General features: G+C 47.5%; 47 protein-coding genes (1 of these 47 running past the window's edge). 24 read left to right on the plus strand and 23 right to left on the minus strand.

The window, feature by feature from the left end:
• Positions 1-6 precede the first annotated feature (6 nt).
• Positions 7-399, minus strand: a complete 393-nt coding sequence (locus tag MHI12_RS05610; protein ID WP_405171810.1) for a RidA family protein — start codon at positions 397-399, stop codon at positions 7-9.
• Between the two features lie 275 nt (positions 400-674).
• Between MHI12_RS05610 and MHI12_RS05615 the strand changes: the two genes are divergently transcribed.
• Positions 675-926: a hypothetical protein gene (locus tag MHI12_RS05615; RefSeq protein ID WP_047841868.1), complete on the plus strand. Its 252-nt coding sequence runs from the start codon at positions 675-677 to the stop codon at positions 924-926.
• Positions 927-994: 68 nt separating this feature from the next.
• Here MHI12_RS05615 and MHI12_RS05620 read toward each other — a convergent pair whose 3' ends face one another.
• Complete coding sequence (locus MHI12_RS05620) at positions 995-1783, minus strand: S-layer homology domain-containing protein (protein ID WP_047841869.1); 789 nt, start codon at positions 1781-1783, stop codon at positions 995-997.
• Positions 1784-2008: 225 nt separating this feature from the next.
• Positions 2009-2929: an AEC family transporter gene (locus tag MHI12_RS05625; protein WP_150366318.1), complete on the minus strand. Its 921-nt coding sequence runs from the start codon at positions 2927-2929 to the stop codon at positions 2009-2011.
• A 121-nt stretch (positions 2930-3050) separates the two neighbouring features.
• Between MHI12_RS05625 and MHI12_RS05630 the strand changes: the two genes are divergently transcribed.
• The 3 genes from MHI12_RS05630 to MHI12_RS05640 all read left to right on the plus strand — a co-directional run bounded on the left by MHI12_RS05630 (position 3051) and on the right by MHI12_RS05640 (position 5875).
• Complete coding sequence (locus MHI12_RS05630; protein WP_340966120.1) at positions 3051-3566, plus strand: mismatch-specific DNA-glycosylase; 516 nt, start codon at positions 3051-3053, stop codon at positions 3564-3566.
• 142 nt (positions 3567-3708) lie between these two features.
• Positions 3709-4284, plus strand: a complete 576-nt coding sequence (locus tag MHI12_RS05635) for an RNA polymerase sigma factor (protein ID WP_062832928.1) — start codon at positions 3709-3711, stop codon at positions 4282-4284.
• Positions 4262-5875: a hypothetical protein gene (locus tag MHI12_RS05640; protein WP_405171811.1), complete on the plus strand. Its 1614-nt coding sequence runs from the start codon at positions 4262-4264 to the stop codon at positions 5873-5875. Before MHI12_RS05635 ends, MHI12_RS05640 begins: the two co-directional genes overlap by 23 nt.
• 236 nt (positions 5876-6111) lie before the next feature.
• On the opposite strand, the gene MHI12_RS05645 is transcribed toward MHI12_RS05640, so the two are convergent.
• Complete coding sequence (locus MHI12_RS05645) at positions 6112-7173, minus strand: LacI family DNA-binding transcriptional regulator (RefSeq protein WP_405171812.1); 1062 nt, start codon at positions 7171-7173, stop codon at positions 6112-6114.
• A gap of 114 nt (positions 7174-7287) precedes the next feature.
• On the opposite strand from MHI12_RS05645, the gene MHI12_RS05650 reads away from it, so the two are divergent.
• Positions 7288-8607 carry a glycoside hydrolase family 125 protein gene (locus MHI12_RS05650; protein ID WP_405171813.1) on the plus strand — a complete coding sequence of 440 codons (1320 nt, stop codon included), beginning with the start codon at positions 7288-7290 and terminating at the stop codon, positions 8605-8607.
• A gap of 307 nt (positions 8608-8914) precedes the next feature.
• On the opposite strand, the gene MHI12_RS05655 is transcribed toward MHI12_RS05650, so the two are convergent.
• The gene (locus MHI12_RS05655) at positions 8915-9970 is read right to left on the minus strand and encodes a Gfo/Idh/MocA family protein (protein ID WP_405171814.1); all 1056 of its coding nucleotides are present in this window, start codon (positions 9968-9970) and stop codon (positions 8915-8917) included.
• A gap of 130 nt (positions 9971-10100) precedes the next feature.
• Positions 10101-10988 (minus strand): sugar phosphate isomerase/epimerase family protein, encoded by an 888-nt coding sequence (locus tag MHI12_RS05660; RefSeq protein ID WP_405171815.1) that lies wholly within the window; start codon positions 10986-10988, stop codon positions 10101-10103.
• A 129-nt stretch (positions 10989-11117) separates the two neighbouring features.
• Here MHI12_RS05660 and MHI12_RS05665 point away from each other — a divergent pair, with 129 nt between their 5' ends.
• Positions 11118-12014, plus strand: a complete 897-nt coding sequence (locus MHI12_RS05665) for an AraC family transcriptional regulator (protein WP_405171816.1) — start codon at positions 11118-11120, stop codon at positions 12012-12014.
• A 340-nt stretch (positions 12015-12354) separates the two neighbouring features.
• On the opposite strand, the gene MHI12_RS05670 is transcribed toward MHI12_RS05665, so the two are convergent.
• Positions 12355-13038 carry a serine/threonine protein kinase gene (locus MHI12_RS05670; protein WP_405171817.1) on the minus strand — a complete coding sequence of 228 codons (684 nt, stop codon included), beginning with the start codon at positions 13036-13038 and terminating at the stop codon, positions 12355-12357.
• Positions 13039-13596: 558 nt separating this feature from the next.
• Here MHI12_RS05670 and MHI12_RS05675 point away from each other — a divergent pair.
• Positions 13597-14514, plus strand: coding sequence for a PD-(D/E)XK nuclease family protein (locus tag MHI12_RS05675; RefSeq protein ID WP_405171818.1), 918 nt, complete (start codon positions 13597-13599; stop codon positions 14512-14514).
• 168 nt (positions 14515-14682) lie between these two features.
• On the opposite strand, the gene ald is transcribed toward MHI12_RS05675, so the two are convergent.
• On the minus strand, positions 14683-15816 hold the full coding sequence (ald, locus tag MHI12_RS05680; RefSeq protein WP_405171819.1) for an alanine dehydrogenase: 1134 nt from the start codon (positions 15814-15816) through the stop codon (positions 14683-14685).
• 189 nt (positions 15817-16005) lie between these two features.
• Here ald and MHI12_RS05685 point away from each other — a divergent pair, with 189 nt between their 5' ends.
• A complete protein-coding gene (locus MHI12_RS05685) occupies positions 16006-17676 on the plus strand; it encodes a PucR family transcriptional regulator (RefSeq protein WP_405171820.1) in 1671 nt (556 codons plus the stop codon).
• Positions 17677-17735: 59 nt separating this feature from the next.
• On the opposite strand, the gene MHI12_RS05690 is transcribed toward MHI12_RS05685, so the two are convergent.
• Entirely contained in the window at positions 17736-18026 is a 291-nt protein-coding gene (locus tag MHI12_RS05690; RefSeq protein ID WP_124117151.1) for a hypothetical protein, read from the minus strand.
• 319 nt (positions 18027-18345) lie between these two features.
• On the opposite strand from MHI12_RS05690, the gene MHI12_RS05695 reads away from it, so the two are divergent.
• Positions 18346-20415 carry a hypothetical protein gene (locus tag MHI12_RS05695; RefSeq protein WP_405171821.1) on the plus strand — a complete coding sequence of 690 codons (2070 nt, stop codon included), beginning with the start codon at positions 18346-18348 and terminating at the stop codon, positions 20413-20415.
• A 46-nt stretch (positions 20416-20461) separates the two neighbouring features.
• Here the strand turns inward: MHI12_RS05695 and MHI12_RS05700 are convergent, their stop codons facing one another.
• Positions 20462-22177, minus strand: coding sequence for a sigma-54 interaction domain-containing protein (locus tag MHI12_RS05700; protein ID WP_405171822.1), 1716 nt, complete (start codon positions 22175-22177; stop codon positions 20462-20464).
• 452 nt (positions 22178-22629) lie between these two features.
• Between MHI12_RS05700 and MHI12_RS05705 the strand changes: the two genes are divergently transcribed.
• Complete coding sequence (locus MHI12_RS05705; protein ID WP_405171823.1) at positions 22630-24894, plus strand: beta strand repeat-containing protein; 2265 nt, start codon at positions 22630-22632, stop codon at positions 24892-24894.
• 225 nt (positions 24895-25119) lie between these two features.
• Here the strand turns inward: MHI12_RS05705 and MHI12_RS05710 are convergent, their stop codons facing one another.
• Positions 25120-26043: a proline dehydrogenase family protein gene (locus MHI12_RS05710; RefSeq protein ID WP_405171824.1), complete on the minus strand. Its 924-nt coding sequence runs from the start codon at positions 26041-26043 to the stop codon at positions 25120-25122.
• 250 nt (positions 26044-26293) lie between these two features.
• On the opposite strand from MHI12_RS05710, the gene pruA reads away from it, so the two are divergent.
• On the plus strand, positions 26294-27841 hold the full coding sequence (pruA, locus tag MHI12_RS05715) for an L-glutamate gamma-semialdehyde dehydrogenase (RefSeq protein WP_405171825.1): 1548 nt from the start codon (positions 26294-26296) through the stop codon (positions 27839-27841).
• An 86-nt stretch (positions 27842-27927) separates the two neighbouring features.
• On the plus strand, positions 27928-29232 hold the full coding sequence (gene rpoN / locus MHI12_RS05720; RefSeq protein WP_405171826.1) for an RNA polymerase factor sigma-54: 1305 nt from the start codon (positions 27928-27930) through the stop codon (positions 29230-29232).
• A 120-nt stretch (positions 29233-29352) separates the two neighbouring features.
• Here the strand turns inward: rpoN and MHI12_RS05725 are convergent, their stop codons facing one another.
• On the minus strand, positions 29353-30786 hold the full coding sequence (locus MHI12_RS05725; RefSeq protein WP_017690253.1) for an aspartate ammonia-lyase: 1434 nt from the start codon (positions 30784-30786) through the stop codon (positions 29353-29355).
• 334 nt (positions 30787-31120) lie between these two features.
• Here MHI12_RS05725 and MHI12_RS05730 point away from each other — a divergent pair, with 334 nt between their 5' ends.
• The 3 genes from MHI12_RS05730 (at position 31121) to MHI12_RS05740 (ending at position 34417) form a co-directional block, all read left to right on the plus strand.
• Positions 31121-32398, plus strand: a complete 1278-nt coding sequence (locus MHI12_RS05730; protein ID WP_036672371.1) for a methyl-accepting chemotaxis protein — start codon at positions 31121-31123, stop codon at positions 32396-32398.
• Between the two features lie 198 nt (positions 32399-32596).
• A complete protein-coding gene (locus tag MHI12_RS05735) occupies positions 32597-33442 on the plus strand; it encodes a hypothetical protein (protein ID WP_405171827.1) in 846 nt (281 codons plus the stop codon).
• Between the two features lie 267 nt (positions 33443-33709).
• The gene (locus tag MHI12_RS05740) at positions 33710-34417 is read left to right on the plus strand and encodes a stalk domain-containing protein (protein ID WP_091034085.1); all 708 of its coding nucleotides are present in this window, start codon (positions 33710-33712) and stop codon (positions 34415-34417) included.
• A 149-nt stretch (positions 34418-34566) separates the two neighbouring features.
• On the opposite strand, the gene MHI12_RS05745 is transcribed toward MHI12_RS05740, so the two are convergent.
• Positions 34567-35541: a ring-cleaving dioxygenase gene (locus MHI12_RS05745; RefSeq protein WP_211081830.1), complete on the minus strand. Its 975-nt coding sequence runs from the start codon at positions 35539-35541 to the stop codon at positions 34567-34569.
• 265 nt (positions 35542-35806) lie between these two features.
• On the opposite strand from MHI12_RS05745, the gene MHI12_RS05750 reads away from it, so the two are divergent.
• Entirely contained in the window at positions 35807-36568 is a 762-nt protein-coding gene (locus MHI12_RS05750; protein WP_341010288.1) for a TIGR02206 family membrane protein, read from the plus strand.
• 139 nt (positions 36569-36707) lie between these two features.
• Here MHI12_RS05750 and MHI12_RS05755 read toward each other — a convergent pair whose 3' ends face one another.
• The 3 genes from MHI12_RS05755 to MHI12_RS05765 form a co-directional block, all read right to left on the minus strand.
• A complete protein-coding gene (locus MHI12_RS05755) occupies positions 36708-37502 on the minus strand; it encodes an SDR family NAD(P)-dependent oxidoreductase (RefSeq protein WP_264931650.1) in 795 nt (264 codons plus the stop codon).
• 208 nt (positions 37503-37710) lie between these two features.
• Positions 37711-37974 (minus strand): YqkE family protein, encoded by a 264-nt coding sequence (locus MHI12_RS05760; RefSeq protein ID WP_211081827.1) that lies wholly within the window; start codon positions 37972-37974, stop codon positions 37711-37713.
• A 484-nt stretch (positions 37975-38458) separates the two neighbouring features.
• Positions 38459-39109, minus strand: a complete 651-nt coding sequence (locus MHI12_RS05765; protein ID WP_341010287.1) for a peptidylprolyl isomerase — start codon at positions 39107-39109, stop codon at positions 38459-38461.
• A gap of 257 nt (positions 39110-39366) precedes the next feature.
• Here MHI12_RS05765 and MHI12_RS05770 point away from each other — a divergent pair, with 257 nt between their 5' ends.
• Positions 39367-40581 carry an MFS transporter gene (locus MHI12_RS05770; protein WP_047841895.1) on the plus strand — a complete coding sequence of 405 codons (1215 nt, stop codon included), beginning with the start codon at positions 39367-39369 and terminating at the stop codon, positions 40579-40581.
• 102 nt (positions 40582-40683) lie between these two features.
• Here the strand turns inward: MHI12_RS05770 and MHI12_RS05775 are convergent, their stop codons facing one another.
• From MHI12_RS05775 to MHI12_RS05785, 3 genes are all read right to left on the minus strand, one after another.
• Complete coding sequence (locus tag MHI12_RS05775; protein ID WP_036611535.1) at positions 40684-40875, minus strand: hypothetical protein; 192 nt, start codon at positions 40873-40875, stop codon at positions 40684-40686.
• A gap of 39 nt (positions 40876-40914) precedes the next feature.
• On the minus strand, positions 40915-41286 hold the full coding sequence (locus tag MHI12_RS05780; protein ID WP_405171828.1) for a hypothetical protein: 372 nt from the start codon (positions 41284-41286) through the stop codon (positions 40915-40917).
• 122 nt (positions 41287-41408) lie between these two features.
• Positions 41409-41570 (minus strand): hypothetical protein, encoded by a 162-nt coding sequence (locus tag MHI12_RS05785; RefSeq protein WP_017690239.1) that lies wholly within the window; start codon positions 41568-41570, stop codon positions 41409-41411.
• Between the two features lie 144 nt (positions 41571-41714).
• Between MHI12_RS05785 and MHI12_RS05790 the strand changes: the two genes are divergently transcribed.
• Together MHI12_RS05790 and MHI12_RS05795 are read left to right on the plus strand one after the other, a co-directional pair.
• The gene (locus tag MHI12_RS05790; RefSeq protein ID WP_036611533.1) at positions 41715-41996 is read left to right on the plus strand and encodes a hypothetical protein; all 282 of its coding nucleotides are present in this window, start codon (positions 41715-41717) and stop codon (positions 41994-41996) included.
• A gap of 153 nt (positions 41997-42149) precedes the next feature.
• Complete coding sequence (locus MHI12_RS05795) at positions 42150-44048, plus strand: HAMP domain-containing sensor histidine kinase (RefSeq protein WP_100526916.1); 1899 nt, start codon at positions 42150-42152, stop codon at positions 44046-44048.
• 77 nt (positions 44049-44125) lie between these two features.
• Here MHI12_RS05795 and MHI12_RS05800 read toward each other — a convergent pair whose 3' ends face one another.
• Positions 44126-44368 carry an NHLP leader peptide family RiPP precursor gene (locus MHI12_RS05800; protein ID WP_091015589.1) on the minus strand — a complete coding sequence of 81 codons (243 nt, stop codon included), beginning with the start codon at positions 44366-44368 and terminating at the stop codon, positions 44126-44128.
• A gap of 54 nt (positions 44369-44422) precedes the next feature.
• On the minus strand, positions 44423-45370 hold the full coding sequence (locus tag MHI12_RS05805) for a hypothetical protein (protein WP_405171829.1): 948 nt from the start codon (positions 45368-45370) through the stop codon (positions 44423-44425).
• A 224-nt stretch (positions 45371-45594) separates the two neighbouring features.
• Here MHI12_RS05805 and MHI12_RS05810 point away from each other — a divergent pair, with 224 nt between their 5' ends.
• Positions 45595-46332, plus strand: a complete 738-nt coding sequence (locus MHI12_RS05810; protein ID WP_341010282.1) for a hypothetical protein — start codon at positions 45595-45597, stop codon at positions 46330-46332.
• Positions 46333-46369: 37 nt separating this feature from the next.
• On the opposite strand, the gene MHI12_RS05815 is transcribed toward MHI12_RS05810, so the two are convergent.
• Both MHI12_RS05815 and MHI12_RS05820 read right to left on the minus strand, forming a co-directional pair.
• Positions 46370-47623: an acyltransferase gene (locus tag MHI12_RS05815; protein ID WP_405171830.1), complete on the minus strand. Its 1254-nt coding sequence runs from the start codon at positions 47621-47623 to the stop codon at positions 46370-46372.
• 139 nt (positions 47624-47762) lie between these two features.
• Positions 47763-48758: an LCP family protein gene (locus MHI12_RS05820; RefSeq protein WP_405171831.1), complete on the minus strand. Its 996-nt coding sequence runs from the start codon at positions 48756-48758 to the stop codon at positions 47763-47765.
• Between the two features lie 184 nt (positions 48759-48942).
• On the opposite strand from MHI12_RS05820, the gene MHI12_RS05825 reads away from it, so the two are divergent.
• From MHI12_RS05825 to MHI12_RS05840, 4 genes are all read left to right on the plus strand, one after another.
• Positions 48943-49494, plus strand: coding sequence for an undecaprenyl-diphosphatase (locus tag MHI12_RS05825; RefSeq protein WP_405171832.1), 552 nt, complete (start codon positions 48943-48945; stop codon positions 49492-49494).
• 207 nt (positions 49495-49701) lie between these two features.
• Entirely contained in the window at positions 49702-51438 is a 1737-nt protein-coding gene (locus tag MHI12_RS05830) for a methyl-accepting chemotaxis protein (RefSeq protein WP_341010274.1), read from the plus strand.
• A 341-nt stretch (positions 51439-51779) separates the two neighbouring features.
• Positions 51780-54773, plus strand: coding sequence for a glycoside hydrolase family 9 protein (locus MHI12_RS05835; RefSeq protein WP_405172941.1), 2994 nt, complete (start codon positions 51780-51782; stop codon positions 54771-54773).
• 88 nt (positions 54774-54861) lie between these two features.
• A protein-coding gene (locus tag MHI12_RS05840) for a glycoside hydrolase family 48 protein (RefSeq protein ID WP_405171833.1) crosses the window boundary here: on the plus strand, positions 54862-57671 show its 5' portion. Its footprint extends 466 nt past the window's final position; only the first 2810 of its 3276 coding nucleotides appear in the window; its start codon is at positions 54862-54864; its stop codon lies off the right edge, out of view.

Consider the following 57671-nt stretch of genomic DNA (forward strand, 5'->3'; position numbering starts at 1 on the left):
GATCAGTTAGTCGGTATGAGCAACGGCGCGAATCTCAATCAGTTGATGAGGGAAGGCGAGTCCGGATGTCCCAACCATCGTAACAGCTGGACGATGCGTACCAATGTACTCTTTATACACGGCAACACATGGCTCAAGATGCTCCTGCGGGTGAACCAAAAAAATCTCCAGTTCAGCAATGTTCGACTTGGTCACGTTAAATCCTGCGAGCACGCGATCCAAGTTATCTAGTGTCTGGCGGACTTGTGCTTCAATATCATCGACACCAATAAACGTCCCCTGCATATTATGCGAAAATTGTCCTGCAATGTAGATCGTACCGTTAATGCTGTATCCCTGAGCAACGCTAAATGCTTCTTCCCAGGTCACACCGTGGCTATATATTTGAGCTGTAGTCATAAGTTTCTCTCCTTTGGAATTCAAGATAAGGTTAGTATAAACGGAGAAAAACGACTTGTGCAGTACGCACTTTCATGACAGTGACTATCCATAAGGATAGCGTGAGCAGGGTGTTAGTAAGCCCAACGACTCATTTCGGAGAATCTTTATATCAGGATATTTAATTTAGCTATAACTAACTTAAGTCCTATATCCTTCCCCTAGAATCTGGGTAATAATTAAAGTAGGCAAGTGATTGATGCAATCTCATAACGTAACGATAGGGGGTAACCTGTATGGCATCCGTAATTCTGCTGGTGAAACAGACGGAGGACGATGAGAAGGTTATTTATCGATTCGGACCGAATGAGCGTAAGATGGGGCTCATTGAGATGAATAAGATCAAGGAAAGTGTGAGGGAACTGGAACCTGTCCAGGTGGATGGGGTAAGCCCGAGTTTTTTCTTTAACCGAGCCGCGCAGCGACTGGTACGATGTTTATTCAGGGAAGGCGGAAAGTTCCCGGAACGAACGACGTTTGAATCATAGTACACACTCGTTAAAATAAAACACTCTGTATCCCATGTTGTAGACTGGATACAGAGTGTTTTTAAGTTCTATTTGCTTGAATATTTTTTAAGTGTACCATCTGCTTGTAAATCGAGATATAACCTGTGAAGAATAGTTGCTGCTTCTGCTCTTGTTATTGTTTTTCTGGGATTAAACAGGCCTTCATTTGCTGTCATTATACCTTTCTTTTGTAAGGCTGCGAGACTGCTACCAACCAAAGCTGAGTGATCATCACTAAGTTCCAGTCCTTCAAAAAGTAACGGGTAGACCTTATTGGTCCCATCAACTTCATAGTTAAAGCGTCCATCTTTCAAATGTTCATCACTATACTCGCGTTTGGGGATATCCTTCATCGTGTGTAGAATGTCGTAGACTTCCTGACTGTCATCAATCTCATCGTATAAGACAGGTAGCAGGTTTACTACTCCGATACGAGTGAGCTTGTTATCAGGATAGAAGTAGTTGTTTCCCTTCTTAATGGCATATGTTGAATATGTAAACTGTGAGAGTGCTTTGGATGTGGAACTGTAAGCCCAGTGACTAGCAGGAACATCTTTAAACTTTCGAGTTGGCATGTCATCGTTCGTTATGTATTTATTAAATAACTGTGAAAACATCGTGATGAATTCTGCTTTGGTCACACTATTATCGGGTTTAAATGTGCCATTTTGGTAACCTTTGATTATTCCCTTCTTACTCATAAATTCAATGGATTCGATAGCCCAAGAGTGTTTGTTTTGGGTGACATCCTTGAAGGTGGAACCTTTGGCACTGGCAGCTGTAGAGCCTGCGATGAGAGATGACAAGAGGAACATGATGATAACTAGCTTTTTCATGCTGACTTCCTTTCTAAATGTAGATTCAAATTTTGGAAACTCCTAAATCTTAGCATAATAAATTTCGAGCGTATACTTATTTCAGGGAATAAAGGGACTATTTATCTATTCTAAAAAGGGTGCTGTGGCATTTGCTTAATGTAATGGATGAAAAAAGGCCCATCTCCACAATGTGAAGACAGACCGTTCTATGAATGCTAAGGATATTTATTCCATTCTAAAATTTCAGAACGTTTTGGCATAAGAGATCAGCGCCGTAATCGTAATGATGTTCAAGAGCGTTGAGATTAGCACCGTCTGGGCTGCAAAATCGGGTTCGTTATCGTATTCTTCCGCCAGGATGGATGCGTTGACACCGGTTGGCATACCCGAAGCGATAATGAGTGCCTGTGCAGCGATACCTTCCAACCCAAGCAGAAGCACAATTGAAATCCCGATAGCCGGGCCAATCAGAAGACGCAAAAATGTGCTAATATACACATCAAGGCGATACAGTTGAATTGGATATTTTACAATCTGTGCCCCGAGTGTCAGAAGCGCCACGGCAACCATACTTTGCTGCGCATAGGTCAGCGGCATGGACAGGAAGGTAGGCAAGGGAACTTTCCACATGTGAAGCAGAATTCCCAGCAAGAGCGCATACGGAACAGGCATTTTAAGAAAACCAATAATCACCGCACGGTAATTACCTTTGAGCTTCGCGCCCTGAATGGACAACACGCCATAGGTGAATGTCAGTAATGCCTGTAAAGACATGACCAGCGCCTGAATGGAAGAGGCGAGTGGATCGCCTCGGAATACCAGTGCATTGATAGGCAGTCCATAGTTGCCTGCGTTATCCAGCATAATGCTGTTGTTGAAGGCAGCCTTCATGCCTTTATTCATCTTAAGTGAACGCGCAAATACAGAACCTACAATATAGAGAATCAATACATATATCGCGTAAAAGAGTGTCACGGTCCCAAGCAGTTCGCCCGACATATCCGAGTGGTACATGCTCATAAAGACGGCTGCGGGGGTAATACAATAGAAATTGATTTTGGCGAGTGTGTACAAGTCCAGCTTGAACACCTTTTGCATCCAGGACCCGACGGCGATCAGGAGAAAGACGGGCAGGACGACTTCAAGCATGATGTCTGCAATCATTAGTTCAGCTTCCTTTTTCATGAAAATTTCAATCCGATTTCGAAAATGCTTTGCTCATTATATCATTTTATACACAACCGAATGTGTGAATTGGCTAAAAAAGATCAGGAGGGGTTGCATCATGATTCCAGATCATCTGGATGTTGGTTTATCGATATTGTTTATTGGTTTCAATCCGAGCATTACGTCTGGAGAGACGGGTCATCATTATGCTTACAAAGGAAACCGGTTCTGGCGCATCCTTGAACGGTCGGGATTAACCCCGCGTTTATATGATGCACAAGAGGATGGAGAGTTGCTGAAGCTGGGATATGGATTCACGAATATTGTGGCCCGTCCCACCAAAGGTATGGAGGATATTACGAAGGAGGAGTACGCAGAAGGACGACAGGTTTTACGGCAAAAGCTGGAGAAATACCGACCGGACATCGCCTGTTTTGTCGGGAAAGGCGTATACACCCAGTACAGCAAGCGCGCCAAAGTGCAATGGGGATTCCAGGACGACCCGGTCGTCAATGAAATTCAGGAGTTCGTCGCTCCGTCGTCCAGTGGACTCGTGCGCATGTCGATGGATGAGATTGTGGCGATCTATTCACAGCTTGCTGATTTTGTCACGGAGAAGAACAGGGAAGATTAAGAGGCAAGTAAGCAGAGTTCACCCAGTCGGCTTTGCCGATAAGGGCGAATTCTTTTTTTTGGATAAAGTGAGAGGTTTCGGGAACGGCTTCCGTCTATATAGTACAGAACCATGCATGGAAGCTGTAGAGAAGGGGGATTACATGACTCAACAGATACCGGAGGAGGAGCTTATTCAGCGCATTGTTGCAGGGGATAAGCAGTTATTCTCCGTGCTTGTGGATCGATATAAAAATAAAGTCTACGGCATCATGCGCGGAATGGGCGCGAGTCATCCGGATGCACAGGATCTCGCTCAGGATACGTTCATTCGCATCTATCGTTATCTCCCGTCGCGGCGGGAGGGAAGCAGTTTCTCGTCGTGGGTGTACACCATTGCGGTGAATCGGATGCGGGATTTTATACGGGAAAAGAAACCTGTGATGTCTCCGGTCGATCAAGGGATCGAACCTGTCAGTAATGAAACACCTGAAAAGCGTGTGCTACACAAAGAGATGCAGCGTGAAATATACCGACAGCTCGAACAGTTACCTGAATCGTATCGCCTGGTGTTATTACTGAAGTACACAAACGAGTTGAGCTATGAAGAGATTGCAGACATTACAGGCATGAGTTCAACCAAAGTACGAAACGCCCTTTATCGCGGAAAAAAAACGCTGAGGAAGCAAATGGAACGCAAAGGAGGTTTAGCTACGTATGAAGCCTATTTCAAGGGATGAAGATCGGTTGTGGGAGGAGCACCTGTACCGTGAGGAGCCGGATGCGGATTTTACGCTGAAGGTCATGCAGAAGCTGGATGGGGTGTCCATGGAAAATGGAGAAGATGAGCATCCATTCGTGAAAAAATCCAAGAGAGCGCATTGGATGCGCCGGACGGCTATCGCTGCAGCGGCAGTTGTGATCTTTGCCGGAGGGGCCTGGTTTGCTTTCGAACGAACAGCAGAGCCAGCACAACCCGCGGAAAATGCTGTGGATCGTCTGCCATTGCCTAACATACCTGTGCCTGAAGCGTTGAAATATTCCTATTTTGCGGATGATTATAAACGTCTTAAACCTTTTGGACTTGTGGTTAATCCGGATATCAATATCAATGACCAGGGCTACACGCTTAAAATTGAAGACGTGCTTGTAGACCGATCTCATATGGTAATGACCATGCAACAAACAACACCTGATGGATTAGGGGTATCACGGTTTCTGCCTGAGTTGGGGAGAATTCATGTTACGGATGAAGAGGGGCGACAGGTTGCCACTCTTGCAAGAGATGCAAGAACAAAGGGCCCTCTAACTGAACGATTGTTATTCCAGTTTCATGATGAAATTCCGGATCAAGTGGTCGTGCGGGGTGAACTGCGTAATTTAAATGTGGGCAGATATTATGATTACGAGAAGAAATCCTACGAAGATAGAGATGTTACGGTGGATTGGAGCTTCAAATTTAAGATCGATATGACCAAAGCCAAATCATTGGCTGTTGAAAATTCTATGGATAACACATATACGACGCCAGAAGGACTAAAGCTTGATATGACACAGCTTGTACGCACGCCAAACGGAACCCGGCTTGACCTGAATGTGAGTCTGGATGATGAACTTCGTGCCAAAGTTGATGAGAATTGGGCGAGCTATATGAGTATCATCTACCATCTTGAGATTCCTGAAACAAATGAATATCGAATTTTCAATGGAATAAGACCAGATGCCCGTCAAGCCAAGTTCCAGCTCCAAGATCAGAGTGACTTAAGGAACGGTGGGCCGTTGAAGTTGTCAGAGACATGGGACCCTGCGTTGGTAACGGTAGATGCGAAGAACATTCGCTTTGTTCTGGATGGTTACACCCTGCCGGTGAAAGAAGAGAAATCAGTGGAAGTTGATCTGAATAAGAGGCGTAAGGACACGAATTTTTATACTTTTGCACAATTTGAACAGCTTGGAGATAAAATATTATTCTATGATTTTGAGTACGAGCCACTGATGGAATCGTATGATCCTCCGAAGATTGATGTAAAGGAAGGGTATTCACTAGTTCTGAAGGGGAGTGGGACGTTCCGAAATGCTTTCATGGGTGATCGCTGGGTTGCAGTAGATTCGGATGGAAAAGAGTATCCTGTTGAAGTGAACGGTTATCCGGATCAACCTAATAATAACGGTGAATACGTTGAAGATGATCTGCAATTAAAAATTCGGGGGTTTAACGAAGAAAAGGGTACAAAATTCACTTTGAAAAGAACCGTAGTCAATAGAGAGTATCGCGATGTGAATTGGGAAGTGGATCTTCCATCGTACAGTAGCCTGCCTTGGCTGAAATAACCAGTAGTACAATTCTTTAGACATGAAGTAAATGAAGCTTAGAATGGATGATATAAGGATGGGTGGATGAATCAGTAGATTTAAGTGTGAATGTACAGGAATATAAGGATATAAGCCTAATATACGAAAAAGGCCCTGCATAATGGTATGCGGGGCCTCTTTCGTATTCACCAGACTCACGGGGACAGCATGTACCTAACGAATCTATCTTCAAAAGAGCGGTTACCCTTTCCGAATTAGGCCGATTCCCTTGGAATCAACGTAGTTGATAACATAACCGTTTCTTTCGGTGTCCCCGGGCGTTCGATCCGGCGTTGTAAAGCTTCAACGGCACGCTGTCCGAGTTCTTCTTTACACAGATTAACTGTGGTCAGAGGTGGGGAAGACGTAACGGCAGAGTGTACATTGTCGATACCGATGACAAGGCAATCTTTAGGTGTGGAGATGCCCATCTCCTGTAATTTGTGCATCCACTGCAAAGCAATATCATCATTAACACCAATCCAGGCATCGGGACGTTTGTCATCTGGCATGTTTTGAATTGTGGTAGCCAGCTGGTTAACCCATTCCCCGTTCTCATACGGAATATTCCATTCTCTGAAGCTGGTCGTATGACTGGTGTCCACATGGAAATGGTTCAGGGCCAACTCAATCCCTATCTTCCGCTGCGCAAAGCTGGCAGCACGACCATCATCTGTGATGAGGCCAATCCGTCGGCAATTCATAGACATTAGATATCTAGCCACAGTGATGCCAGCTTCCAGATTATCATGGCTGATTGTATCACAATTCAGCAGGGGTTCCTGATGATCCACCAGAATAATAGGCCGACCCGTCTGAGAGAGTCGTTGCAGAACCGTATGAGGGAAAGCCCCCATGACAATAATCCCGGCACAACGTTCCCAGTCCAAGTGAGGAGCAATAGCTTTTTCAGGAGAGGTGTTCTCGTCCGTCACTCCGAGTGAGGGAGATACAATGGCATGATGCCAACCACGCTCATTACAGGCGGAGATCATGCCAGACAGAACACGTTGCCAGTAGTGGGGTTCACCGCGGTTGAGCTGATTCATGCATATGAGAGCAAACGGTGGATCGGACGGATCTGCATGGTTTGCAGTAGCAGGACTATTGCTAGCACCAGGTGTATTTTGGCGATATCCTAAAGCCCGAGCGAGTTCGAGTACCCGTGCGCGTGTCGCTTCACTGACACCCGTCTTGCCACTGAGTGCGCGGGAGACGGCATATTTGGATAATCCGAGCTGGTCAGCCAGCGTCTGAATGGATACTTTGCGTGACATATCATTACTCCTTCATTTGACGATCATCTTCTGACACAGTACACTTACAAATAATAATGTTATTATAATTTATCATAACAAAAATAACAATAGAGTTATAAGGAGACAACATCCATGGAACAGTTCAGATTACCGAGAATCCCTATGCCGCATCTAGAATTACCGCAAGCTGTGCAGGATATTCTGACTGAGGCGGACGAGCGTTTGCAACATCGACCGAGATTGCTGGCTCAGTTTCGCAATTGTTTTCCCAATACACTGGAAACGACCACGAAGCTACTGGAGGATGGGACAACCTTTGTGATTACAGGGGATATTCCGGCGATGTGGTTAAGGGATTCCGTAGAGCAGGTCATGCATTATGTTCCGCTTGCAAAGGATGACGAGAAGTTGCAGCGTATTATCGGGGGGCTGATCAAACGCCATACGTTCTACGCTGATATGGACATCTATGCCAATGCGTTCAATGAAACGGCTAATGGTTGGCATTGGGATGCCAATGATGAGACGGAGATGTCACCTTGGGTGTGGGAACGGAAGTTTGAGCTGGATTCTCTTTGTTTCTCCATGAAGCTAGCTTATACATATTGGCGGGAGACGGAACTTACGGATATATTTGATGAGCGCTTCAAGAAAGTGATGGAGAATATCGTACAACTATGGGAGACAGAACAGCATCACACAGAGCAATCACCATACCGGTTCATGCGGCGCAATTGTCCTGCCCATGATACGCTGCGTAATGAAGGATTGGGTATGCCTGTGAATTACACGGGGATGATCTGGTCCGGATTTCGTCCGAGTGATGATGCATGTGATTTCCATTATAATATTCCGGCGAACATGTTCGCTGCGGTAACCTTGCGCCAGATGGGGGAGATCGCGAAGTGGGTGTTCCGGGATGAACAACTGGTAAGCCGAATGGCTCGTTTGGAAGAAGAAATACGACACGGTATTTCCCTGTACGGTACTTATCGTCATCCAGAGTATGGGCAGATCTATGCCTATGAGACGGACGGTTACGGTAACTTTTGTCTGATGGATGATGCGGGCACACCTGGACTGATGTCCATACCGTATATGGAGTATGCTTCGATTGAAGACAAGGTGTATCAAAACACACGTCGATTCATTTTGAGTAGGGAGAATCCGTTCTACTATGAAGGGAAGGCAGCCAAAGGGATCGGTAGCCCGCACACCCCGCCGGGATACATCTGGCACATGGCGTTATCCATGCAGGGCTTAACCGCAAACAATGACGAGGAAATACTGGCGATGATTGAATTGCTGGAAAGTACGGATGCGGGTACCGGATATATGCATGAGGGCTTCCACGCCGATGATCCCAACACGTTCACCAGACCATGGTTCGCCTGGTCCAACAGCCTGTTCTCGCAACTGGTGTATAAGGCAATGAAAAGAGGAATTCTATAAGTGATGTAATTCAAAAAAAATGCTCACTGCTCGCGAAGCAGCCGTTCCGGTTACGAATCGTTCTTTCGATCGCTGTTATCCCCGGATTTCCTGATCGACTTTTGTAAAGTCGAAATCCGGTGATAAAGGCGAACGCTTTGCTTCTTCAGAATCGATTTCGTTCCCTGCACTATTTTCACTATCGAGCGCGACTGTTTTTGAACGATATCATTTTTAGAATAGGAGAGTAGGTAAAAAACAAGAAAGCCCAAACTGCTGAACAATGCAGTTGGGCTTTCTTGTTTCATTGAATTACACAGGCGCTGCGTTATGTGTTTTTCAGTAGATCGGCGATGAACACTTTCTGGCCTGTGCGTGCGCTTTCCAAGGATGCGAGGACCATGGCCATGCTGAACTGGTTATCGCTGCAATCGGTCTCAGGTAATCGTCCGGATTCCAGTGCGGCGAACATGTCTTCGAGACAGCCGTGATGACCTGTTTTGTCCATGACAGGCAGTTCCGCTTCAATTCGCTCACTTGACTGGAAAAAGGATGGTTTGCCGTCAGTATCCAGGCTTTGCGCAGTAAGCACCTCAGCATAGATGTCATCATGACCATCCCAGATGGCGGTTCCCTTTTCACCGATTACACGCCAGCTTGCTTCCCATGATGTGGGTACACCTTCTGCGCACCAGGATCCGCGATAGTTGAATACGGACCCGTCAGACATCTCAAATATACATAACGCCATCGCATTGCCCTGATACCAGGAACCTGGAGGATTGAACTCATGGCAGTACACCGATACCGGGTTGGCTCCGAGAATATACCGTGCCTGATCAAACGTATGTATCGCCATATCGAGCAGTAGTGGACTATCCATCAGATCACGGAATCCGCCGAAGTGTGGCCCGAGGAAGAAGTCGGCTCCTGCGTAACCTACCTGCCCTATAGCCCCGCCGGAAATGAGGTGCTGGTAGGCGCGGATACGCGGATCGAAACGACGATTTTGCATCACGGCTTGAATGTGTCCTGTGCTGCGAGCGGTTTGCACAATGTCTGTGCATTCGGAGAAGGACTCTGCTAGTGGTTTCTCGCCAAATACATGACATCCTTCCTTCAGCGCTGTCATGGCAATGCTGTAATGACTCGCCGGAATCGTGACATCGAATACGATATTCGCGCCAGTCGCTTGAATGCCTTCATGGATATCGGTGAACGTAGGGCAGGTGAGGCCATGTCTTGTAGCAAAAGTAATGGCTGTCTGTTCATACAGATCGACCAGTCCGACGATTTCTGTATCCGGCCTTTGCAAGGCATAGTCCGCCCACGTGTTTGCCATAGCACCGCAGCCAGCGATAATTACCCGATAAGGATGAGTCATGTTCTCATCTCCTTCGTATGGATTGTGTTATACAGCTCGCATTGATTTCGGGAAATGAGGAATAGATAAATTAAGGATGTTATCCAACCTCAGGCCAGCAGTAAGTTAGGTTTAAGTTGAGGTTGGTTTTCTATACCGGATTGGGCACAAAATCGCCGCCGCGGCATTGTTTCAAATATCGCAATGCATGCACCTGTCCGGTCATTTCGAGTTCGTCTTTGTAGACGGGATCATGCCAGCCTTCAATATCAATCGTGCCCTGATAACCGTTCTGGCGCAGAATGGTGATGATGTCTGCCCAGTTGTTATCCCCGAAGCCCGGAGTGCGGTGCCATACGAATTCACGTGGGCCATGCACGCCGTATTCCTTAACAATATCCCAGGCAATCGTGGCATCTTTGCCATGTACGTGGAAGACTTTATGAGCCCATTTGCGCAGCTGTGGAATAGGATCGATCAGGCTGGACATTTGATGGCAAGGCTCCCATTCCAGGCCTACATTTTCATCCGGAACAGCGTCAAACATCATCTCCCAGGCCGTCGGGTTATGGGCAATGTTCCAGTCTCCCGTCTGCCAGGTTCCACCCATATCACAGTTTTCAAAAGCAATGCGTACACCCCGGTCTGCTGCCCGGCGTGCCAGTTCACCAAATACTTCCTTGAACCGGGGGATGGACTCATTAATGGGTTGATCGGTCAGACGTCCGGTGAATCCAGAGACGATATCTGCACCAAAGAGCTGTGCGTGATCGATTACTCGCTCCCAGCTTGCCCGTGTATCGGCGTTGTCTCCGGCTCCAGTTAGCGGGTTACCGAACACACTCACCGCTGAAATAACAATGCCCTGTTCGTCCACGATTTCACGGACACGTTTGGCTGTCTCAGCCAGATCCAGATCGCCTGTCGTTTGCCAAAAGGTCAGGTTAAATGATTCAAAGCCGTGTTGCATGATCTGCGGGATAACGCGGACGGCGTCCTGCCCGCCTACAAGGGTACCGATGCGTAATGATTTATTCATGGTTGTATTTCACTCCAATATTGGCTTATAGTACTTCGTGACACACTCATTATAGCCGTGGATTAAAGGGATGGCTCTAAACAATCTTGTGTAATAATAGTCGGATCTTGTGTAGAGGGGGAAGAAGTCGTGCTGGATCTGAAAGCGCTTCACGAAAATACCCGAATTGACCATAAATCACATCCATTTCAGCTGTTCCAAAATCGGTGTTCAGATATGAAAGCTGAAGAATGCATTCTGTATTTGCATTGGCATGAACATTTCGAACTGATTATCATGCGCAAGGGAAGTGCGCTGTTTCATATTGATAGCAAACCTTATGTGGTTGGAGCAGGTGAGGTCATCATCATTCCTGGAGGTACATTGCATGTTGGATATGCTCTGGATGAGGGGGATGTGCATTATGATTCCGTTGTGGTCAACCGTGCACTGTTCCATGATTTCACTCATGATCCTGTGCATGAGCAATATGTCGCGCCGTACTTGGAAGGAAGAGTGAGATTTCCGGTCAAACCGGCAGAGGAAAACACAACCTGCACAGGCTATTATTCTTTGCTGAATGAAGCTGTGGAGGAAATGGCGTTACAGCCCCCGGCTTATCAGCTCGTGGTGAAGTCCAAACTGCATGCCTTGTTCACCCTGCTTGCGCGAACCTTTATGCCGCAGCAGCTACCTGAGAAATCGGTCGGATCGTATTTTCCAAACCGCGAACGTTTCAAACAGTTAATTGCACAGATTGAAGCGGACCCCACAGGTAAGATGTCTGTTACGGAAGCGGCAAGTCATGTGGGATTAAATGCGTATCACTTCTGCAAAATGTTTAAAAAGCTGACCGGACGCACCTTTGTGGAATACGTAAACGGGTGCAGGATGAGTGAGGCAGAGCAACTGTTGCAAGGCAGTAGTCTGACCATTACGGAGATCGCCGCCAGAGTCGGCTGCGACAACGCCAACTATTTTACGAAGTTATACAAACAGTACAAGGGCATGACCCCCTCGCAGGGACGGGAGAGAAAAGAAGGTTGAGCACGACCAGTTTAGCAGTAGTCTCGAATAAAATGTCTATAAAGATGGTTGTAGCCATATGCAACTCGCAATCACAATTGTGAGCAGAAGCAGAAGCAGAAGCAGAAGCAGAAGCAGAAGCAGAAGCAGAAGCAGAAGCAGAAGCAGAAGCAGAAGCAGAAGCAGAAGCAGAAGCAGAAGCAGAAATAGAAGTAGAGCACACAGCAGTGATTATCGTAACCATAATCATGCGCATACGCACATATACAAAGAATAACCCGGATAAAGGCCAGCTCAAGGCGTTCATCCGGGTGGTTTTGATTTAATAATATCAAGACAATCATCTATGTGTACAACGTGCTTATTTCATAAATCTGGAGAACAGACGATTGGCTTTCTTGGCGAGGTCGTCCATTTTGACGTTGGCATGATCGAATTGATTGTATCCCCATTTGATCGTTTGCAGCATGCGTGGAGATATGGGCGTTCCTTTGATCCGTGGATAGATGTTGTGATAAGCCCAGACAAGATGCTCCCAGCGATTGTCATTGCCGTCCTGAATATACTCGGATACGTCAATCACTTTCCCACGTCCATCCTGAAGTATTACATTTTTCAGATGAATGTCGCGAGGGTTCAACCCGCGGCTGCGAACGGCTTCTCGCGCTGCGTCCACATCGAGCATGACCTGCTCGGGGACGGGGATTCCTTTTTCCAAACATTCCAGGAGTGTATCCCCGGGTTCAAAACTGATCACAAGCACATTCCGGCCGCTGCCGTAATAGGTAGGGAAGTATGACAGGCCTTTGAGCTGCTCGTATACCTGTTTTTCATTTTCGAGTTTGTCCAAGGCATGATCCGAGTACATCTTGAAGGCATACTGTGGCAAGCCGTCATACGTAAATACAGCCGCGTCTGTACCTGTGCCAATGCAATTTAATCCTTCTACATCGCCTATGATGTTTACGAGCTCATTCCGGTCGCTTCCGATGACTTGGATCTGTTGTAATGCTTCTTCCGCCTGGAACCAATCCGGTCGATTCATGGGTGGTGCCTCCTTTTAGGATATGCCTGTACAATTTTTTTTCATATAATCTTTTTCTAACGAACCGAGTAAGTCTTATTTCACGTAAATCGCCAGATCTGAAAATGTAACGAATCAGAGACACGCTATTGACTCATTTGCTTGCAATAAACACGTTCTACAACCGAAATACGACTAATTAGCTTGTCTGGGGTTCGTTAGATTCCGTAAAACCTCATGATCCATGTGATAAGGTGTGTGAGATTCGTTAGCGCCGGGCCCGCACTGGCCCCGCACTGGCCCCGCACTGGCCCCGCACTGGCCCCGCACTGGCTCCAGGCTAGACCTGTACTAGCATCCAGGTCCCGAATTCGTGCCCTCTATAGAGTATATTATGCGTTCTGCTCCGCAATTTCATCTTTTGGTGATGTTACTATATAAACGATACGGATCGAATCGGAAACGGTTGCGTCAGAAGAAAATAACGGAAGCGCGCTTGCGGCAATGTTGCCCGGGCTTTATACTGTGAGCATTAAGGGATCTCATGCAGATCCGGCATACAGAAAGGCAGAATATCTTATGGCACAATACCCGCAATGGTCTTATTCGCAGTCGCGGGCGAGTATGTTCGATGAGTGCCTGCGCAAATATTATTATCATTATTACGGTGCCCATAACGGCTGGAAGACAGACTCTGCTGATGAGATGCAGGTTCGTCTGTACCGTTTGAAACAGCTCAGCAATCTGTATCTTGTCTTCGGGGACCTAGCGCATCGCATGTGTGAGTCGGCGGTACGCAGCAGGGAAGAGGGCAAAGATAAACCGCGTGAACACTTCCTGGAACAGACCATACGCAAGCTGCTGAATCAGGCGTATGTGGAATCGATGGACGCGGATCAGTGGCGGCTGAACCCCAAGAATCGCACGATGTTGTCCGAGATCTATTACGGGGATGATACGTTGAATGACCGGATCGCCACGATTAAGGAACGGGCTTCGGCCTGTGTCGGTAACCTGTACCAGACGCTTACGTGGGAGGACTTGTCCCGAGCAAGTACGGACATTCTGGAGATCGAGAAATGGGACACCATGATGCTGCACGATACACGCGTGTATGTGAAGATGGATTTATTGTATCGGCGCAGTAACGGCAATATTGTCATTGTGGACTGGAAGACGGGCAAGGAAGATGACTTTTCGGATCAGCTAATGCTGTACGCATCCTATGTGAGAGAACACTACCGGGTTCCCCTGGAGCAGATTGAGCTGCGAGTGGAGTACTTGTTAACCGGGAAACACCGAGAATTTTCAGCCACAGAAGAGGATATCCGGAAGGTGGAGGAGAACGTGGGTCGTTACATTGAGGAGATGCGATCCTGTGTGGAGGATGAGTATTATAACCGTCCCAAGGACGTCACCTACTTCACAGCGATGCCTTCCCACCGGTCCTGCCGGGATTGCAACTTCCGCGAAGTTTGCAGTGAGCGAGCAGTCTGAAGCACCAAAACCAGAGGAACCAAAAGGCCTTATACTAACTAAACGAGCTATCCTATATGTGAAAAAAAACAAGAAGCGCAAGCCGGGAACAACATCTGCCCGACTTGCGCTTCTATTGCGTTCCACTGGCCTGGCGAAAAGGCGCCGGGTGGAACGATCGTATCAAGATTACTGGACAGCGGCGGTATTCTCCAGCGCCTGACCCGCAGGAACATAGGCATGCCCGAGATCCCGGGCAACCGCCTCATACGTGATGTGTCCATTCAGCACGTTGACCGCGCTGCGAATGGACGAACTGCCGCGAATCGCGGCGGCTGCACCGTGGTTGGCCAGCTGCAGCGCATAAGGCATGGTGGCGTTGGTCAGCGCCACCGTGGACGTACGCGGAACGGCGCCGGGCATGTTCGCCACCGCGTAATGCACGACGCCATGTTTCACATAGGTCGGTTCATCATGGGTTGTGATATGATCAATGGTCTCAACGATCCCGCCTTGATCAATCGCCACATCCACAATGACCGAACCCGGTGCCATCGTCTTAACCACTTGCTCGCTGACAAGCGTTGGCGCCTTGGCGCCCGGAATCAGCACCGCACAGATCAACAGATCTGCCGCTGCAACAGCTGTTGCAATGTTGGACGGGCTGGATACCAGCGTGTGGATCTGATTGCCAAAGATATCATCCAACTGGCGCAGACGATTCAGATTCAGGTCAAGGATGGTCACATCAGCGCCAAGACCAATAGCAATTTTGGCTGCATTTGTTCCCACCGTTCCACCACCAATAATGACCACTTTCCCCCGACTAACGCCCGGTACACCTGACAACAGAATGCCCTTGCCACCTTCCGTTTTCTCCAGTAGCTGTGCTCCGATTTGGGAGGCCATGCGGCCTGCAACTTCACTCATAGGGGTGAGCAGGGGGAGAGCACTGTTGACCTCCAACGTTTCATATGCAATAGCCGTTACCCGACTTTTAATAAGGGCTTTGGCAAGCTCTGGTTCCGCTGCGAGGTGCAGGTAGGTGAACAGAATCAGTCCCGGACGAAAATATCCATATTCACTGGCAAGCGGTTCTTTCACCTTGATGATCATATCGGCTTCGGTCCACACGGACTTGGCATCAATCCGAATCTCGGCGCCCGCAGTTTGATATTCATGATCCGTGAATCCACTGCCGATCCCCGCGCCTTGTTCAATCAGTACCTGGTGACCGGCTCTGATGAAATCAGCAGCCCCGGCCGGAGTCATTGCTACACGATTCTCATTATTCTTGATTTCTTTGGGAATTCCGATTCTCATCACCATGCACCTCGTCCATTTATTGGTTGTTAGCTTATACTACAAGTTTATGACTTGGATAATCGTTTTGCACCTTACTTGATGTCTAATCTTTAGGAATTGAACTCAACATATTGTCGAAAAAGACTGTTCAGGACATTTGTCCATGGATTATAATGTAAGAAAAAATAACACGAAGAGGGATCGCCATTGCAAAATGACCGTGTGTTTACGATCAAAGATATCCTTGCACGTCCGGTATTTGGCCGAGCACGACTAGCGGCAGGGAAGGATGGAGTGAACCGTCAGGTTGGCTGGGTTCATGTATTGGAGATTACAAATGTATCTCCATTCGTAAGCCCCCATGATCTTATTTTATCCACTGGACTGTGGCTTCAATCGGAAGAAGGGCGCGAAGAGTATCTGCTTCAGCTCATTGGCAGTGAGGCAGCGGGGCTATGTGTGGAGTTTGGTACCAGCATATACGGAATCCCGGAAGAACTGATTGAACTGGCGGACAGACACCAGTTTCCGCTGATCGTATTTGAGCAACCGGTCCGTTTTGTCGAGATTACACAGGATATTCACTCTCTGCTCATTAATCATCAACATCAACTGCTGAAAAGTCTCGAAGCATACTCCCGTCAGCTTCAGCAACGAACATTACAGAGTACGGATATGTCTGCTGTGCTGAACCTGCTACATGAGTACGCCGCCAAACCGGTGGTGTACATTTCGTCCATGGAGCCGGGCAGTTTTGTGCCCGAACTTGTTCCGGAGATGGAACAGGCCATCTATACCTGGTATGAGCAGGAGGTAGAACATCTGGATTTGAATGATTCAGATACCGAATTATGGTTCCACATGGACGAAGAGAAGGCTCTGCTGTGTCATCCGGTCGTCTGTTTTGGCCAGGTATTTTCGGCTGTAGGCATGATTGTGCATCCAGCAGCTCCAGTGGAATATCTCAAGCTGTTGCTCGATTATACGGCAAAGGCGGCGGCAGCGCTCACACTTCGTTCCCAGTTTCTTGAAGAGAAGATGGTCCGCAATCAGAATGAACTGATCCAGGATCTGATGAATGGCAACATCCATCAGGAGGAACAGGCTCAGACTCGAATGGGGCTTCGTTTGCTGGTGAAGGGACAGTACTGGTTTGCAGGAGGGGTCATCGAGATTGAGCATCGATTGAAGGGTACAGGCCGGGAGCGAATGGAAGCGAATAATCAGGATGTTCTTGTCCTGCTGCGTTCCCTGCTCAAGAAGAACAATCTGCCTAGCCTGATTATGCTGAAGAACAACCAGGTATATCTGTGCTGTGCGAAGGAAGTGGTATCGGCTACTGCACGTCATCAACTGCTGCGATTGCTGGAAGGGATTGCCCAGGACGTGAAGCGGTTTGCCAATCGTAATTTGAAACAGGTTATGATTCATGTGGGATTTGGCAAGTTACGCAGCCGTTTGACCAGCCTGCCGGAGAGCCTTCAGGAGGCCTATCAGGTGATCGAAGTTTCGAGATCAGTAGATTCGATGGAACATGTTCACTTTTACGAACGTATGGGTATATATCAAATGTTAAAGGCGTTACCCCAATCCTTCCTGCAACCCTTTGTCCAGGATCACCTGGGTATGTTGATTGAACATGACCAAACGCATCACCTGCGATTGGTAGAGACGTTAGATGCTTACCTGCAGAACTTTGGTTCCAAACGGGATGCGGCCGCCCAGTTATTTATTCATCGGCAAACGTTGTACAACAGACTGGAGAAGCTGGAAGAACTGATGGGTCCAGGTTACATGGATCAAGGGAGAAGAATCTGTCTGGAGATGGCGCTACTGGCGCACGCGATGATTGAGAATGGACAGTGGCAATCCTCTTGATGAGGTGAAAGGGATGCAAGACAGACTGTGCATCGATCTTACACTACCTTGAGCACAGTCTAGCAGTTTTTACTAATCCGCCGGGTATGTCGTAATGAAGCAGGCAGGCGTTGCAGAGTGGAAGTGGAGCGTCGGCCACGATAAAGCTTCGTTTGACCGGAGGAAGGTGCCAGTGATAATGAAGAGGGAGCAGCCAGCCGATACGGGGGTGACGACCTGTCGGGACGTCCTTCCTGTTCTGCTTCATTGTCCTCCATTGAAATGCCACTTTGGTGCAGCCATTCATTAAGTCGTTTGGGATTGATTCCAAGTTGTCCGCTCAGATTACAGATATCGAGGTTTATTCTCACACAAATCCGCCTTTCCTGGAATATCGGGCTGGTAGTAGGGTATGAAAGGGAAGCATGAATTCGAGATCAGTAAATGCTCATGTAACATGTTGATTGCAGTTTGATCGGCGGAATGATCCATTATGATAAGAAATAATGCGGAGGCGTTTATGTATACCTTGTTATACGTTTCCATGTCCGCTGTTTTGAATATTTCCATTAAATTGGCTTTTAACAAGATTCTATCACTTCACATGCAATTGCGCGTCTCAATATAGTCTCAATTTTGTGAGAAAATAAAGTATATTAAAAGTACCAGTATCTAGTACGGAGGACATATATGGGAAACAGTAGTGAGGCTCAATGCGACAAATATGTTGAGGATGGCAAACGTTTCATTGGTCGAACCAAGGAACTGACGACACTGGAGCGGTGGTTCAATCATCCGGAAGCCCCATTAACCATATTTTCAATTACGGGCATGGGAGGCATTGGTAAATCTTCGTTGCTTTCAGAGATGTTATCTGTCTCTCGGGATCGAGGTGCGACGGCAATCTGGATGGACGGCCGATCATGCGGCGCAACACCTTCCGTTTTTATGGATTATTTATCCTCGACGTTGGGGCTGGAAACAATGGATAGTGAAGGATACCCGCGACCATTGAGTCTGCTGAGAGACACATCGATCGAGAAGAGATTGGTTCTGGCCGTGGATAATTATGAAGAGCTTGCTCTGTTAGAAAGCTGGTTCATGGAAGCCTTCGTATCTAAACTTCCGTTAAGAGGGATACTTGTCATTCTTGCATCACGCCCGGAACTGGCGTCCACCTGGCGGACACATCCCCGATTACATCAGAGGTTTATACAGATGCGGCTTCAACATTTCACAATTGATGAGATTACGGAATACATCACGGTGGCAGGCTTTCTGAATCAGGGGATGGCAGGTACCATTACGAGAATGACCGATGGGCATCCGCTGGGGCTGGCCCTTGCTGTAGAAGCTGCGGATCAGAGGAGGAATCTTCCGCAGTCCGAATGGGCTGAACTGTCGCATATGATCAGTGCTCGATTATTATTGGAACTTACGACACCCCGTCTGCATCCTGTGGTGGAGGTACTAACACTGCTTGAGACAGCCAATCAGGAATTATTATCATCAGTACTGGATATGACCGTGACAAAAGAAGAGTACCACATGCTGAGACAGATGTCGTTTATCCGTTCCGGCCCGGATGGTCTTGCCCTGCATGATATGGCCAGAGTACATCTACTACGAGATTTTCGCCAAAGGGAGCCACATCGGTTGCAGGCGATGCGTATCAAAATCGCGAAGTTACTGAAACCGCTGCATGAACAGGCGGGGCCACATGAGCGCCGCCAGATCGCCCGAAAGATGCTGTTGCTCTGTCAGGAATCCATGCTTCAATACCGCAAGTACGCGGATGTGTCCCGTGATTCCTTGTTCTCACCTCTAGAAACAATGAGAAGCGAGGATCTACCCGTTCTGCACAGCCTGTTACAGCAATGGTGCGAGTACAGTGTGGAACCATGGCAAACCGTACCCTATGGCCCTTTCCTGGATGAACTGGCGCACCGTTATCCCGAAGGGATCGTATTAATGCGTGATAAGCTCGGGGAGACAATTGCCATGTTCATTACCATCCTTGTACATAAGGATAGTAGTGAGTTGTTGCTAAAATATTTTCCAAATGAGATGTATGAATGCTTCACACCACAGGAACTTGAAAATGACCCGGATCAGAGTGATACTCACTTTGCTTTGTTGGCTGCGGCAAGAGATGACGTGCCTGGTTATACACGAGAAGAACTGGTGGGATACATGGCACTGGATCGACTGTCTCTGCTTGGTGATGGTGCGCGAGCGATACTCGTTGCAACGAATCCTCACCTGAAACTATTTTTGCAGAGCATTGGATTTCAGATGCGAAGAACCCGCACCCGCGTCTGTGACAGATTCGAAGACCGGGCGGACATACTTGATTTGGATTTGCGTAGCGGGCAATTCGGAGAGTGGGTCATGTCTCTACTTGATCCGGAATCAACAGAGGAACGTATACAGCCGGAAACAACGGAAGTGAATGGTGTAATCTGGACTGAACAGGATGTTCGCAAGATGTTGGGGGATCTTCGTTCCCCGGGAGAATTGCATGAATATGCTGGCAGGGTTAGAGGAGTAAAGGATGGAATCCAGTTACAGCTGTATGTCATGGATCTGCTGGAAGGCAGAGTACATGGCCTATCTCCACAGGATCAGATGCTGTTATACGCGGCCTACTGGACGCATGCTGGCAATCCAACTGCCGCAGCCCAGACGTGTTCCATGAGTCGGGCGACATTTTATCGCCATCTCAGAACAGCGCTGACTCGCTTGGCGCGGATTTTGTAGGGTTAGTTTCATTCATATACCGATAATAACGACAAGAAGAGGCTGGTCATAGACCAAGCCTCTTCATGCGATTATAGAGCGTTGCCCTGGAGATGCCAAGTTGCTTGGCGAGTGTTCGTTTGTTACCACCTGTTGCTTTCAGATATTGAATTAGAAGTTGCGCCTCATAGGTGTCCAATTTTTGCTGGTAGGTAACACCGGAGACAAGTTCGGAATCATCCGAGGGATCTAGTTCGTCCACCTTTGCAACCGTTCGAGGTTCTTGTTCTGCTCCTGCTCCCGCCGAATCCTGACGTTGCTGATATTCGTTGCTCTCATGTGAATGGATTCCGGATGTGAGTTGAATTTCGGACTGTTCTTGCATGGTGAGGGAAGTGAGGGTATCGGGCAGATATTCCTGCTTCACCTCACCATCTGTCGTCAGAATGGTCAGGCGTTCGATCACATTTCGTAATTCACGCACATTGCCTGGCCAATCATATTGGAACAGCAACTTGAACACTTCAGGTGGAACCAACTCAATATGACGGTTATAGAGCAATGAGAATTCTTGAAGGAACGTCTGGGTTAATTCATATATATCTTCCTTGCGCATACGCAGAGGAGGGATGACAAGGTTAATGACATTCAGCCGATAGTAGAGATCTTCTCGGAATTGATTACGGGCAATCATACTCATTAGATTCTGGTTGGTTGCTGCGATAATCCGGCAGTTGGCCTGTTTCATACGCGTTCCCCCCACAGGAAAGTAACTCTTCTCCTGCAACACCCGAAGCAGTTTCACTTGCAATTCCAATGGCATCTCACCGATCTCATCCAGAAAAAGAGTACCCCCTTCGGCAAGCTCGATCTTGCCCTTTTTGCCTTTGGGATCCGCTCCGGAGAAGGCACCTTTTTCGTAGCCGAATAACTCACTTTCAAACAAGGAAGCAGGGATTGCCCCGCAGTTAATAGCGATGAACGGTGCAGTCTGCAATTCACGGAGATCATGAATGGCTTTGGCGAATAACTCCTTGCCTGTGCCGCTCTCCCCTAGAATAAGTACGGTTGCTGAGGTGGTACTGATCTTGCGAATGGTCTCCATGCACTGCTTGATGACCGGGCTGCTGCCCTTGATTCTGGCAAATGGATCTAATTCGGGACGTAGCCGAGCAACGGCTTTCTCCAGGTGCTGGACTTTGGAGGTCATATGTAATAGTTCCTGATGTAATCGGATTTCGGTTGTTATATCCACTTCGGCAGCAACTGCACCCACAATATGTCCATCCAGTTGGACAGGACGAGCATTAATCAGGGCGAAGAGGTCGGGCCGTGGCTGATGCTGTTTGCGATAGACCGTTTCGCCGGTATACAACGTCTTGAGAGACTGTAGCCGATCTGGAGGGAAAAAGTCCGCTGCGGGTTGTCCAATTATGTCTTTTTTGCTGATCGAAAAAACATGCTCCGCGCCAGTTGTCCAGTAGGCCACCTTGGCATCTTCATTAATTAATGTCAGAGCTGAACCGGCTGTCTCCAGTGTGGTCTCAAAATAAGCTTCTATTAGGCGATGCGCATGCATCATGGCATGCAAAACATCGGATACGGCGATATATCCCAATAGAGGGCCATCATCCTGAATGAATAAATAAGAAGATGTGTTGAATAAGCAGAAGGCATCTACCAACGATGTTGATGACGGAATGGTAAGTGTGGGGAGGTCTGTATCCAGAGTATCCATATCCGTACGCAATAAAGACATTAATTCTGGAAGTAAATGTTTCATCGATATCACCTCAGTTAGGGCATAACTTTTGGAAACGACTTCTTTTACACGAGTTACTTATAAGTGATCTACATATGAAATGACTGGAGAATGATGGTTACCCATATTATAACTTTCCAAATGAGGTGTGTATATATTTTTTGACATGAAGCATACATGTTGACGGCACAGAAGAGATCAATATTGAATTCCCATTTCTTTTATTTCCTTTTACTATTATTTTAAGGAATTAATGCTAATTTGTATGGGCCCTTCAGTAATTTAAAGTGAGGGTTGAGTTATTATAAATGACATTCAGGTTATCTGATAGAACTGTTATTTCTCAATATGTTACACGGGCAGTTGAAGTGATTATTCGTATAGAACATGAATTGTCCACACCATTATGAAACTTCTGAATAATGCTATATGAAGGCCATCCGCATGAAGAAGAACCAAAGGAGGGTGATGAAATGGCCATTCTATCAACTGGGCCCATTGAGAATAAAATTTCAGGAATAACGGGGATTCGACCAACTCAATCCGTTACGGTCAAAATCGATAACCGGAATGCGACAGAAATGTTCACCGTGCTTCTTCGGGGCTATTACCTTAATGGAGTCAGAACATTATATGTAGAAGAACTGCTCAATGTATCACCTAATCAGGTCATAACCAAAGTTTATAATGGGAATTTTGATGCTTTTGAGTTTGTATTTTCAACTTCAGACACGGCTGCTCCAGAAGCACAAATATCCGTATGGGGCAAAGGTGCCGCAGGCGAATTAGTCGCGGCTCACCGATTGGTATCCCAAGAGTTATTGGGAGAAACGCTGAGCACAACGGGTGTAACTGGAGCCACAGGGGCCACGGGCGTTACAGGAGTAACAGGAGGCACCGGGGTCACTGGTAGTACGGGCGTTACGGGAGTAACAGGAAGGACTGGAGCTACTGGAGTGACAGGAGCCACAGGCATTACGGGAGCAACGGGAAGCACCGGGGCTACCGGAGTAACAGGAGCCACTGGCGTTACGGGAGCAACGGGAAGCACCGGAGCTACTGGAGTAACAGGAGCGACGGGCATTTCTGGAGCAACGGGAAGCACCGGGGCTACCGGAGTAACAGGAGCGACGGGCATTTCTGGAGCAACGGGAAGCACCGGAGCCACTGGAGTAACAGGAGCGACGGGCATTACGGGAGCAACGGGAAGTACCGGGGCTACCGGAGTAACAGGAGCGACGGGCATTTCTGGAGCAACGGGAAGCACCGGAGCCACTGGAGTAACAGGAGCAACGGGAAGTACCGGGGCTACCGGAGTAACAGGAGCGACGGGCATTACGGGAGCAACGGGAAGCACTGGGGCCACCGGAGTAACAGGCGCCACGGGCATTACGGGAGCAACGGGAAGCACCGGGGCTACCGGAGTAACAGGAGCCACTGGCGTTACGGGAGCAACGGGAAGCACCGGAGCTACTGGAGTAACAGGAGCCACTGGAGTAACAGGAGCGACGGGCATTACGGGAGCAACGGGAAGCACCGGGGCTACCGGAGTAACAGGCGCCACGGGTATTACGGGAGTAACGGGAAGCACCGGGGCTACCGGAGTAACAGGCGCCACGGGCATTACGGGAGCAACGGGAAGCACCGGGGCTACCGGAGTGACAGGCGCCACGGGCATTACGGGAGCAACGGGAAGCACCGGGGCTACCGGAGTGACAGGCGCCACGGGCATTACGGGAGCAACGGGAAGCACCGGGGCTACCGGAGTGACAGGCGCCACGGGCATTACGGGAGCAACGGGAAGCACCGGGGCTACCGGAGTGACAGGCGCCACGGGCATTACGGGAGCAACGGGAAGCACCGGGGCTACCGGAGTGACAGGCGCCACGGGCATTACGGGAGCAACGGGAAGCACCGGAGCCACTGGAGTAACAGGAGCGACGGGCATTACGGGAGCAACGGGAAGCACCGGGGCTACCGGAGTGACAGGCGCCACGGGCATTACGGGAGCAACGGGAAGCACCGGGGCTACCGGAGTAACAGGAGCCACTGGCGTTACGGGAGCAACGGGAAGCACCGGAGCTACTGGAGTAACAGGAGCCACTGGCGTTACGGGAGCAACGGGAAGCACCGGAGCTACTGGAGTAACAGGAGCCACTGGCGTTACGGGAGCAACGGGAAGCACCGGAGCTACTGGAGTAACAGGTGTCACCGGGGTTACGGGAGCAACGGGAAGTACCGGAGCTACTGGAGTAACAGGAGCCACGGGAAGCACCGGGGCCACCGGAACGACAGGTGTAACTGGAGCAACCGGTACAGCAGGGCAAGGGTTGTCCTCGTACGCCTATATTTTTAATACTTCAGCTCAAACTGTAGCTATTGAAGCGGATGTAATCTTCGACAGTAACCAAAATCTTACCAATATTGCTCACACGCCCAATACCGCTGCGATTATTATTGGAAATGCCGGGGACTATGCGGTGTTTTTTAACGTTGCAGGTGTGCAGGCAAACCAATTCACCCTTTATCAAAACGGAGCCCCTGTAGGTGGCAGTGTCTATGGTTCAGGAGCTGGCACTCAACCGAATCCAGGCATGGTCATTATTACGGCTGCTCCCGGTGATGTGCTGACATTACGGAATCATTCCAGCGCATCAGCTGTTGGTCTGCAAACACTAGCAGGTGGAACACAGACCAATGCTAATGCTTCTATTCTTATTCAACAGTTAAGCAGTTAAACTTTCGAGCTTATAATTTTGATTAATAAATGGATGTGTCCAAAAAAATAGACATTTAAAATTGGGGATGCTAATTTTTTAGACATTAAGAGAAGAACCGGAGAAAAGGAAAGTTGGATGCTCTGGTAAAGTGTTCGTACAGAAAAAACCATGTGCCCATAAAGAAAGAGGCAACATGGTTTTCTTTTGTCTTTTTTCATATATATTGATCCAGCTGGCGAATAATTATCGGAACATATTCTTAACGACCATCCAGAGATTAGCCGGTTTTTCGGCCAAACGGCGGGTATAGTACGGATACCACATGGTGCCATAAGGTACGTAACAGCGAATGCGATAGCCTTCTTTGGCGAGACGTTCCTGTTCGCTCATACGCAGACCATATAACATCTGAAATTCAAAGGCATCCGGCGAGATTCCCCGATCCTTGGCGTATTGTTTCGTCCAGTTAATGATGTGATCATCATGCGAGGCAACCGCAGTGTATACACCCTGATCGAGGTGATTACGAATCATCGTTTTGAATTGATGAATGACTTCAGAAGTATTCTGATAGGCGACTGATCCGGGTTCTTTGTAAGCACCTTTAACCAGCCGAAGCCGAATGCCTTCCCGAATCATATCACGTGTATCTTCTTCGGTGCGATGCAGGTAGGCTTGCAATACTGTGCCTGTATTATGCAGTCCTTCCAAGTGCAGTCTTCGGACAATATCCAGCGTCGCTTGAGTAAATGGACTATCCTCCATATCAATTCGAACAAATAGATCATGTAATTTGGCTTGTGCGGCAACAGTACGGATATTTTGGTAACCCTCTTCCGGGTCAAGTGCGAGGCCCATTTGTGTCGGTTTCAGCGAGACGTTGGAGTCTGCCCCTTCACGTGCAATGCCTTCTACCAGGCGTACATACTCATCCCTGTACAATGCCGCTTCGCTCAGTCGGGTGATGCCTTCGCCAAGATGATCGAGCGTAGCCATAATGCCTTTATTATTGAGTATGTGGATCTCTTTGAGAGCTTCTTCCAAGGTGTTTCCTGCAATAAACTTGCCTGCCAGCTTCTTACCATATCTAATGGACAGGTTCTCTACAGCTTTGTTGCCTGCCACGGTTAATAAGGTTTTACGATATATTTCCGTTCCCACACTCATTTTTGTTTCCTCCTTCAGCATTGTGCATCATTCGATCCCACTCGGTTAAATCATGCTTTTTATCCCTAATTAGAAGCAAGAAGCGTGCCAGAACCAGCAAGATTCAATGTTTTTTATTTTTCAGCGAAAAATATTTCAATCTCAACCGGAGTTGGCATGGATTTTGCTACATATATTTGGTGATGAGTAACATGCAAAACAATTCAGGCGAGCAGCCAGCGAATCCCACATCCTGAAGGAGGAATCATTGATGAATATCCCTTTTGTTAACGAACCATTCACACCTTTTGCAGTCCAGGCGAACCAGGAAGCATTTGAAGACGCACTTCGTCAGGTAGAAGCTGAACTTGGGCAGGAATATCCGATTATTATTGGTGGGCAAAAAATAACAAGTAGCCGCACGTTGACTTCCGTGAACCCCGCAGCCAAGAATCAAGTTGTCGGAACGATCCATCAGGCAGATCGAGAATTGGCCGAAAAGGCCATTCAGACAGCGGCGGAGACATTCCACACATGGAAACATACTGACGCGAATGAACGGGCTCGTTATCTATACAAAGCAGCTGCCATTATGCGCCGTCGCAAGCATGAATTCTCCGCATGGATGGTCTATGAAGCCGGCAAGACTTGGCCTGAAGCGGATGCGGATACCGCGGAAGCCATTGATTTTATGGAATTTTATGCACGGGATATGCAGCGACTGAGTGAACCGCAGCCCCTCGTGCGGATTGCAGGAGAAGATAATGAACTGAGTTATATTCCGCTGGGCGTGGGTGTTGTCATTCCACCTTGGAACTTCCCGCTGGCGATTATGGCAGGTATGACCTCTGCTGCACTGGTCTCCGGCAACACGGTGGTGTTAAAGCCCGCCAGCACAACTCCGGTGATTGCCGCGAAGTTTATGGAGCTGCTCGCAGAAGTTGGCCTGCCGGATGGCGTCGTGAACTTTTTACCAGGACCAGGCAGTGAAGTGGGTGATTATCTCGTGGATCATGCGCTCACCCGGTTTATCAGTTTCACCGGTTCCAGAGATGTAGGACTGCGAATTAATGAACGTGCAGCACGAACAGCTCCAGGTCAGAAGTGGATCAAACGGGTCATTGCAGAGATGGGCGGCAAGGATTCCATCGTAGTAGACAGTGACAGTGATCTGGAACTCGCGGCAGAGTCCATTACCGCTTCGGCATTTGGTTTCTCAGGACAGAAATGTTCGGCGTGTTCCCGTGCCATTATTCATAAGGATGTATATGATGAAGTATTGCAAAAAGTGATTGAACGGACACAGAAACTGACGATGGGCAGTCCACTTGAAGTTGGCAGTCAGGTTGGGCCAGTTATCGATGACAAGGCATATGCAAAGATCACGGAATATATTGAAATCGGCAAGGGTGAGGGGCGTCTTGTGCACGGTGGCGGTACAGGGAACGTTGAAGGTTATTTCATTGAACCTACCATAATTGCCGATGTGGACCCGAAAGCCCGGATTGCTCAGGATGAGATTTTTGGACCTGTGCTTGCGTTCATCAAAGCAGAATCATTCCAGGATGCTTTGGATATCGCCAATAATACAGACTATGGTCTGACCGGCGCGGTGATCTCACGTAATCGTGAACATCTGGAACAGGCAAGACGCGAATACTTTGCGGGTAATCTGTATTTCAACCGGAAATGTACCGGAGCACTGGTAGGCACACATCCATTTGGTGGATTTAACATGTCAGGCACGGATTCCAAGGCAGGTGGAAGAGACTATCTGCTGTTGTTTACACAAGCGAAGCTGGTATCGGAGAAATACTAGACAGAAACCCATGATCCGACTAAAAACTTCTTACATTCACTTGAATAGTATGCTATTATCCCTGCAACGCATAAGGAGGGAAACGGATGTTAGGTGTTCAGTTGGTACAGGAACAACGTATTCGGCTGTCCATCACGCCGGAGATGAAACAATCCTTTCATTTGCTAACCATGTCTGGCCAGGATCTGACACGTTACTTGCTGGATGCAGCGGAGGAAAATCCAGTACTTGAACTGGAAGAACAAGCTGCGCCCCTCGCCCGGATTCCGCGGCGAATGGATCAGCGCAGGTATGATTCCTATGATCCGCTGCTTCAGGCTAAAGGCGCCGAACCTACTCTGGAACAATTGCTGATTGCGCAAATTCGAGTGATGACAATTCCAGACGAATTGGAAAATATGGCGGTATATTTGGCAGGGTGCGTTAATGATGATGGTTATCTGACGGTTGAACTGGCAGAGGTGCAAGCAACACTTGAGCTTCCGATGAGCAAGATTGCAGCGGGACTGGAGCTTCTCCAATCGCTGGATCCTGCTGGTGTAGGGGCGCGGAATCTGCAAGAATGTCTGTTGCTCCAGATTAGACGCGATCCATTGGCTGTTCAGTACGCTGAACGTATGGTGGAAGCCGGATTGGAAGCACTGGTTCCTTTTCACCCAGGTAGAACAGGGAGTCGATTAGGCATGACTTCGCAGGAAGCTCAGACTGCCTATGACTATATTACACGTCTCGATCCCAAGCCCTGTCGATCCATCGGATGTACAGAACGGCCACATTACATTATTCCGGATGCCATTGTTGGGTTGCGTAACGGTGAGGTCCATTATAGTCTGCATGCAGCAGGTAACCCTCGTGTATCGATGAATGAAGCGTGCTTCCGCTGGATCAGGGAAGAGGCTCCGGACACAATCTGGTCTACCCGCGTGGCAGAGGCGAGGGCTATCATTCGGAGTGTACACTTGCGGCGCAGGACTTTAGTGCGTGTGCTGGCGGCAGTGATGGAAGAGCAAAAGCACTTTTTGGTCAAAGGCCCATCCGCGCTAAAACCACTTAATCTGGCTGTTATTGCAGAGAAGATTGGCATACATGAATCAACGGTAAGTCGTGCGGTGAACGGTAAATACATTGACACCCCACATGGTGTATATGAACTCAGGGCTTTTTTTGCCTCGGGAATCCGTACAACGTCTGGAGATAAAACATCAGCATCAGCGGTGAAACGTAGATTAAAAGAAATCATTCGCATGGAACAGACTCAGCGTCCATACTCGGATAGTCATTTGGCTACACTGCTCGCCGAGGAGGGAATTGTCATCTCCCGTAGAACGGTTGCCAAGTACAGGGAGGAACTTCAGATTCTGCCTTCCCTTGAGCGTAAACGGTGGGCTTAATGGAATAGCTGGCGTCTTATCATCTCTGAATACAAGAACCCCCGCAAACCGGATGAACGGTCTGCGGGGGTTCTTGTTAATTATTTGTGTTTGGGTTGCTGCATCAGTTGTCCTGATTACCTACAAACGTTCCATATTACGCAGGAAGTGTTCTCCGGCAATCCCTGGTGTAGTCATCTGTTCCGGATGAAGAATCTCTTCCAGTTCTTCCGGTGTCAGCAATCCGCGTTCGAGAATAATCTCTTGCAAGGAAAGTCCAGTCTTGAGTGCTTCCTTCACGATGGAAGCTGCCACATTATAACCTAAGTGCGGGTTCAACGCCGTAACCACACTGAAACTTTGCTTCATGATTAATTCGCAGCGCTCACGGTTAGCTTCCATCTCTTCAACTGCATAACGCGTGAAAACATCGATGCCGTTATTCATAATTTTCAGCGATTGCAGCAAGTTGAACGCAATAACTGGGCCCATGACATTCAGCTCGAATTGACCGGCTTCACACGCCATACAGATCGTATGGTCGTTCCCCATCACCTGGAAGGATACCTGGTTAATGACTTCTGCCATAACAGGGTTGACTTTGCCCGGCATAATGGAGGAACCTGGCTGACGCGGTGGCAGGCGCAATTCATTGAATCCTGCACGTGGACCTGAAGCCATCATGCGAATATCATTACAGATTTTAGAAAGGCTAACCGCACATACCTTCAGCGCCGCTGAAAGTTCCAGATAGGCATCTGTGTTCTGCGTTGCATCCACGAGATCCTCAGCTGTTTGTAGTGGAAGTCCGGTAACATCAGACAGGTGCTCTGTAACCTTGACGATATATTCGGGTTTGGCATTGAGCCCTGTACCTACCGCAGTTGCACCCATGTTAATGGTAAGCAAGCGGCGATTGGCGAATTCAAGACGCTCAATATCCCGTCCGATTACACGGGCATAAGCTCCGAATTCTTGTCCAAGGCGAATAGGCACGGCATCCTGAAGATGGGTACGGCCAACCTTGACCACATCGTTGAATTCAACTTCTTTTTTACGGAACGCATCCTGTAGTCTTTTCATGGTAGCGAGTAACGTCTCCGACAGTCGGTACGCCGCAATGCGCAGTGCTGTAGGTACCACGTCATTGGTGGACTGGGACATGTTCACATGATTATTGGGATTGCAATGGAAGTAGTCTCCCTTGCTTTTGGTTAGCAGTTCCAGCCCGCGGTTGGCCAAAATTTCGTTCATATTCATATTCATGGAGGTGCCTGCACCGCCCTGAATGGAGTCTACAATAAAATGATCCAGATGATGGCCTTTCATCATTTCTTCAGCCGCCATGACGATCACATCGCCAATCTTGCTTGGCAGCATTTTCAACTCCATGTTGGTAATCGCTGCTGCCTTCTTCACCGCAGCCAGAGCCGTGATCAGCTCCCGGTGTACCGGAACGCCGGTAATCGGGAAGTTTTCCACGGCCCGTACCGTCTGAATTCCATAATAAGCATAAGCCGGGATTTCTTTTTCACCGATAAAATCTTTCTCCGTCCGTGTGGACATAGTAGACATCTCGTTCGCCTCCAGTGGCATCAATAAAAATAGTTCGGCTCCAGCGTTGCTGAAGCGCACTCAGTATATCATTTAAGCAAAATGGATGCCAATCTAAATCATTTGGCCTCTTGTGCCGATAATAAATAAAATTAGGGATATTAAATGGAATATTATTCAATTTCCAAGAAGGGGAGGGGTAGCCAAGCTTGTCTTATACATTATGCGCTTTATGGTAGAGAAGTCATGCATGAACGGCAAGTATGGGGGAAATAGAACGTTTTCAGTGATGTATATCACATGAAATTTGGTACTTGATTGGTAAAATAGGAAAAAAGGACTACGGGGTGTGCACATGAAATGGACTTTAGGAGCAAAGACTGTCGCAGGTCTGGTACTGATTTCGATTATTACCTACGGAACTAGCGGCTTTTTTATATTTTTTGTCAAAGACTGGGTTACGTTAGATATTCCGAATTGGGTATACATATCGATTATCCTGATCATGGGAGTATGCTGGAACGGGATTCTGGGATGGTTTGCCTCACGCTGGCTGACTCGTCCAATCGTTCACCTGTCCCGGGCTGCACAGCAGGTTTCAGCGGGGGATCTGACAACCGAAATTCCGCAGCGACGCACGCAGGATGAACTTACCGTATTATATGATGCTTTTCGCGCAATGGTTTCTAACCTTCGAAGCATTGTAAATGATATTGCAGACAGTACAAGAACGACTTCACAGAACGCACAGTCTCTGAGTGAAGCGATTACCCAAGCCGCCGAACAGATCGAGATGATGTCGGATGCGGTGGATCATATTGCTGTAGGCGTAGAAGAGCAGAAGGTGACTTCCCATCAATCTCTGATCACTGCGGATGAGATGCTGAACGATTTCCAGCGTATGCATAGCCAGTCCATGGACATGACAGAGATGTCCGGTCAGATGGAACGATCGGTGGATCATACAAAACAGACTTTCTCATCGTTGATGAAAGGGATGGACGAGCTGGCCGAGTCACACAATCGTTCCCGCGACATTATGCTGTTGCTGGAGAAGGAAGCCTCCGATATTGAGGTAATTACCCAGTCTGTCAAAAACATCGCAGAGGAAACAGGGTTACTTGCCCTGAATGCTTCCATTGAGGCTGCACGAGCTGGCGAAGAAGGTTCTGGTTTTGCAGTCGTGGCGCAGCAGATCCGCAAGCTGGCAGACGAAAGTAAGGAATCGGTACACCGTATTAATGAGCTGATTAGTCGTGTGCAAGAGCGGATCAGGGAGACAGCCCAACTGTCTCATGAGCAGCATGGTCTCGTGGTTAATGAATCGGAGCGGACCGTCTCTGTGGATCAGACGTTGCATGAACTGACAGGAACAGTGGAAGTATTTATGAAGGGTGCGCATGATATCGGCTCCAAAATTGCAGAACAGACCGGTCGCGTGGAGCAAACGCACGGTCATGTGAAGAAGATCCAGGGGAAAGCCGGATCGTTCTCGGATGAGGCGAGACGAATTATGGATGCCGCACACGAAGAGACAGCCATCATGGAGGAGATTTCATCCTCGGCTGAAGAACTGAGACAATTAACCGATCGGTTATTGGACAAAACCAAAGCATTCCGGATGCAGCCTTAAGCTGTGTTCGGATTTTTTTTTGTTTTTGGAGAACAGTTTTGGCATGAGAATTTGCTTATTCTGGTTAAAGCCGAACGTTCTTTCGTGAAAACGAAAATTTGTAAAGATTATTTTATGAAAGATTAACAAATTCGCAACTTGCAGGCGATAAATGAAGATATAATAGGATTATCACAACAGATAAAGGAGCCCAGTATATTGAAAACTTGGACAGGTATCCTGCTGATGATTATTTTGGCGGTAGCTACGATTAGTACAACTTCGGCTGCCAGAACCATGAATGAATCGCAAAAACAGCTTAACATAGATGATCAATCCAGCCAGACCGCAGTGGGCGAGGCTTCCAATATAGATAAACTGCATGACACAGCGAAGACAACACAGGAATCGATTCCCGTGAAAGAGGAATACGTTTCGGTAGCTCCAGAGAATGAGAACGTCAGATTATACCCTATGAAAGTTGAGGGTTCAGGATATATATATAACGGAATGATTTTGGAAGTGGACGGCAAAACGCGAGAATTTAGTGATTGGCAGGGAGAAGGCGGGTCTTACAAACCCGAAGTGCACGAGCTGGATATGAATGGAGACGGCCAGAAAGAAATTATTGTTCTGTACACGGAAGGTCATGGAACAGGGATTTATTTGGGACAAGCACGTATCATTAATCCAGTAACGCTGGAAGAGATGAAGATGCAATCTCTGGATGAGATTGCGAAACAACATGTGAAGTCGAAAGTTACGGTTAGATCAGACCGTGTGGATGTTGATGTCGCCGTTGATGGCGTTCAAGCAGAACCTTTACGGATCGAGGAAGATACGAGTGGCGGCGTATATAACGAAGAGTTGGGATTCGGTGGAGTTACCTATTACAGTGTAGAGGATGGCCAGCTTGTTGTATCAGCAGCAGGATCTTACGGTGCGGCTTTATATGCGGGTGATCTGACATTCACTTATGAGTATCAAGATGGCGAGTGGAAGGCCGTAGATTTGAAGTACAGCATGGAAGTGTATGAAGAAGAATATTATGAATCTTTTGATTGATACCATCCTGTTTATATCGTAGTGCGTCGGGAATTGAAAGTTCTCAAGTGTGGAATTAAGTGAACATCTGACAAGAATATTTCCTTTCTGCGTATACGGACAGTGGGAAACTGGGCGAGGCTGAAAAAAATGGGGACATACAGCCTCGTTTTGTGCTGCCCGGAAATAGGAAATGTGTACTAAAAATGCAGTAAACAATTGACATTATCACTTTAGTCGTTTAAATGTATAAAGGACAAATCATTTTAACATTCAGGAGGGATTTTGATGAAGAAAAAAGTTGTACTGGGTTTGATGGTAGGCACACTAACGCTTGGGATCGGAACAGGTGCACTCGCAGCAACAGGGTTGGAGCAGATTAAAGCCTATCTAAACAGCAAGATTACGCTAAAAATGGATGGTGCCACGGTGACAGCCAAAGATGCCAATGGTAAAACAGTGTTGCCTATCACTTACAACGGAACGACTTATTTGCCTGTGCGTGCTGTGGGATCTTTGCTTGGGACAGAGATCACTTATGACAGTGCAACTTCATCCGTCCTGATTGGCGGAACGAATGGATCTGCGCCCGTAACCAACGGAAAAGTAACGCTGAGTGCACTTGGAACATCCGTACTGGGATCTACCGCTTGGCACACCAAAGATCCTAAGGATACCACATATAAAGGCAAGGATTACAAGGATGTTTATCTGCATAATGATCCTACGAAACAGGGGGATGATATCCAGATTAATACGGGTAAAAAGTATTCTTCTCTGCACTTGGAACTTGCCGCGCTGAAAGGAAATCAGGAGATTCATATCTATGATCAGGATCTCGCGACACTCAAAAAGTTCAATATCACTCCAGAAAGCGGTATGATGAGTCTAGATGTGGATGTTAAAGGTACAGACGCTGTCTATGTAGAGATTGTATCTGAAGATCCGGGTTCGGCTCTGTTTGTACCGCTCACAACATCGTATCTGACGAAGTAAAACACAATCTGCAAGTTTGCGACCTTACAGAAGGGGCAAGGCAAGCATAAACATAAAAAAACGATGATTCACTAGGCGATTCCTGAACCGTATCCGGTATTCAGAGTTGCCTGGTGAACATCGTTTTTATTTTCTTTTTGTTACGAATATTAGCGGATTATGGTATCCAGTGGTTTCAGATTCGCTTCAATCTCGGCGCGGCGACCTTCAAGGAATGGAGGCAAGGCAAGCGATTCTCCCAGATGCTCCAATTCTTCATCTGTATCAAATCCCGGACCATCGGTTGCAAGTTCGAACAGAATACCGTTTGCTTCACGGAAATAGAGGGAGCGGAAGTAGAAGCGATCTACAAAACCGGAGTTAGGGAATTGGAAGTTACGAACCCGTTCCACCCATTGTTTGAGTTCTTCCTCGTTATCCACACGGAACGCAACATGGTGTACGCTGCCACGTCCAGGACGCTCTTGGGCAAGGTCATTCCGTTCCTCAACATGCACCTCGGAGCCGCTGCCACCTTCGCCGGATTCAAAAACGAGTACATCAGGTTGACCTGGAGTAAAGGCAGGGTAACTTCCTTTAGCTCTGAAACCGAGCAGTTCGGTAAGAACCGGAGAGGTAAGGGAAGCATCTTTTACCGTAAGATGGATAGGGCCAAGGCCTACAATGCCATACTCGGCAGGCACAGGGCTCTGATCCCATGGTTTACCACCAGCGACACCTGTATTATTTTCATCCGAGACCAGAATCAGACGTTGTCCTTCAAAGTCTGTGAACGAAAGCGTGGCACGACCACCCCGTTCAACAATCTCTCCATGTGGAACTTCGAATTCGTCAAAACGCTGCTGCCAGTAAGTAAGTGCCGCATCACTTGGAACACGCAGTGACGTTCCAGATATGCTGTTCACCCCTTCACGAGTCTGTCCGGCCATCGGAATCTCGAAGAAGGTAAGTTCGGTACCCGGATTGCCTTTCTCATCGCCATAGAAGAGATGGTAGACGGACACGTCGTCCTGGTTGACCGTTTTTTTAATGAGGCGCAGACCCATGATGTTGGTGTAGAAACGATAGTTCTGATCGGCATGTGCGGTTAGAGCTGATACGTGGTGAAGTCCTTTGATTTGCATAATAATTCCTCCTAGATGAAATGGGATAGTGTAAATGTTTAGTTGAACGTTTGTTGAGTGCTATATTTATTGTTATTTCGGTTAAGAAAGTTACTAACTTTTTGTGTGTTTTGTTTCTGGATTTATCTTAACATAAAGATATTTAAATTACAATGCTTATTTAGAATTCCAACTGGACAGTACTTTCATTCAATGGCAAAATGAAAAAGTTAACATTAAAGAGAGATAATGTTGGTGAGATCCTTGTAAAGGAGAGAAGAGATGCATGGCGTATCCACCATGGCTGGACCCTTATGACGCAGAGCCGTTTATTCTGTTCTCCACTTCACATATCGTTTCGATTAGCGTAATTACAGCATTGATTGTACTGCTGTTTTTGCTTCGACACCATCTTCGATCATGGTCAGAGAGGGCACGCCGCATACTGCGGATTGTTCTGGCCTGTATCATGTTTGCCTGCGAAATCGTGCTGCAACTCTGGTATGTGTACGGAGGGATATGGAGCCTGCAGACGTCACTGCCACTCGAACTATGCAGTCTGTCTCTGCTATTATCGGCGTTGTTACTACTGACACGCAGTCGACTGTTACATTCTGCACTGCTGTTTGCAGGCATTGCTGGAGCCCTTATGGCGATCCTGACTCCTAATTTGGGTTATGGTTATGCACATTTTCGATTCATTCAATTTTTCGTTGCTCATGCCTGTATCATTCTGGCCTTACTCTACATGACCTGGGTGGAACAGCTGCGACCTAGCTGGAGATCTGTAGCAGGTTCGATGATATTTGTGAATGTGGCAGCATTAATCGTATACGTTGTAGATGTCATGCTTGACGCGAATTATATGTTTTTGAGACACAAACCGAGTACACCCTCGGTGCTTGATATGTTAGGTCCGTATCCCATGTACATCCTTGGGGAAGAGATACTTGCGCTAGTTTTGTTCTCGCTGATGTACATTTTGCTCTTTGCCATTCCAGATCGGTTGAAACATCGTGTGAAAAAAGGTAAAAGCTCCGCGGTATAGGGATAATCCTTGTAGTTGCGTCTGCACCGTATTATCAACTCTTTATAAATGAAACATCCCGCAGTAATCTGACCGGATCAGATCGCTTGCGGGATATTCGGGCGTTGTACCTGAATAGGGCCAACTTATCTTTATATTTTTATCCACGGAGCAGAGATTCCGCACCATCCACATAGATTCGTGTACCTGTAACATGAGAGGCTTCATCGGAAGCGAGGAACAGAACGAGGTTTGCCACTTGCTTCGATGTTCCAGGTTCGCCCTTGAGCGGATGTTCGTGACCCTCAGGGAATTCAACAGGAATCTGTACTTCTTTCAGATCATCGGACGGGTAGGTGTTATCATCAATGTTGGTATCGATGGCTCCTGGGCAAACGGCATTTACACGGATCTTATAACGAGCCAGCTCCAGTGCAGCCATTTTGGTAAACGCAGTTTGTCCCGCTTTGCTGGAAGCGTATGCAGAGAAACCGATTCCTGAGAAGACCCGGTTACCATTGATGGAACTGGTGATAATGATGCTGCCGCCATGTTCTTTCAGATGAGGAATAGCATATTTGACGGTTGCGAAGGTTCCGCGCATATTGATCTCCATCGTTTGGTCCCAGTCCTCCATTTCCATCGTTTCAATCGGGGCCATCGTTCCGTTAATGCCGGCATTCGCAAATATGATATCCAGTTTACCCGCTTCAGCCGCAGCCTGATTGATCGCCTTCTGCACATTATCCGGTTTGGAGATATCACATTCGATCACATACGCTTCTCCACCAGCCTTTTCAATCGTCTGCTTGGTTTCCTCCGCATTTTCGGGTGTGCGATCCAGCATGTACACTTTGGCCCCATGCTCGGCGAATCGAATAGCAGTAGCCTGACCAATACCCGATCCACCTCCGGTTACAATCGCGACTTTGCCTTCCAAACGTTGTTCTGTCATCTCTGATCCCTCCAGGAGTTAGATTATCGTTGTACGCTCTACTTCTAACATACCCGGCTCAAGACGCGTGAATCATATGTGTATATATCAAAAAGAACAGGACCGCAACGCGGCCCTGTTCTGGAACAGATCAACTTCATCATCTGTCTGCTGTGAACTTATTTTGGCGTATGAATGGTGGGAAACTCATTCAAGTCATGTCCGATACTTACTTATGTTTCTTCCAGTCCATTGCACTGTTATTGAGCAAATATTCGAAATCGTTATCCCGGCGCTTCTGCTCCGCTTGTCGAGCTTCTTCTGCCTGCTGACGCTCCTGCTCTTTAAGAGCCGCTTCGGCAGCCTTGGCTTCATCCGCCTGAGCTTTCAGCTTCTCCAGCACATCACTGCTCAGTAGATCTTTCAGTGTTGTGGGTTTATCCTGTGCTACTGCTGTTTTGGGAGCAGGAGTGCGTTTTTTGGATTTTGCCATAGGAAAATCTCCTTTCCAAACATGAATCAGGTTCCATTTATCGTACAGTAGTCATAGTATATCAGGTTCCCGTAAAGCATTCCATGAATCTGCGGAACAAAAGCAGGAAAACGAGGGTTGCGTGACGAATGAAAACGGGTATAAAATCATATACTATTACCGATACTGCGACTATTCCCTGGAGAAAGGAGTCGTTGTTCGTGGAAGTAAACCGTGGTTTACTGAAAGGGCTTGCATGGGGCGTTGCCTTTAGCTGCCCGTTATGGATTGCGATTATCGGCTGGTTACGTTTGATGGGATGGATGTATTGAGGATGATGCCGGAAGAGGTCATTTTTTATAAAGTCATATATGTAACCGCTATCATTAAAATCAATAAATAAGCTCTGCCTTGCGACATTCGCATAGGACAGAGCTTTTGTTTGTTTAGATGTTCATTAACAAGTCATAACCATGGATTATCATCCGTTTGGCAAGGAAGTTTATTAAGGCATTTTTACCGGCTCTGGATATTCCAGACCATGTGTGTCTACCGTAACTTTTTTCATAACTTGATCGGAAACCGGTTTGTCACCTTCACCTATTTCCTGAGCAGCAATACCATCAACAACTTCCATACCTTCTGTTACCTTACCGAAGGTAGCGTATGAGTTATCCAGGTAATCCGCGTCAGCTAACATGATGAAGAACTGGGAGCCTGCTGAATCAAGATTATCCGATTTACGTGCCATCGAAATGATTCCCCGAGTATGATTTAGGTGATTCTTGTGGCCGTTGGATGTAAATTCCCCTTTGATCGTATAACCTGGGCCGCCTGAACCGTTGCCATTGGGATCTCCACCCTGAATCATGAAGCCGGGAATGACCCGGTGAAAGATCAGGCCGTCATAGAACCCTTTATTCGCCAGGGAGATGAAATTATACACTGTGTTGGGCGCGATCTCGGGATAGAGCTCAATAACGATCTTTTGACCATCCTGCATCTCAATAGTAGCCACCGGGTTTGGACCTTCAGGTGCGGCCGGAACCGGCGCTTTCTCGGCACTGGTCGCAGGGCGTCCGCAACCACTAATGACGATAAGCAGCATCGCAAGAACGAGCGATACTGCGGTTGTTTTTTTCCACCGTAAAGACATGAAAACGTTCCTCCTTGCATCTCTGCATTATATATTTGCTCCAAAATCATATTTGGATATTTACCCAACTATCATACCGTTTTTGTGGACAGGATGGCAATGTAATACATGTGTTTATGGTGAACAAGGGATGGCCTTCATGGAATGATGGGTGTAAAATAAGGAAAATGCTTCCGCATCGGGGACGTACGGGTCTGTTCCGTCCGCTCCAATACACGGCAGTCCCGGCGTCAGTAACGGAAAGGGCGTGCGGGTATATGAACTTCTCGTGGAAGCGCAATCTGGTCATATTGTGGATTGGTGTATTTTTTTGCAGCACCGCGTATTCGATCTCGATTCCATTTCTGCCCCTGTTTCTAAGTGCTGACTTGGGGGTTCGTGATCACCTGGAGTTATGGTCAGGACTGGCATTTGGCATTACGTTTCTTGCGAGTGCACTCGTGTCTCCGTTCTGGGGATCACTGGCTGACAAATACGGACGCAAGCCCATGCTGATCCGGTCGGGATACAGCCTTGCCGTCTTGTATTTAATCAATTATTTCGTGCAGGACCCATACTCGCTGATTGTTGTTCGATTGTTTCAGGGTCTGCTTGCAGGGTTTGTTCCAGCAGCGATTGCCCTGGTAGGCACGAATACACCTGAAGAGAAGACTGGTTATGCACTTGGTATTATGTCCACTGCAGGAGCCACTGGTGGTATTATCGGACCGTTAATTGGTGGCGTGGTGAGTCACTATTATGGGAACCGGAATGCATTTTTGTTTTCGGCTATTGTTGTGTTAGTCTCAGCAATCATCGCAACCTTCTGGGTAAAAGAAGAGAACTTCAACCGGAACAAAGCTCGTTCCCACGTCATGGATGACATTCGTGAAGCAAGAGCGAATCGTTTGTTTATGACGGTGCTTGGCATGATGGGTATATGTACATTCTCCGTCATGATTCTGGAGCCACTATTGACGGTCTATGTGATGGAGATGGGCGTTCAGCCGGATCGTGCCTCACTCAGCTCGGGTATTATTTTCTCAGCGGTGGGGGTAGCAACCGTTATTATGGCGCCGCGGTGGGGCAAGATTGGTTCAAGGATTGGATACGGTAAAGTGCTGATCATTGGACTGGTTGGTGGGGCTGTAGGGAATCTTCTGCAGTTCTTTACAACAGGTTATATCGCATTCGGCATTTTACGATTTGTGTATGGTTTATTCTTTGCGGCTGTATTTCCGGCAATTAACGCCATGATTGTGCAGGCTACCGCATCGAGTTTCCGGGGCAGGGCTTTTAGTCTGAATCAATCCGCTGCCCAGATCGGGACGATGGCGGGACCGATCATTGGTGGTGTACTTGGGGGCTGGCTGCCGATACGCTGGATATTTATTATTAATGGAGTGGCATTGATCATCACTGCGATTGTGGCGAAGTGGTCGGGGTTGGATCACAAACTGCCCGTGGCAAGTAAGGTTTCCGCTAAGCGGTGAAGCCGAATTGCAAAGAGAAAGTGAACTTACAGGTAACAAAAAAGATGACGCTGTGAAATTACAGACGTCATCTTTTTTAAGTCTACTACGGATCTATATAAGTTAGTCATCCGAAGAGGGCTTGCGAGAAGCCTTCTCTTTGGGAATGGCATGCTCCACGGCATCACGTTGATCCTCATCCTCAAGCGCTTCGGGGAAGGAGTCCTCAGTGAATAGTCCGAAATCCGGGTCAATATCTCGTTCGGTCACGAGATTATCCGGTTCATGCACATGCTTTTGGCGATCTTCCTTCATCGTGTATGCACCTCCTCATTCAGGATGTCATAACAGCCGTTAATGGCGTGGTGGAATGTGGTTCTCTGGTTTGGCATCCGCACCAGCACCATTAAGCAGATCGGTACCATGCAGCGCATCTGGATCGGGTGCAGCAGGATCAACCGGACTGTTCGGTTGCAGAAGATCTGCATCCGGTACAGATTCCAGCGGTGTCTCAGCCAAACGTGAATCCAATTCCGGCTCATCCGCAGCGGTTGCGGCTACGGGTGCCAGATCCGAATCTTCCGTTACAATCCGTCTGCCGGAAACTTCATCAAAGGTATCCATATCGCCTTCCGGGACTTCCGTCTCTGGTGGAATATCGCGGGACCTCTGATAACGGTCATAATAGCGGTCGCTCTCTTCGTTACTAATTGGTTTGTCAGACATGAGTAACACTTCCTTTCATTATCGGTTGTCCAAATGCTTCTTACCCCGTAGTTACCCAAAGCGCTAGTGTTGTAATCTTGCACAGGTTATTATCTCCGGGTGTTCACTACGATATGAATGCCTTAGAATTTCGGGAATACATATTTAACCAAGAAGTATAAGAATCCGAAAAAGATAATGATATATGCGGCATATTTAATAAATGTGGAAGCGACCATACTTGAATCCGATTTATGCTGAACATCCTTATGTTCCACCTCAACCGTACGATGGGGCTCATTCATTGTAATCATCTCCTTAGCGTGTTTGTTTGCTTTGAGAAACCATTACACCCGGAGCAAAGGATTGAATCTCAGCCACCGTTTTTACAGCTTTTCCTGTTTTGCCTATGTTATGATGAAGCTTGAATATGTAAGGGAGGGATTCATGTGGACTGGTATACACTGGGGAATATGATCACACGCATCCGTATTGGGCAAAAGGCGTCCACACCCGGGTTCTCCCGTACCGTCATCCGTCGTCCGGATGGTTTGTTTTGGGTAGGCGGTATATGGTCCGGGCAAGTTGTCCAGTTACGGGATTTCCTTTTTTCCGACATATGGACCATCTATGATGATGAGGAGACAGAGCAGTGGCTTGAATTTCGCAGTCAAGTTGAACAGAAAGAACGGGAAATGATAGTGAACCAGTTCGAAGACTTGCGTGATTAATCGAATAACTTTAACAATAAAATGGAAATAAGACTATAAATCGACTTAAATGTGAAATTTCATTTTATCTCAAGAAGGTGACGTGACAAACGGTGGCGAATGATAAATGAGAGAATCTAAGATAGGTAAAATTAGAACTTTGAGGTGCTGTGAATGAAAAATGTGCCCAAAGCTATCGTCATCTTATGGATGAGTGTATTGATTATTCTAGGCATGCCACATGGGATAGTCTTTGCAACTACAGGAGCGGTTCAGCAACCTGTATCCATTACAGGATGGGAAGTAAAATGGGGGAACGTTGACGATCAAGGGTTCATCAGTGAGGTTAAGGGAGCAGACGAGATATGGGAAAAGCAGGGCAGCGATAAGTTAGAGTATAGCAATACGGATCGATCGAATTCCTTATGGACGCGCCTGACCATCCCTGAGTTGAGTGAGGAAAGTTCAGCCATTCGATTTGAGAACATTAAAGGCAATCATATTGTTGTTTATCTGGAAGACCGCAAGGTCTACGAGAACTACCATTACAATTATGATAATAATGCTGTGTTACTGCCCTTATCCAGCGAAAATTCAGGTGACACGCTCTATGTATGGTCGCAAAATGAAAAAGGCCGTCTGGGGATACAAGGTACTGTTCAGGTTGGACCTTATGCCGCGTTACAGGAGAAATATATTCATAACGGACTTATTGATGTAATTTTGGGCGCGACTTTTGTTTTCACAGCGATTACGATGCTGAGTTGTACGTTCTTCCTTGGCAAATTCCATAAGGGATTATGGATCTCGCTATGCATCGTGATGGGTTCCATCGGCACGATGATCATCACGTACTCGCAATTTTTGTATACGTTCTATCAGGTATATGGTGACCTGTATTCCGTAGTCTTTGATCTGGCGATGCTGCTGGGGATGCCAGCGCTATGTTATTTTTTTGAACAGATTATCGGGCCAGGACTGCATGGAATCTTCACCAAACTGCGAAAAATACTATTCATATATTCAGTTATCGCGGTGTTCTCTCTATTTATCTATGTTACTTCAGGTGGGCAATGGGAGATCCTCTACAATCTGCTTGTACAGCGTGTGGTTGGCATTGTGCTGGTCATTCTGCTGACAATCCTGTTGGTTGGTACCATCGCCAAAGCGCTGCAACGAAATCGGGAAGCTATGTTGCTTGCAACGGGATTTGGTACATTTGCCTTGATCAGTGTGGCTGAACTGTTGTGGTATTATCAGCGGAGTGGAACGTATCATCTGTTATGGTGGAAATGGTCCATGGTTGCATTTGTGATCTCGTTGATTGCCATTCTCGGAAGTCGTTTTGCCGAAAAACATACCAAAGTTCTAGAGTATTCCAAGGAACTGGAGCTGTTCAACAATGAGTTACAGCGATCTGAAAAGATGGAGATTATTAGCGAACTGGCTGCTTCCGTTGCCCATGAAGTACGTAATCCACTTCAGGTGACAAGAGGGTTCCTGCAACTTATGACGGAACAGGAAGACAATAAAAACAAGGGGTATGTGCGAATTGCACTGGAAGAACTTGATCGGGCTTCGGGCATCATAACGGATTTTCTTACCTTTGCCAAACCTGAGTTTGACCATATTATCTCGCTCAATATCTCGGATGAATTCAATCATATTGAAGGCATTCTTGTACCGATGGCTAATCTGGAAGGTGGTAAAATCACCACCGACATTCCGCCAGATCTATATATTCGAGGCAATTCCTCGAAGTTTAAACAGGCTTTTATCAATATTATTAAGAACAGTATTGAAGCTCTGCAGGGACAAGGCCAGATTGATATCTGGGCGTACAAGCAGGACGGAATGATTAAGGTGCATGTCAGGGATAACGGAGAAGGAATGGACGAGGAAGCACTCTCCCGGTTGGGCGAGCCTTATTTCTCCAATAAAATCAAAGGCACAGGCCTCGGCATGATGGTGACATTCCGAATTGTTGAAGCGATGCAAGGACAGATCAGCTTTACAAGCACTAAAGGGGTAGGAACAGAAGCGGTTGTATCTTTTGCCGAGTTCGTCGATTGACGAACTCACAGAAGGATACAGCGGCTTTTTTTGTTCCTACCCCTAATTTCTTACACTACAAGATTAGCTCACCCGAATTAACTTCTCCAAGGTCCGCAATTCACATCATAATTTACTTTGGAAGGATTGGGAGGTATGACAAGTACATAGTCATTCTGCTGCTCCTCAACAGTACGTACCTGAATGTGCTCCGGAATTACGATGCCAAACGCTTCACGAAGCGCCTGCTTCGGATTGGAGTGCAATTGTTGTCTGAAGTGCTCGTCAGTCCAAGCCTTTTCAATAATATCCTCATGCAACGTTTTCTCTGATACCATCATCGTCAACATTCCCTTCATATTTAAAATTAAACTGAATCAGCTTAGTCCTTATGCTCAGAATCCCAACTGTTGCTCGCTAATCCAGTGATGAAACCCGCCTTGGAGAAGCTGTTTCTTCTGTTGTGTAATGTCCTGAACAGCTTGTACTAAAGTGCTGCATAAATAAGAATCAAACGCTTCAAGATGCGATATTCCTAAGTTAGACGATGTTAGTGTACGATTATAGTGATAGGCAATGTCTACGTAAGAGTTCATGAGTTGTGTATTGTATACATTGTCATGTATACGTTCGCTTAGAGGTTGAACTGGATAGTTGTGATTCAGTGCTGCGGATATGTGGGAGAGGTAGCTGTTGTAGTTTCCATGCACAGCATCTTGTTGCGTGTCTGTGAAGTCATCGGTCATCTGGAGTGTCATGAGTGTGATGTTGATGGCAGAACACACCGGGATGATCCGGTCGGATTGATTCAGCAGAAGCAGTGCACCAGTAGCTCCAATGAGGAGAGGGGCAGCCTTTTGCGCAATCAATAAGGGATTCTGTTGGAAATAATCAATGGAATGTTCACCCGTAACACTCACGGCCCAATCCACTACATATTGTCTGAAATAGACCCAGAACGTGGAGGAAGGATTGAATAATACCGAGTAAAGTTGAAGTGCATCCATGTAATATAGATTACCCAGGGATAACTTCAATGTGGCATTCTCCGGTTGTTCATCCATCACGTCGTCCTGATTCAGAAAATATAACATATGGATGAGACAGGCTGTACTTAATTGGTGTGCTTTCTCTGGGGGTAGTTTATCTGAGTGTTGCATCCAAAGTGGAGTGATGTACCCGATGTAGCTGTGTCCCGAATCTCGTAACAGCGGATTAACCGAACGAAGCTGCTCTAATGCATGTCCTGACAAGGGTTCGGGATATTCCCGTACGAGTTGCTCCGCTGAAGCAAACACGACCTCCAGATCGGATCTAAACGGATCTAACCAATCTTTCCGCATTATTACATATCGTCCTTCCTGCGATAAGGTGACTAAGGACTGTTCAACTGATATAGATCATGAAGTTACACTTAGTATAGCGGAAATAAACTGAAAAAAATAGGATTTTTTGTGATCAATTGTGAGAAAAATGATGACTTTTTGTATTTTATGGCATAAAAAAGTGGATTTTAGGCTCAAACTAGGAAGGCACAGGATTTCGACATCGGAAAGGCGGCAGAAAAATGAATTTGAAATGGAAAACATGGATGGCAGCCGGATTGGCAGCCGTAGTTATAACAGCAGCAACAGGACATGTGGCATTTGCTGATCCAACCGTTCGTGCTGAGCAACATGACGATGCGTCAAAAACTTCTTCCTCGGGCAAACCAGCGAAGCCATGCATGCAGGCAGGACACGGTCTGTTCATGATTGGTGAAACGGCAGACTTGCTTGGAATTGGACTTCGGGATCTGAAAGAACAGATGGAACTTGGCAAGACGTTGTCCCAGATTGCGAAAGAGCGTAAGGGACTTAGTGAGGAGCAGTTATTGCAGAAGTTGAAGCCTACACTTGCACAGCGTCTGGATCAAGCTGTAGAAGAAGGTTGTCTCACCAAGGAACAAGCTGCAGCCACGAAGGCGGACATGGATACCAAGTTGAAAAAGGTCATTAATACACCGCTTCGTGATTTGCGCCGTGAATTTGCCCACCATGGCAAACGTTCCATGGTAGATAAGGGTGAAATCGCCCGTTTTATTGGAGTCACACCCGCTCAACTGCACGAGCAGCTTCAGGGAGGGAAATCCCTGGCTGAGATTGCTCAGGCAAAAGGCATTAGCGAAGCGCAGCTGGTGGATAAGCTGAAGGAACAATTAACGGGTGATCTGAAGAGATTTGTGAATCAGAAGGGCAACGTGCATCCAGCCCCGGGTCCCCAGGAACCTGTTCCTGGACGATCAACTTCGAGCGAAGTGAAATAAAGAAGAGCGTCTCCATAAGGGGACGCTCCTCTTTATTTTAATACGGCTCACTCGTTCCCGGACTGCGAGCGTGGCCGGGTGATGGAGTTCGCTCAGGTGAATTTCTTTTGTCCACAGCAGCTGATGGAGGGGAGATTGCACGTGGTTTGCGCATTAACCCTACGGTGAAACGTGAGCCAGGAAGCTTGGACAGCGCCCAACTGATTGCAAGAGCAATACCAACTGTTACAAGGAACGATAGCAACGTTACAGGCAGATGCCATCCACTGAGTTGAAGCGGTCTAGTGACGTAAGCGATCGCGTAGATCACCAGTGCATGAACCAGATATCCACCAAATGAATAGCGGCCAATCCAGGATAACAGGCGCTGAAACCGTGTTTCTTTGCCCCGCATCAGTACGAGGAAACCATACAACATGAGCATCTGAGCCATAATGATGAGGAATGTAGTTGGTTTCAAATAAGTAGAGATATTCAAATTTACAACATCCCCGGACCCACGTAGCACATCGTATCCAAGCCAAATGTACATCCCTATAAACAGACAGATCGTCCAAGGCAGAATCTTCGTGGTCCAACTCCTCCAGCTATCCACTGACCAAGCACATACGGCACCCAGTAAAAAGTAGAACCAGTACATCACCCATGAATAGGAGCGATATTGCAGCAACGTTGACCATGGCTCAGAAAGTGATTCTGTCCAGTCCCCCATATTATAGTAGGACCATTTCATAAGCAGGGCATATAGTGCTGCTGCAATGAGAATTAACCCGATAATGACTTGCATGGGCGTGAAACGTGAAGCGTTCTGCATACGACGCTGAATAGCTTTTGCTCCCGCCAGGAACAAGGGAAACAGAATATAAAACTGAAACACCATAATGACAAACCAGAGATGATATCCTGTCTGCGGGACAAATAGTTCACGAACAAGACTGCGAAAGTCTGGTATGTCTGCAAGCCAGAACGTGGGGGTGAAGATACGGACAGAAAGCCAGTAGATCAGTGTCCATACGACAAACGGCATATAGATATCGCCAAATCGCTTTCGAATGAAGCGAGGATAGTCCGGTTTGGTGTTACGGTGATGGTAAAACAACATTACACCCGATAAAAATACAAACGTTGGCGTACCAAATCGGGTCAGATGATAAATCATGGTCAGCATAATGGAATCCGGTTGTTCAATATCAGCGCGATAGATATACTCAGCGATACTATGCTGCATGACGATTGCCAGAAAGGCAATGCCCCGCAGTTCGGTCCATTCCGTTATTCGCGGTTTTTTCACATTGTAATCCTCCCTACAGGAACCGGAGTTCATCATATAAGGGTACCTGTTAAACATTAAGACTGCATTAAATGGAGAAAATAGGTACTAAAAAAGACGGCTTTGGCCGTCTTTTCTATTGATATATTTCATGCTTGTTTTAGTTCTGTTCCTCTGATGATGGAGTCTCTGAGGACGCGGCACCTTCTTCAAACAGTTTCTGAATGTAGGACTGAAGTTTGGTTACATCAACACCCAGCACCTGAGCTGAGCCGACCAGTTCATTGGTGAGCAGCTTGTTTGGTGGAATCTGCTGCTGATCGATTTCGTTCACATGGATATCGAAGCCAAGTGATGCGAGTTTTAACATCTGGGTTGGGCTAAGGTCTGTCTCAATATAGGGAGCGATGGCTTCTAGGATATCCGGGATTTTGAAAAGCGAAGTGGTACTCTGCATTTTCTTGGCCAGCTCGGTCATGAAGATCCGCTGCCGTTCGGTACGGGTAAAATCCGAGGTGGCATCATGCCGGAACCGAACATATTGCAGGGCGGTTTTGCCGTCCATATGCTGCAATCCTTTTTTTAAGTCAATGTCGTACATATGTTTATCTGCTTTACTGGTGTAATACATGTCTTTCTCCACATCAATCTCAATACCGCCTACCGCATCAACGAGTGCCATGAAACCTGTAAAGTCTGTGTAGACATAATGCTGAATGGGAATACCGAGCAGATCACTTACGGTTTGTTTGGTCAGCTCCGCACCCCCGTAGGAAAAGGCTGCATTAAGTCTGCTTTTGCCATGCCCCGGAATGGCTACATAGGTATCTCGCAGTACGGAGAATAGATGGGCTTTCTTGGTGACCGGATCAATGGAAGCGACCATGACCGAGTCTGAGCGTCCTGCATCGTCGCCTCTTGAGTCTCCGCCAAGGAGCAGAATGTTCACCCGTTCCTGGCCCTCCCATCTAGGAATCGTTGTCGTTGGTCTGTCTGAATCGTTGTCTGTGCCGGAAGAGGACGAGTTGGATGAAGTCCCGGAAGCCGTGGAGATGCTATTGGCAAAATGAACAATCGAATATCCGTAATATACAACGACACCTGTAATCGCAAGTGCCAGGGTCAGGGCTGTACCCCATAACCATTTTTTAAGCATAATCTTCACCTTTCTATGATTGAACTGATATGTAACCCAAACTAGTTTAACAAAAAGAAAGCAAAAAGTCCTCTTTGATTTCGTAACTTCGGTCAATGTGAGGATTGTTTGACAAATAGTTAGTGCATATTTAATATGTAAAAAATAATCTTGTTTTGTGTAATGGGGGTATTAAAAGCCAGTTATGAATCAATCATTATTTAATTGGATTAATCAGTTTGCAGACCAAATACCGTTTCTGGACTGGTTTATGATCACATCATCCGAGTATGCGGTTTGGGTCATGATTGCACTGCTCGTTATCGTATGGTTTCTCGGCGATCCATCGAAACAGCGAATTGTTTTTTATGCCTGTGTGGCTTCCATTGTAGCGCTAGTTCTGGCCAAATGGGGGATATCACCAGCGGTCGGTCATCCAAGACCTTTTGTGGAAGGGACTGTGTATCAGCTGGTTGCCCATGTACCTGATCCTTCTTTTCCAAGTAAACATGCTTCCTTTGTATTTGCTCTAGCGGCTGCTTCATTCTTTATTGGACGTCGCTTCGGGTCATGGATGTTGTTACTCGCTGTGTTGACAGGGGTGTCGCGTGTATATGTTGGCGTGCATTATCCAGGAGATATTCTGGGAGGATTCATTCTCGGAAGTCTGCTTAGTGTGGTTCTGATTACAACCCGCAATTATACCAAGTCGATTCCCGACTTCTTCATTAACATACACCGACGTGTTTTTCGATAGCGTCTGGATGTAATATGTAGCGACGTCGTGGTAGTTTCGATCCATTAAAGAAGTCTCTTATCTCTGGTTCTGCCAAAGATGGGAGACTTCTTTTGTGTTATGTTCGAAGTTACATGAAATTTATAGAAATTGAATTCTAACATCTACAATTCATGACGATCGGTGACGATATATTATAAATATGTATTATTTTGAGGAGTGGGACACATGGAAGACACACGGGGGAATAAGTTGGGGATATTCAAGTTAACGATTCGAGGCAAGTTACTGACTGGTTTTCTGATAGTTGTAGCTATGTTGGTTTTTGTAAGCGTCTATGCGTTAATACAGATCCATAATATGTCTGGTAAAGCCAATGATGTGGACCAGACCTGGATGCCAAGTGTAAGCCTACTAGGTATGATGAATGGTGATGTTTCGGATGTAGAGCGGTTGGCGCTGGCGATTATCGTTGAACAAGACGAAGAAGAAAATGTCAAGGTGAATGAAGCGTTAAAGTTGCTCCTCACGAAGATTGAGGATGAGCGTAAACAGTTGCTTACATACATTGAGAGCAATGATGAAGCGATGAAGCTCTACAATGATTTCAGTACGAATTATGATGCTTATGTGGAGAAAATGCCTGCATTCATAGAATTCGGCATTGCAAATAACTATGAAGAAGCAAGTAGACTGCACACTGAAGCCTATCCATTGTGGTATACAGCTAACGACACGATTGCGAAGCTGATTGAATCTGGGAATAAAGGATCAGACGCGGCAACGAATGATTCTGTCGAGTTGGCTGAGAATACATTTAATGTGATTTTGGCAGTGACGATTTTTGCATTCCTGATCGCCGTGTTCATTGCATTCTTCATTGCAAGCATCATTTCACGTCCAATCAAAAAGATGAATGAAGCGGCTATGGCTATTGCCAATGGTGATCTGACGGGTGAGACGATTGTGCTCAAGAACAAAGACGAATTGGGAACGCTCGCGGCTTCCTTCAATACCATGAGTGGCAATTTGCGCTCCATGATTGAATCGGTATCGATGACTTCCGAACAGGTGGCCGCTTCATCGGAAGAGCTTCTTGCAAGTGCAGAGCAAAATACTCAAGCCTCGGAACAGATTTCCGAAACGGTTGAGGAACTGGCCGTAGGCACGTCTGATCAAGTTGATATTGTGAAGCGCTCTTCACAGGCGATGAATGAGATGGCTCTCGGATCAGAGCAGATTGCCGAGCTTGCTCAGAGTGTATCCGTATCTGCTGTAGATGCGGCGAATCAATCTTCCGAAGGAAATATGATTATTCAGCAAGCGGTTGAACAGATGGGTTCTGTTCGAAATTCCATTGCTTCGCTTACTGAATTGGTTACAGGGCTGGGGGAACGTTCAGCAGAGATTGGAACCATTACCGAGGTAATCAACAACATTGCCCGGCAGACCAATCTGCTTGCACTGAATGCAGCCATTGAAGCCGCACGAGCAGGAGAGCATGGACGTGGTTTCGCCGTAGTTGCGGGAGAAGTGCGGAAGCTCGCTGAAGAATCTTCTACATCTGCGCAAAGAATTACGGATCTCGTTCAATTGATTCAGAAAGATACGGATCATGCTGTTCAGGCAGTAAAAGTGAACAGCAGTGAGACAGAAGCAGGAATCGAGATGGTTACTGCGGCAGGACAAGCGTTCGAGCAGATCTCGGATGCGGTCAACAAAGTAGCGGGTGAAATCCAGGAAGTATCTGCAGGTTCAGAGGAAATGTCGGCGAGTACAACTGAGGTTGTAGGATATGTAAGTCAAATCTCCAACATCGCCGGAGAGGCAGCGGGCGGGGTTCATAATGTATCTGCCGCAACTCAGCAGCAGTTGGCTTCCATGGAAGAGATTGCATCATCCGCAGGTTCATTATCCAAAATGGCCGAAGAACTGCAGGAGCAGATTAACAAGTTCAAAGTGTAACCAATGAGATGTTCTGATACCTAATGTGTACAGAAACATACAGACGAGATGGTCAGAATGCCATTCGATTTGTACTGTTGATGATAACAAGGGCGAGAAGCTGTTTCTCTAACGCGCATATGCGTTAGAGAAACAGCTTTTTTTGTCACATGACGCAGAGCAGGTCACAACAATGTTATTTCAGAAGTCACCAACGCTTATATAGTTGGTGAAACAAACGGCTATAATGGTAATTAATGGTGGAACTTACACTGAAATACACCGTGGGGAGGAGCGATATAAACTTGCAGTCCAGAGTAATGCATACGGAATATTGATGAAGAGGAGATGAATAGTTGAACATGAAGGGGAGCTGGTGGAGACGAGTCGCTATGATCGCGTTATCGGCAGGACTACTGGCAGGGAGTTTATCGATGGGCACAGGAATTCGTAAGGCGGATGCGGCCGCTAGAAATCAGAACTATGCTGAAGCACTGCAAAAGGCCATTTACTTCTATGAGGCACAGCGTTCGGGTCCGTTGCCAGCGAGTAACCGGGTCGAATGGCGTGGTAATTCAGGCATGCAGGATGGCGCTGATGTAGGCGTTGATCTGACCGGAGGATGGTATGATGCCGGAGATCACGTGAAATTTGGTTTTCCGATGGCTGCTTCCGCAACGATGCTCGCCTGGTCTGTCGTGGAATACAGCGACGGATATGAACAAGCCGGACAACTGGAGGAGATCAAGGATAATATCCGATGGGCGACCGACTATTTTATGAAAGCGCATACGAAACCAAATGAATTATGGGGACAAGTGGGGGCAGGCAATACCGACCATGCCTGGTGGGGTCCTGCAGAAGTCATGCAGATGAACCGTCCTTCGTTCAAGATAGATGCTTCATGCCCGGGCAGTGATCTGGCGGCAGAAACGGCTGCAGCGCTGGCAGCGTCATCGATTGTATTTGCAGATGATGATCCGGCATATTCGGCCAGATTGCTCCAACATGCGAAAGAGCTGTACAACTTCGCAGATACCTATCGGGGGGAATACACCGATTGTATCACTGATGCTGCAGCGTTTTATAATTCGTGGACAGGATACGAAGACGAGCTGGCATGGGGTGGCGCATGGCTTTATTTAGCTACTAATGATAGCGCTTACTTGTCCAAAGCCATTGCAGCTACGGACCGGTGGTCTTCTAGCGGAGGCTCAGCCAATTGGCCCTATACTTGGACACAAGGTTGGGACAGTAAACATTATGGTGCCCAGATCCTGCTTGCCCGAATTACGTCCAGTTTGAACATGCCGGAGGCGACAAGATTTATTCAGTCGACTGAGCGCAATCTGGATTATTGGACGGTTGGAGTCAATGGGACACGAGTCAAGTATACGCCAGGAGGTCTGGCGTGGCTGGATCAGTGGGGATCGCTCCGATATGCAGCGAATGCATCCTTTATTTCTTTTGTATACTCCGACTGGGTCAGTGATCCTGTGAAAAAGTCGAGATATCAGGATTTTGCTGTCTCACAGATGAATTATATTCTGGGCGATAATCCGCGTCAGAGCAGCTATGTGGTCGGATATGGGCAAAATGCACCTCAACATCCGCATCATCGGACTGCTCACGGTTCATGGCTGAATAACGAAGATATCCCGGCTAACCATCGCCACATTCTGTATGGTGCCATGGTCGGTGGTCCGGATGCATCGGATGGATATACCGATGATATCGGGGATTATGTGAGTAATGAGGTCGCAACCGATTACAATGCTGGTTTTACTGGCGCACTGGCAAAGATGAATTTGCTGTTTGGTCAGAATCATCAGCCCCTGGCGAACTTCCCTGCACCTGAGGTGAAGGGAGATGAGTTCTTTGTGGAGGTTGCCATCAAATCATCAGGTGCCAATTATACGGAAATCAGAGCACAGCTTAATAATCGTTCCGCTTGGCCTGCCCGAATGGGAAATCAACTGTCTTTTAAGTATTTCCTGGATTTGAGTGAAGTGTATGCTGCCGGACGTACGGTATCGGACGTGCAAGTGACAACCTCCTATACGGAAGGGGCGACGGTATCTCAACCAGTTGTGGTGAATGCAGCTCAGCATATCTATGCCATTACGGCGAACTTCGGTAATACCAAGATCTATCCAGGTGGGGAAGGAAATTATCGTAAAGAAGTACAGTTCCGCATTACAGGCCCACAGGGTGCATGGAATGCCAGCAATGATCATTCGTTCCAGACGCTGACCACAGGCACTCCTGTGACGAGCGTATACCTTCCAGTCTATGATGCAGGGGTGAAGGTGTATGGACAGGAGCCTGGTGTTACACCAGTCACGGTTCCAGGCGCACCTGCTGGCGTGCAGGCTGTAGCGGGAAGCAGTCAGGTTAACCTGACTTGGGCCGCTGTATCCGGGGCCGAATCGTATACGGTGAAGCGTTCCGAGGTGAGTGGAGGACCATATACAACTGTTGCGACAGGGGTTAATGGATTGACCTACACAAACACGGGATTGACCAACGGGAAGGCTTATTATTATGTAGTGACTGCTGTGAATTCAGCAGGGGAATCATCGGGTTCTGTGCAGGTGTCGGCTACCCCGCAAGCAGCTTCGACGGTGCCGGGAGCACTGACTTTAAGTGGGACAGCTGGTGATGCGCAGTCCGTCCTGACTTGGACAGCAGCCTCGGGCGCTACTAGCTATAAGGTACAACGTTCGGTGGCAGGCGGGACATATGCAGATGTGGCAACCGGATTGTCTGTGCTGACTTACACCGATACAACAGCACTGAATGGTACCACGTACAATTACCGGATTGCAGCCGTGAATGCGAACGGACAGACACTGTCCAATGTCCTGGCATTGACGCCTTCTGCACCTCCGGTGACGACCGGTACACTCGAAGTGCAGTACCGCAGCGGAGGGTCCGGGAATTCAAGTAATGCGGTGACTCCGCAGTTCAACGTGAAGAATACCGGAACACAGGCGATTGATCTCAGTACCGTGAAGATCCGATATTATTTCACCAAGGATGGTGCGGATCAAATGACCTTCTGGTGTGATTATGCCGAGATGGGCACGGCCAATGTTGAAGGTACATTTGTCGCAGTGAATCCGGCGAAGGGTACCGCAGATACGTATCTGGAGATTAGCTTCAAGTCCGGAGCAGGCAGTTTGGCCGCTGGAGCAGAGACCGGCGTGATTCAAGCACGCTTTTCCAAAAATAACTGGAGCAATTTCGATCTAAGTAATGATTATTCCTATGATGCTTCCAAGACGGCTTTTGCCGCATGGAACAAGGTGACGGGGTATCAGGGAAACAGCAAAGTATGGGGCTTGGAGCCGTAACTGGCTCAAGATCATAAGTCGAAGAGCAGCATGGGCAGACCAACAGCGTTTATATTCAATTTCCACTATTCCAGGGAGGTATATATTAATGTTGAAATCAGCTGCGAAAAAAAGTTTAACAGCCATGCTGGCGGGAACCGTCATGTTGACCGGATACACCGGACTCTGGGCAGGGCCGCAAACAGCACATGCCGCAGATCAGGCCATCGAGATTCAGGCAGACAGCATTAATGAAGCCCGTTTTTTGCAATTGTATGATCAGTTGAAAGATCCGGCGAACGGATATTTTTCTCCAGAGGGTCTACCGTATCATTCCATTGAGACCCTGCTCAGTGAGGCACCGGATTATGGTCATATGACGACGTCCGAGGCATACAGTTACTGGCTGTGGTTGGAAACCATGTATGGTCACTACACGGGAGATTGGTCCCAACTGGAAGCAGCTTGGGACAGTATGGAAAAATACATTATTCCGGTCAACGAAGGTGACGGCAAGGAAGAGCAGCCTACGATGAGCTCATACAACCCGAACAGCCCTGCTACGTATGCAGCGGAAAAACCTTTCCCTGATCAATATCCATCGCAACTTAATGGTCAATATGCAGCGGGTAAAGACCCGATTGATGCTGAACTTAAGGCGACCTATGGTAACAATCAGACCTATCTCATGCACTGGCTGGTCGATGTGGATGACTGGTATGGATATGGCAACCTGTTGAATCCATCACATACGGCTACTTATGTGAACACGTTCCAGCGTGGGGAGCAGGAGTCTGTGTGGGAAGCCATTCCGCATCCATCTCAGGATGATAAATCTTTTGGTAAGGCAAACGAAGGCTTCATGAGCTTGTTCACAAAGGAAACTCAGGTACCGTCAGCGCAATGGCGTTACACTAACGCCACGGATGCCGATGCGCGTGCTGTACAGGTGCTGTATTGGGCGAAGGAGATGGGATACAACAATCCGGAATATCTGGATAAAGCGAAGAAGATGGGGGACTATCTGCGCTATGGCATGTATGATAAATACTTCCAGAAAATTGGAAGTGCAAAGAGCGGTACACCAACTCCGGGTACAGGCAAGGATTCCAACATGTATCTCATGGCTTGGTATACGTCTTGGGGAGGTGGCTTGGGTCAAGGTGGGGATTGGGCTTGGCGCATTGGAGCGAGCCATACCCATCAGGCTTATCAAAACCCGGTTGCAGCGTATGCCTTGTCTGACCCGGCTGGCGGCTTGATACCGAAATCAGCAACAGCGAAGGCGGATTGGAATGCGACGCTGAAACGTCAGTTGGAATTCTACACTTGGCTACAATCCCATGAAGGAGCTATCGGCGGGGGAGCAACGAACAGTCTGGATGGTTCATACAAAGCCTATCCGGCAGGCGTAAGTACATTCTATGACATGGCTTATCAGGAGGCACCTGTATATCGTGATCCGGATTCCAACACCTGGTTTGGATTCCAGGCATGGCCGCTGGAGCGTGTAGCCGAGATGTACTATATTCTTGCGGAGAGCGGGGATTTGACCTCTGAGAACTTCCAGATGGCCAAGAAGGTAATCACGAAGTGGATCGACTGGAGTAAGGATTATGTATTTGTAGGTGAGCGTCCGGTGACGGATGCGCAAGGCTATTATCTGAATGCGGCTGGACAGCGCATTTTGGGTGGAACTAATGTTCAGGTAGCAACAACGCCGGCTCCGGGAGAGTTCTGGATTCCGGGTGGTCAGGAATGGCAGGGTCAACCGGACAAATGGAATGGATTCAGTTCGTTTACGGAAAATCCGAACTTCCGTGTAACGACCAAAGATCCAGTGCAGGATACAGGGGTTCTGGGAAGTTATGTTAAAGCTCTGACCTTCTTCGCAGCGGGAACTCAGGCAGAGAACGGCACACTTAGTGCGGAAGGCCAAGAAGCCAAGGATCTGGCTGAGGCTCTGTTGGATACAGCTTGGGATTACAATGATGGTGTGGGTATTGTTACGGAAGAAGAACGTAAAGACTACTTCCGCTTCTTTGCCAAAGAGATCTACATCCCGGCGAACTGGTCTGGAACCTTTGGTCAAGGCAATACGATTCCAGGTACAGCAGGTGTACCTTCAGATCCGGCAAAAGGTGGCAATGGCGTATACATTGGATACTCCGACTTGCGTCCGGCCATCAAGCAAGATCCGGCATGGGCATACCTTGATAATCTGTACAAAACGTCATATAACACAACCACGAAACAGTGGGAAAATGGTGCACCTACCTTTACGTATCACCGGTTCTGGTCACAGGTGGATATGGCTACAGCGTACGGCGAGTATGATCGTCTCCTCGGAGATTCGGATAGTCCGGAAGTGGAAGTACCCGCTGCTCCTGCTGGCGTAACAGCAACTGGAGGAAGTGAGCAAGTGGTTCTGAATTGGAACGCAGCCGCTGGTGCAGCCTCGTATACCGTGAAACGTGCAGAAGTGAATGGTGGTCCTTATACGTCTGTAGCGACAGGGGTCACAGGATCGACATTCACGGATACAGGCTTGACCAACGGCACAACGTATTATTATGTCATCACTGCGGTGAATGCCGTAGGTGAGTCTGCACCGTCGACACAGGCATCTGCAACACCACTCGCAGGTACCGTTGTGCCAGGCGTATTCAACCTCACTGGAACGGCTGGCGATGCCCAGGCGGTACTGACATGGACCGCATCAACTGGAGCTACGAGTTATAAGGTACAACGTTCGGTAGGCACCGGGGCATATGCTGATCTGGCAACAGGTTTGACCGCACTGACGTATACCGACGCTACAGCGGTGAATGGTACAGCTTATAATTATAGAGTCGTAGCCATTAATACAAGTGGTCAGACGAATTCAAATGTATTGGTGTTGACCCCATTGGCACCTCC

It is taken from the genome of Paenibacillus sp. FSL H8-0280 (assembly GCF_045040665.1).
GTDB lineage: Bacteria > Bacillota > Bacilli > Paenibacillales > Paenibacillaceae > Paenibacillus > Paenibacillus xylanexedens_A.

Excerpts from the sequence above, each read along its gene's own strand:
- MHI12_RS05810 (WP_341010282.1), top strand. The coding sequence starts at position 45,595 with ATGAATTTGAAATGGAAAACATGGATGGCAGCCGGATTGGCAGCCGTA.
- MHI12_RS05805 (WP_405171829.1), bottom strand. The coding sequence starts at position 45,370 with ATGCGGAAAGATTGGTTAGATCCGTTTAGATCCGATCTGGAGGTCGTG.
- MHI12_RS05700 (WP_405171822.1), bottom strand. The coding sequence starts at position 22,177 with ATGAAACATTTACTTCCAGAATTAATGTCTTTATTGCGTACGGATATG.
- MHI12_RS05795 (WP_100526916.1), top strand. The coding sequence starts at position 42,150 with ATGAAAAATGTGCCCAAAGCTATCGTCATCTTATGGATGAGTGTATTG.
- MHI12_RS05610 (WP_405171810.1), bottom strand. The coding sequence starts at position 399 with ATGACTACAGCTCAAATATATAGCCACGGTGTGACCTGGGAAGAAGCA.
- MHI12_RS05765 (WP_341010287.1), bottom strand. The coding sequence starts at position 39,109 with ATGTCTTTACGGTGGAAAAAAACAACCGCAGTATCGCTCGTTCTTGCG.
- MHI12_RS05730 (WP_036672371.1), top strand. The coding sequence starts at position 31,121 with ATGAAATGGACTTTAGGAGCAAAGACTGTCGCAGGTCTGGTACTGATT.
- MHI12_RS05660 (WP_405171815.1), bottom strand. The coding sequence starts at position 10,988 with ATGAATAAATCATTACGCATCGGTACCCTTGTAGGCGGGCAGGACGCC.
- rpoN (WP_405171826.1), top strand. The coding sequence starts at position 27,928 with ATGTTAGGTGTTCAGTTGGTACAGGAACAACGTATTCGGCTGTCCATC.
- ald (WP_405171819.1), bottom strand. The coding sequence starts at position 15,816 with ATGAGAATCGGAATTCCCAAAGAAATCAAGAATAATGAGAATCGTGTA.
- MHI12_RS05740 (WP_091034085.1), top strand. The coding sequence starts at position 33,710 with ATGAAGAAAAAAGTTGTACTGGGTTTGATGGTAGGCACACTAACGCTT.
- MHI12_RS05655 (WP_405171814.1), bottom strand. The coding sequence starts at position 9,970 with ATGACTCATCCTTATCGGGTAATTATCGCTGGCTGCGGTGCTATGGCA.
- MHI12_RS05675 (WP_405171818.1), top strand. The coding sequence starts at position 13,597 with ATGGCACAATACCCGCAATGGTCTTATTCGCAGTCGCGGGCGAGTATG.
- MHI12_RS05670 (WP_405171817.1), bottom strand. The coding sequence starts at position 13,038 with ATGAATCGACCGGATTGGTTCCAGGCGGAAGAAGCATTACAACAGATC.
- MHI12_RS05620 (WP_047841869.1), bottom strand. The coding sequence starts at position 1,783 with ATGAAAAAGCTAGTTATCATCATGTTCCTCTTGTCATCTCTCATCGCA.
- MHI12_RS05750 (WP_341010288.1), top strand. The coding sequence starts at position 35,807 with ATGGCGTATCCACCATGGCTGGACCCTTATGACGCAGAGCCGTTTATT.
- MHI12_RS05835 (WP_405172941.1), top strand. The coding sequence starts at position 51,780 with ATGAAGGGGAGCTGGTGGAGACGAGTCGCTATGATCGCGTTATCGGCA.
- MHI12_RS05645 (WP_405171812.1), bottom strand. The coding sequence starts at position 7,173 with ATGTCACGCAAAGTATCCATTCAGACGCTGGCTGACCAGCTCGGATTA.
- MHI12_RS05755 (WP_264931650.1), bottom strand. The coding sequence starts at position 37,502 with ATGACAGAACAACGTTTGGAAGGCAAAGTCGCGATTGTAACCGGAGGT.
- MHI12_RS05705 (WP_405171823.1), top strand. The coding sequence starts at position 22,630 with ATGGCCATTCTATCAACTGGGCCCATTGAGAATAAAATTTCAGGAATA.
- MHI12_RS05770 (WP_047841895.1), top strand. The coding sequence starts at position 39,367 with ATGAACTTCTCGTGGAAGCGCAATCTGGTCATATTGTGGATTGGTGTA.
- MHI12_RS05785 (WP_017690239.1), bottom strand. The coding sequence starts at position 41,570 with ATGAATGAGCCCCATCGTACGGTTGAGGTGGAACATAAGGATGTTCAG.
- MHI12_RS05640 (WP_405171811.1), top strand. The coding sequence starts at position 4,262 with ATGAAGCCTATTTCAAGGGATGAAGATCGGTTGTGGGAGGAGCACCTG.
- MHI12_RS05760 (WP_211081827.1), bottom strand. The coding sequence starts at position 37,974 with ATGGCAAAATCCAAAAAACGCACTCCTGCTCCCAAAACAGCAGTAGCA.
- MHI12_RS05820 (WP_405171831.1), bottom strand. The coding sequence starts at position 48,758 with ATGCTTAAAAAATGGTTATGGGGTACAGCCCTGACCCTGGCACTTGCG.
- MHI12_RS05745 (WP_211081830.1), bottom strand. The coding sequence starts at position 35,541 with ATGCAAATCAAAGGACTTCACCACGTATCAGCTCTAACCGCACATGCC.
- MHI12_RS05630 (WP_340966120.1), top strand. The coding sequence starts at position 3,051 with ATGATTCCAGATCATCTGGATGTTGGTTTATCGATATTGTTTATTGGT.
- MHI12_RS05775 (WP_036611535.1), bottom strand. The coding sequence starts at position 40,875 with ATGAAGGAAGATCGCCAAAAGCATGTGCATGAACCGGATAATCTCGTG.
- MHI12_RS05635 (WP_062832928.1), top strand. The coding sequence starts at position 3,709 with ATGACTCAACAGATACCGGAGGAGGAGCTTATTCAGCGCATTGTTGCA.
- MHI12_RS05695 (WP_405171821.1), top strand. The coding sequence starts at position 18,346 with ATGGGAAACAGTAGTGAGGCTCAATGCGACAAATATGTTGAGGATGGC.
- MHI12_RS05830 (WP_341010274.1), top strand. The coding sequence starts at position 49,702 with ATGGAAGACACACGGGGGAATAAGTTGGGGATATTCAAGTTAACGATT.
- pruA (WP_405171825.1), top strand. The coding sequence starts at position 26,294 with ATGAATATCCCTTTTGTTAACGAACCATTCACACCTTTTGCAGTCCAG.
- MHI12_RS05800 (WP_091015589.1), bottom strand. The coding sequence starts at position 44,368 with ATGATGGTATCAGAGAAAACGTTGCATGAGGATATTATTGAAAAGGCT.
- MHI12_RS05625 (WP_150366318.1), bottom strand. The coding sequence starts at position 2,929 with ATGATTGCAGACATCATGCTTGAAGTCGTCCTGCCCGTCTTTCTCCTG.
- MHI12_RS05615 (WP_047841868.1), top strand. The coding sequence starts at position 675 with ATGGCATCCGTAATTCTGCTGGTGAAACAGACGGAGGACGATGAGAAG.
- MHI12_RS05780 (WP_405171828.1), bottom strand. The coding sequence starts at position 41,286 with ATGTCTGACAAACCAATTAGTAACGAAGAGAGCGACCGCTATTATGAC.
- MHI12_RS05650 (WP_405171813.1), top strand. The coding sequence starts at position 7,288 with ATGGAACAGTTCAGATTACCGAGAATCCCTATGCCGCATCTAGAATTA.
- MHI12_RS05725 (WP_017690253.1), bottom strand. The coding sequence starts at position 30,786 with ATGTCTACTATGTCCACACGGACGGAGAAAGATTTTATCGGTGAAAAA.
- MHI12_RS05825 (WP_405171832.1), top strand. The coding sequence starts at position 48,943 with ATGAATCAATCATTATTTAATTGGATTAATCAGTTTGCAGACCAAATA.
- MHI12_RS05710 (WP_405171824.1), bottom strand. The coding sequence starts at position 26,043 with ATGAGTGTGGGAACGGAAATATATCGTAAAACCTTATTAACCGTGGCA.